Below are 57671 nucleotides of genomic sequence, written 5' to 3' on the forward strand. Positions count from 1 at the left end.
GGACGCACGACCTTCTCGGGTTTACTCACACTATGGACGGACAGGTGGTTGGCCTGCTCAGTGGCGAAGAGGTCGCGAATTCCTTCACATACGCGCAGGTCACAATCCTTTTGGAAAGCGACGTGCAGCCCGAGTTACTTCAAAGCTGGGAATGGCCGGAATTCGGGGACGAGCTACTACCGATCCCAAATTTCTAACAACTGGAGACCCGAAGCTCCCCTCGCCGGAACCTGGCTAAGTCGATAACGCGCTACGCATACGTCGACCAGGACAAGTAGGACGACGATCTCCAGCACCGCGCAGTGCTCGACGCTAGCATTCACGAGCACAACACCAGCCAATGGCTGGTCCAGTTCCGCGTCGGCCCAGCGTTGGCGCGAGCCGTGAAGTTCGGACGGCCGCCAATGGATCCGCAGAACATCGCACGGTACCTGCGGACCGTCGAGGATCTCATCGAAGCAGAGGAACTCAGCCTCATCGATACAGCAAAGACGATCGGCTGGTCGGAGGCGAGCTACTACAGGCATCGATCGGTTACGGCGAAGACCTGGTTCCGTCGACTGCTGACACCTTCGTCGAAGTCACCAATTTCAGCTCGTGGCTGCAAGGGGTGGGCTGATTTTCTGTATGGGGATCCTCATGGCGGAGCACACGAAGCTCTGGCTGCCTCTGCCCGTTCCGGACTCAAAGCAGTACATCGACGGCAGGGAATGAACGCGCTTTAGGCCCGCGTGCTCGACTGGTCAACTGAATGATCGGCCGGCATCATGATCCGTCCAGGTCCGCTTCTGTTTCACCCGCCCTCTCTCTGTTGCTACTCTCAGTGCGGAATTGGGCCAAAACGCGCTCGCGTTCTTCCGCGGGAACTTCCGCAAGGCTCCTGAATAGGTCCCCAGCGTCAGGGCCCGGCACGAAAAATCTGTTGATGTACGGGTCTACGAGAGCGAGCAACTCCGCCGAGGATAATTGAACTCCTGGTGGGTTCGCTGGCTTCGTCCCGTCCTCGACCCCGGCAAGCCTGCGTATGACGTCGAGCGGAACACCGGTCGCCTCGGCTAATTGAAGATTCAGCTCATTGCGGATCTCCATGTCGGTGTCCGGTGGCATCGTCGCATGTAACCGCAACTGGTCCTGAACGTATACTGCCAGATCAATTGGAGAGCGATCACCTTGGACGTAAAGGCTGGAATTCATCGCGAACCACGGCAACAATGGGTTGTCGGTAAGGACTTCTCCGAGTTTGCTGATCTTGGACGCTGTCCCCTGAAACGAGAACAGCGAGTCGGGACCATTCACATGTCCGGTCAGGCACACATTTACCGCTAAACCGCGATCTAGGGCACAGAGGTTATCGACCCGAAGATGCAGAGGAATTTCGGCCTGCAAATCGTTGAGCTCACCGACATATAGGCCCCGAGAAGTGAATGCGAACACGCTGTACAAGACGGGAGGTTGTGCCCAGCTCTTGTCGTACATCGTGCGGTGCGTCGTAAGTGCTTGCTGAAGGTAAGCGCGTCGCTTCATCGACTTCAGCTTGCGTGCGTGGGTGAGGAGCTGGTCCAGGTCCTTCTTCTGAAGAACCGATTTCACCTCAATCACTGCCACGAAGCCCTCGATCGGCACCGTTTGCGTTCCGCCCTGGGCGCTGGTAAAGAGCATCGGAGTAGTCCGGGCATCGTAGATGATCACATCACTTTGACCAGAGAAGTTACCATCGGCGTCCACCACCTGCCCAACGGTAACTCCAAGCGCCGCTGGCAGTGCCTTGTTGAGGAACTCGCGCACAATCTCCTCGGCGGCTCCCCCGCGGGCTCCTGAATGGTCCAGGCTGGCGCGCGCCTGTTCAAACTGTGCTTTCATGCTCGCGGCAGTTGCCTCGTACATTGCCGCGAAACGTGACTTACCAGACTGATGGTTCGAATCGGTCGACGCGTTCATGGTCCCACGATAACTGGCTCTTATCATTTGACCGTGCGGGTGCAGTCTGAAGCCGTCGGTTTCGATAAGGGACCGGGTGATATACGTGAGCATGTTGAGCTCAGCTGCCGCGTCAACGTCTGTACTCAACGCTCGCACGTTCCCATCGTGATCCTAACGGAGTAACTCGCAGCACGGCCGTGTGCAGGCACTTCATTCACGCGAAATACTTCGTGTGGGCCTAGGGTGAAGCGTCCGTCACTACCGAGAACGTATCACTCGGGCGTTTTAGGACGTAGACCCGGCGGAGCACGTAGCAGCGCGCAGTGCCCACTTGCGTGGTGATGCCGTCTGCTAACACGAATGACCATGCGAAAGGCTGTGCTCATCACATGCTCATCAAGGTCAACCTCTGCCTAAAATCGGAAATGGGGCGATCAACCCAGTTCAGATCGACCACCCAGCCGTGATCGCAGGCTCCGCACAACATGTGACGTTCTCGGAAGAAATCAATCTGTCGTTCCATGGCTTCATTCTCCTGTCGCGTATCGCAAAGCAGCAGAATCTATACCAGGCGGGGCACAAATCTGCCGGATCTCGCGAGCTTCCTGAACCTCCGTCGAACGCTCCACCAAAGTCACCGGATTCATATCCCCCGCGTGTGACGGCGGCCATTCGACACGGCCAGCCAAACAGCTCGAACCGCGGATACGGATTGGGGAAGATCGTGAACAGACGGTTCCCGCAATTAGATACAGATGCGCCCGCCAGGCAGAAGCCTGACGGGCGCATGTGCGAGACTCTAAAAATAGGAGCCAAAGACTATATCTTCAACGGCCAGAAAGTCTCCTAGTCGAGCCGATCTGCTCAACTACCGCTAATTTGACGCAGCACGTACTGCAGGATGCCGCCGTTGCGGTAGTAGTCGGCTTCACCGGGGGTATCGATGCGCAGCACGGCATCGAAGGACTGGGTGGAGCCGTCGTCGGCGGTGGCGGTGACCTTCAGCGTGGAGGGGGTGGTCCCCTCGTTGAGCTCGGTCACCCCGGCGATCGAGAAGGACTCGGTGCCGTCCAGCCCCAGGGTCGAGGTGGACTCGCCCTCGGGGAACTGCAGCGGCAGCACGCCCATGCCGATGAGGTTCGAGCGGTGGATCCGCTCGTAGCTCTCGGCCAGGACGGCCTTGACGCCCAACAGTGCGGTGCCCTTGGCGGCCCAGTCACGTGAGGAGCCGGAACCGTATTCCTTGCCGGCCAGCACGACCAGCGGGGTCCCTTCGGCTGCGTAGTTCGTCGCCGCGTCGAAGACCGTGTTCTGCGGTCCGCCGTCCTGGGTGAAGTCGCGGGTGAAGCCACCCTCGATGTTGTCCAGGAGCTGGTTGCGGATGCGGATGTTCGCGAACGTGCCGCGGATCATGACCTCGTGGTTACCACGACGGGAGCCGTAGGAGTTGAAGTCCTTACGATCCACGCCGTGGGACAGCAGGTACTGGCCCGCCGGGGAATCGGACTTGAACGAGCCGGCCGGGGAGATGTGGTCGGTGGTCACCGAATCGCCCAGCTTCAGCAGCACGCGGGCACCGTCGATATCGGAGACCGGCTCCGGCTGTGCCTTCATGCCATCGAAGTATGGGGGCTTGCGCACGTAGGTGGAATCCTCGGCCCATTCGAAGGTGTTGCCGGCCGGGGTGTCCAGTGCCTTCCAACGGTCGTCGCCGTCAAAGACACCTTCGTAGCCCTTGGCGAACATCTCCTTGTCGATGGAGGCGTCCATGACCTGCTGGACCTCGACCGGGTTCGGCCAGATGTCCTCCAGGAAGATGTCCTTCCCGGCGTCGTCCTGGCCCAGCGGCTCGGATTCGAAGTCGAAGTCCATGGTGCCGGCCAGGGCGTAGGCGATGACCAGCGGCGGGGAGGCCAGGTAGTTCATCTTCACGTCCGGGTTGATCCGGCCTTCGAAGTTGCGGTTACCGGAGAGGACCGACGTGACGGAGAGGTCGTTGGCCTGAATGGCTTCGGCGATCTCCGCTTCCAATGGACCGGAGTTGCCGATGCAGGTCGTGCAGCCGTAGCCGACGATGTAGAAGCCGAGCTTCTCCAGGTACGGGCTCAGGCCGGACTTCTCGTAGTAGTCGGTGACGACCTTGGAGCCGGGGGCGACGGAGGTCTTGACCCACGGCTTCGAGGCCAGGCCCTTGTCCACGGCGTTGCGGGCCAGCAGGGCTGCTGCGAGCATCACCGAGGGGTTGGACGTGTTGGTGCACGAGGTGATCGAGGCGATGGAGACGATGCCGTGGTCCAGCGAGAATTCGCGGCCATCGGCGGTCTTCACGTCCACGGACTTCGAGGGACGGCCCACGTTGCGATCGTCGGCGTCACCGGCGGCGTAGTTGTGGATGTCCTTGCGCAACTGTTCCTTCGCGCTGGTCAGCTCGATGCGGTCCTGGGGACGCTTCGGGCCGGCGATGGAGGGAACCACTGTGGACAGGTCCAGCTCGAGGTACTCGGAGAAACGCAGTTCCTTGGACGGATCGTGCCAGAGGCCCTGTTCCTTGGTGTAGGCCTCCACGAGGGCGACGTTCTCCTCGGAACGGCCGGTCAGGCGCAGGTAGTCCAGGGTCACGTCGTCGATGGGGAACATGGCTGCGGTGGAGCCGAACTCCGGGGACATGTTGCCGATCGTGGCGCGGTTGGCCAGCGGCACCTGGGCGACGCCTTCGCCGTAGAACTCGACGAATTTGCCGACCACGCCGTGCTGGCGCAGCTTCTCGGTGATCGTGAGGACGACGTCGGTCGCGGTGGCACCTGCGGGGATGGAGCCGGCGAGCTTGAAGCCCACCACCCGCGGGATCAGCATGGAGACGGGCTGGCCGAGCATGGCCGCCTCGGCCTCGATGCCGCCGACGCCCCAGCCCAGCACACCCAGGCCATTGACCATGGTGGTGTGCGAGTCGGTGCCGACGCAGGAGTCCGGGTAGGCGCGCAGCTTGCCGTCGACCTCGCGGGTCATGACCGTGCGGGCCAGGTACTCGATATTGACCTGGTGCACGATGCCGGTGCCCGGGGGGACGACCTTGAAGTCATCGAACGCCGTCTGGCCCCAACGCAGGAACTGGTACCGCTCGCCATTGCGCTGGTACTCGATCTCCATATTGCGTTCGATGGCGTCCTTATTACCGAACACGTCGATCTGGACGGAGTGGTCGATCACCATTTCCGCGGGAGCCAGCGGGTTCACCCGGGTCGGGTCACCACCCAGGTCCTCGACGGCTTCACGCATGGTGGCCAGGTCGACCACACACGGCACACCGGTGAAGTCCTGCATCAGCACGCGGGCCGGAGTGAACTGGATCTCCGTGCTTGGCTGGGCGTTCTGATCCCACTGGGCCAGCGCACGAACGTGGTCGGCAGTGATGTTCTTGCCGTCCTCGGTCCGAAGCAGGTTCTCCAGAAGGATCTTAAGGCTGTACGGAAGGCTGTCGCTGCCCTCGACCGCGTTCAGCCGGAAAATTTCATATTCGTTGCCTTGGACGTCCAATACGCCCTTGGCACCAAAGCTGTCCACATTACTCACTGGGACTCCTCTCGCCAGACTTTCATCTTTGTTGCACGCACGGGCATCCCGCCAGTAAGGCGAACCTAACCGGCCGGGAAGCACGATGGGATTGCGGCAGAGCTGCCCCCAGTCTATCCGTTGGCCGAAGGGACCAGCGCCGCCACGCACTCCACATGGTGGGTATGCGGGTAGAGATCCAAGGCCCGTACCGATTCGGTGGCGTAGCCCTTCGCGGCAAAGTCGCGTAGATCCCGAGAGAACGACGCCGGATCGCAGGAAACGTAGGCGATCCGTCCCGGTCGGGCGGCGCTGACGGCGGCCACCCCGGCCCGCCCGAGGCCGGTGCGGGGTGGATCCAGCACCACCGCATCCAGCCCCCGGGGCAACCGGGCCACCTCGGCACGCAGGACCTTTTCCACCCGGCCCTGGCGGATCAGGACCTGGTCCAGGCCCTGGACATTGCGGCGGGCATCCTTGCTGGTGCCCGGGGCCCCTTCGATCGACAGGACGATCCCCTGCGCCCCGACGGCGCGGGCCAAGGGCACGGTGAACAGTCCGGCGCCGGCATAGAGGTCGGCACAGGCCTGGCCCGGTTGCGGGTCCAGGATGCGTTGGACGGCGTCGTTCAGGGCGTCGGGGGCACTGCGGTGGATCTGCCAGAACCCCTCCCCGGTGACCCGGTAGGTTTCCCCGGCGGCCTGTTCGGCCACCCAGGTCCTGCCGCGCAGTCGGTGCAGGGTTCCCGCCCCGTCGGCCGCCGCACCGCCGTGTTGGGTGATCAGCGCCGCGTTGCTGCCCTCGGGCAGGGCCTTGGCCAGGCGTGTCGCGGCTCCCGGGGTGGCATCGGCCCGTTCGACGAGGAGCACCAGCGGTGCCCCGCCGGCCGAACCGGCCGCGACCTCGATCCGGTCCAGCCCGCGCAACGGCAACTCGGCCAACGACAGGTCGTTGATCGCCGCCACGGCCAGCGGCAGGTCGCGGATGGGGACGAGCCGGTCGGAATGGTGGGCGTTCATGGCCAGTCGTCCCGACGCGTCGACGCTGAAGGCCGCCCGGGTCCTCCAGCCCAGTCCGTCCCCGCGCTCGCCCGGCGCGGCCTCGACCCCGGTGAAGCCGACGTCGTCGGCATCCAGACCGGCCAATCGTTCAAGTTGTTCGCGGACGACCGCGGATTTCAGTTCCCGCTGGTATCCAAGCTCCGCATGCCCGAACTCGGCCCCGCCGACCGGCAACTCCCCCGCGGCGTGGCGGGCGATGGCATCGGCTTCGGGCCAGAAATGCGGTACCCGGTGCGCGGAGGCCTCCAGCATCTCCACCGCGTCGGCCCGCCAGAAGCGGGCCTCCTGCCCGGCGTCGGTCAACCGGGCCCGGACCCGTTCACCGGGCAACGCATGGCGGACGAAGACCACCCGGCCCTGGTACCTGGCGACGAAGTGGCCCCCATGGGCGGGGGCGCCGATCTCGACCTCGATCAGATCGCCCGTCGCCGGTTCTTCCTGCTGGCTCACCTGCTGCTCCCGCCGTCGTGCTCTCGTGGTTGGCCTTCGGTCCCGGTGATCCCGCGCTCGTGTTCGAAGAGTGCCCGCCCGTGGGTTTCCTCCGAGAGTTGCCAGGGGACGCTGGCGACCACGACGCCCGGGACGAAATGCAGCCGGGTCTTGATGCGCAACGCCGTCTGGTTGTGCACCAGCTGCTCCCACCAGCGTCCGACCACGTATTCGGGGATGTAGACGACCACCAGGTCACGGGGTGAATTGGATTTGATGGTCTTGATGTAGTCGATGATCGGCGCCGCCGTCTCGCGGTAGGGCGAGGCGAGCACGGTGATCGGCACCGGGATCTGCAACCGCTCCCATTCGGCCACGGTGCGTTCCGTGGCATCCTGGTCGATGTCCACGATGATGGCATCGAGCTTCGAGGGGCGGCCGGCCCGGGCGAAGGCCACCGCCCGCAGCACCGGTTTGCGCAGCGTCGACACGAGGATCAGGGCATGCACGCGGGCCGGAAGGGCCTTGGCGGTGCCTCGCCCGTCGACCGCCAGTTCACGGTCGACCGCCGCATAGTGGGCGTGGATCGAGGACATGATCAGATACATCGCCAGGATCGCCACCACGGCCAACCAGGCACCGAAGATGAATTTGGTGACCAGCACGATCACCAGCACGGCGGCGGTGAGGACGAACCCGACGAGGTTCAGCAGGCGCGAGCGCATGATCCGGTGGCGTACCCGCTGGTTGGCGGTGCTGGCCAGTTGCCGGCTCCAGTGCCTGACCATGCCCAGCTGGCTGAGCGTGAAGGAGACGAAGACCCCCACGACGTAGAGCTGGATCAGGGTCGCCACATGGGCGCCGAACACCAACACCAGCACCAGGGCCCCGACGCCCAGGGCGATGATGCCGTTGCTGAACCCCAGCCGGTCCCCCCGGGTCCGCAGCTGCCGGGGAAGATAGCCGTCGGTGGCCAGATGCGAGGCCAGGTTGGGGAAGGAGCTGAATGCGGAATGCCCGGCCATGCCCAGCACGGCGACGGTGACGGCCAGGATGATGTAGAAACCGACGCTACCGCCGCCGAAGACGGCGTGGGCCAGCTGGCTGAGCACCGGGTTCTGGATGTAGTCCCCCGGGATCGATCCGCCGTCGACCGCAAGGTTCCGTTGCGGGTCCTCGACCATATGCACCCGGGCGGCGCGGGCCAGGAACATGGTGCCCAGGGTCAGTACCGTGGCGATGAGGCCCAGCAGCAGCAGGATCGATGCGGCGTTCCGGGCGCGCGGCCGGGCCAGGTTCTGGACGTTGCTGATGGGCGCTTCGATCCCCGTCAGTGCCGCCGAGCCGGTGGAGAAGGCGCGCAGCACCAGCACGGCGCCCAGCAGCCCGGTCAGTGCCGGGTCGTAGCCCTGCTGCGGCAGGATCTCGAACCCTGCGCTGGGGGCCGAGCCCAACCGGCCCATGGCGGCACTGATCGTGCCGGTGAGGATCATCACCAGCATCGCGCCGATGAACAGATAGGTCGGCAACGCGTTGCCCAGCCGAGACCGGCCCAGCCCGCGCAGGTTCAGCAGCGCCAGGATCACGACGCCGGCACCGGCGAGCAGCGATTGGTGCCCGTCCAGCCCCGGGAAGGCCGCGACGACGTAGTGTGCGGCGGCGGACATGGACACCGCCACGGTCAAGACGAAGTCGACCAGCAGGGCCGAGGCCACCGTGGTGCCGGCCCGGGGCCCGAGGTTGACGCTGGCGATCTCATAGTCCCCGCGTCCCGAGGGGTAGGCCTTCACCGATTGCCGGTAGGACGCGATGATCACCATCATCACCGCCATGATGGCGATGCCGATCAGCGGCGAGAAGTAGATCGCCGACAGTCCGGCGATGGCCAGGGTCATGAGGACTTCATCGGGGGCGTAGGCCACGGAAGACAGCGCGTTGGAGGACAGCAGGGGAAGCGCCAGCCGGCGGCGCAGGGGCGCCTGCTTCAGCCGTTCGGTGCGGAATGGTCTGCCAACCAGGATCCGTTTCAGCGCGTCGAGGAACGTCAGCACCAGTCAAAGCTAGCCCGTGAACGGCATATCTGTCATACACGCCGCACCGCCACCGGCTCCTGCACGCTTCCCGCGTGGGAGACTGGGAGCCATCATCGGGGTCGGAAAGGCCCCGCCGTCAGCAGGACAATCGCGGGGAGCAAGGCATGGCCCATTTCGTCATCATGGGGTGCGGGCGCGTCGGCGTCACGTTGGCCCACACCTTGGACGACGCCGGACACACCGTGGCGATCATCGACCAGGACGACCGGGCGTTCCGGCGTCTACGGCGCGGATTCACCGGCCAGAAGGTCAGCGGGGTCGGCTTCGACCGGGAAACCCTGGAACGGGCGGACATCTCCAACGCCTACGCCTTCGCGGCGGTCTCCAGCGGCGACAACTCGAACATCCTGGCCACCCGGGTGGCCCGCGAAAACTACCACGTCCCCCATGTGGTCGCCCGGATCTACGACCCGGGGCGGGCCGAGATCTACCAGCGGCTGGGGATCCCCACCGTGGCGGCGGTGCGCTGGAGCGCCGACCAGGTCCTGCGTCGGGTCCTGCCCGAACAAGGCATCAACGGCGATTTCCGTGAAGCCTCGGGCCGGCTGATCCTCGGCGAGGTGTCGGTCCATGACCAGTGGTACGGACGCAGCCTGGCCGAAATCGAGGAGGTCTCGGGGATCCGGGTGGCCTATCTGACCCGGTTCGGCGAGGGCCAGATCCCCCGCCCCGATGCCCGGCTGCAGCAAGGCGACATCCTGCACGCCATGATGGCCGTCGCCTCCCTGGGAGAGATCGACAGGATACTTTCCAAGGCCCCCACCACCCAGTTGCCCGACGACGAGGAGAACCAGTGAAGATCGTCATCGCGGGGGCCGGCAGCGTCGGCTCCTCCATCGCCAAGGAACTCCTCTCCCACGGTCACGACGTCCTGTTGATCGATGAGAAGCCTGAAGTCGTCGGGCGCAGCGGCGTCCAGGGTGCCACCTGGCTGTTCGGGGATGCCTGCGAGCTCACCACGCTCAAGGACGCCCATCTGTCCGATGTCGACGTGGTGGTTTCGGCCACCGGCGACGATAAGGTCAACCTGGTCGTCTCCCTGCTGGCCAAAAGCGAATTCGGGGTCGGGCGGACCGTGGGCCGGGTCAACAACCCGAAGAACGATTGGCTCTTCGACGACGCCTGGGGCGTCGACGTGGCCGTGAGCACCCCGCGCATGATGACCGCCCTCGTGGAGGAAGCGGTCGAGGTCGGGGACGTGGTGCGGTTGCTGACGCTGCAGACCGGGGTGACCTCCATGGTCGAGTTCACGGTCCCCACCGATGCGGCATTGATCGGCAGCACCCTGGGTGAGGTCCCGTGGCCGCAGGACACCGCGGTCGTGGCGATCCTGCGTGATGACCTGGCGATCACCCCGAGCCCCGATGACGTGATCGAAGGGGGCGATGAGCTGTTCTTCATCACCGCAATCGCCGCCGAGGACGATCTGCGGGCCGTCCTGCGCCTGGATACCAGATCACGGAACGACGACGAATCCCAGGACGCCTCGGACGCCTTCCGCGACTGAGCCGCGGCGGGGTGGCCCCGGGCCGCCCCGGGGGCCGGCCCGGTGGGACCAGCCCCGGAGGATCAGCCCTGCCGAGTCAGTCCTGCGGGGCCTGCTGCGGTCCGGGCTCGGCGTCCAGCGCCGTCGACGGCCGGGAGACCAGCCAGGCCAGCCAGAGCCCCATGGCATAGAGCGGGATGCCCATCACGATGCGCGCCGCTCCCAGCGCCTCGATGTTCTCCGCCGCATACAGCGGCAGCTGCACCAGCAGCCGGGCCGCCATGACCCCGGCGATGATCCAGGTGGCCACCGCGTAGGAGAGGCGGCGGGCCCGCTGGGCCCGCCATTCGATGCCTTCACCGCGGATGAAACCGAAGACCAGGCCCATGAGCGGCCAGCGGACCAGGATGGACACCACGAAGGCCACCAGGTAGGCGCCGTTAGTGTAGAAGCCGGGCACGTAGAAGTCCCGGGCGTTGCCGGTGGTGCGGGCGAACACGGCGCAGATCAGCACACCGAACAGCCCGGTCAACGCCTGGGTCAACCCTGTTTTGCGCACCAGCCGGGCGATGGTGAAGACGGCCGCGATGGCCAGCGAGGAAATCAGTGCCGGGTTCAGTTCCCGCAACACCATGAAGACCACCAGGAAGACGATTCCCGGCAACAGTGCCTCGATCAGGCCGCGGATGCCGCCCACGGTCTTCAGGACATCGACCTGTCCCGCGGCGGTCCGGTGGATGCCCGAGCCTTCAGCCAATCGACGTCCGAGATCCTCAGCCTGGTCGTGGCCGTCATCTGCGGTCGGCTCCCCCTCGGGGTGCTGGCTCATACCTGGTCCTCCACGTCGTGGTCGTCCTCGGGCAGGATCTCGTACCGGGGGTTGTAGATGGTGGGCACCCCGTCGACGCGGGCGATCATCCCCTCGAACAGCAGGCGGGTGCCCGCTTCGATGCCCGGGACCCGGCGCTGGCCGTTCCAGACCAGCACGATCCGTGCCACCGGGGAGCGTCGTCCCCCGGGTGGGGCCGGTGCGTCGACGATTCCGGCGGTGAAGACCGGGGCCTGGGCGCTGGGCAGGATCCTGATGTTCTCCACGAAGCCGCGGGCAAGCACCCGCCCCCGTTCGGGGAGCCGGGCCAGGGCGGAGCAGCGTTCCGGTTCATCGGCCCCGGTGTATCCACCGGGTCGGGAGGCCAGGCCGCGGCGTCGGGCTGCGACGCCACGCTCAGCCAATTTCGGTGATCTCCGGTCCGCGTTCGGGCCGACCCTGCAGTGAACGTTCGCTGCTGGTGTCCGTCTTTTCCTCGGTCTCCTCGTCGGTGTCGGTCGCCGACCGGGTCACGGCACCGGCCGGCATCGTCAACGGGAGCAGTTCCTGGGGCGGCATCGGCTGGTCGCCGCGTTCGACGACCACCCGGGCCAGACGGTCCTCGAGGCGTTCGGCCTGGGCGCGGTCCAGGGTGGCCGGACCGCCGACCACGGCACGCAGGAACCAGCGTCCCCCGTCGATGCCGATGAACCTGGCGACCATGTATCCCTGCTCGCCATCGGGGCCGTCCGCGGGTACGCGGGCCACCAGTTCGGTGCCGAACCGTCCTTCGACGCGATCGATCTTGCCGTTCTGCTCCCCGATGCTCTCCTCGATCTGGGAGGAGATCCCCTCCCAGAGGCCGCTGGACTTCGGGGCGGCGAAGACCTGGAGCTGCAGGCGTGAACCGTCCAGTTCAAGGGCGGCGGCAATGACCCGTTGGGAGCCTTCTTCGACTTCCAGGCGCAGCTGCATGCCTTCGACCGGTTCTATCTTCAGGGCCCCGAGGTCGATGTAGTGTCCGTGTTCCGGGGCATCCTCCAGATCGAAGGGTCCTTGTTCGTTCCCGGCGGCGACGGAATCCGTGTCCTGGACCTGCTCGTCCCCGGTGGCGGCGTCGTCGTTCGTTGAATTATTGCGGCGTTTGAAAATCATCGTTGCTCCTCCCGGCCCGACGGGCCGCAGGTGGTGAAGTAGGGGTGGTGGCTCAGCGAGCTGCGGCGTCGGCGAATCCTCCGGTCGAGCCGAAGCCCCCGGCGCCGCGCACCGATTCGGGTAGTTCCGCGACGGGGATGAACGCCGCATGCTCCACGCGCTGGATGAGCAGCTGGGCGATCCGGTCGCCACGGTTGAGTTCGATCGGCGTCCGGGTGTCGGTGTTCAGCAGGGTCACGCACAACTCACCGCGGTAGCCGGCGTCGACGGTTCCCGGGGCGTTGACGATGCTCAACCCCTTTTTCGTGGCTAGCCCCGACCGCGGGTGGACCAGGGCGACGAACCCCGGGGGCAAGGCGATGGCCACTCCGGTGGGGACCAGCTTCCGTTCCCCCGGAGCCAGGACGACATCCTCGCGGGTGCGCAGATCGGCGCCGGCATCCCCGGGATGGGCATACGACGGCGGCTCCAGTCCGGGGTCGAGCATCTTCAGCTGGACGTCAAGGGTGGTGGTGGGCTGCTCGGGCATCGTAGCCGGATTCTCCAGGGCGTTGAGGGTCATGACCGTGTTCACTCTAGCCCGATTGCCGTCCAGCCCCAATGTGTCCACGACAGGCTCTGGGCGAACTAAGCTGGTGTCATGCCTGATTCGACCCCTCCTGCAGCGTCCCCCGAGATCTTCCGCGAAAAACTGTGGCCGGCCTGGTGGATGTGGATCCTCGTGGTGGGCACCGGTTTCGCCGGCACGGCGATGGTCCTTCCCATCAACCTGAACGTTTCCATCATCGTGGGAATCGTCGTGTTCATCGCCGTCGGTGCCACGCTGCTGGCCCTGACCCCGACCATCAGCCTGACCCGGGAGTGGTTCAAGGTCGGCCGGGCCAGCATCGAGTGCCGCTACATCGGCGAGGTCTCCGCCCATCGCGGCGAGGAAGCCACCCATGCACGGGGCCCGGCCCTGGACGGGACCGCCTATTTGTGCCTGCGCGGCTGGATCGACCCGGTCGTGAAGCTGGAGATCGTTGATCCGCTCGATGCCACCCCCTATTGGCTGGCTTCGACCCGTCGCCCGGAGGAGCTGGTCAGGGCGCTGCAGCAGACCGCACGCGCCTAGACCCGGCTCCCCCTCCCGGCCTCTCGCCCCGGCGGGACCCCGGGGTGCGGGGCCGTCGAAGGCCTCAGCCCTCGCAGTCCTTGCAGTAGAACAGCCCGCCCTTTTCCTTCGCCACCTGGGACCGGTGTCGGACCAGGAAGCAGGAAGCGCAGGTGAATTCGTCGGTCTGGGCGGGGAGGACCCGGACCAGGAGTTCCTCGCCGGAGAGATCGGCCCCGGGCAGCTCATAGCCTTCGGCCAGCTCGGTCTCGTCCTCGTCGACCACCGGTGACTGGTGGCCCTTGCCGCGACCCTTCAGTTCCTCCAGCGATTCCTGGTTGGGTTCGTCGTCGGTCTTCCGCGGCGCGTCGTAGTCTGTCGCCATAGTCTCTCCATCACGCTCCGGTCATTGCTCGATGGGGGCCGTCCAGGTCCCCGGCACCGTTGCTGCAGCAGCATCGGGCCGTGGTGCGGGTTCGAGTCGATCGGGGGCGGCCCGGCGTTCCCGACCCTCAAGGTACAACGCCACCGGGGCGCATTTTGTGCCCGCAACGCACAGATTGTTCACCATCGGGGGGTAAAAAGCCAATGACCCGCGCCCCGTGACCGGGGCCCGGGGGATGAGGCCGGCGCCCCGCCGTGGCCCCGGCCCGCAGATCAGGGGTTCCCCCGCGGTTCCCGGGGCCGCCTGAGAGTAAACTAACCGCGCCACACCAGGGCAAATAATGACTTTTCCACCCACCCGGTGGCAGAGTCGTATCCGTACGTGAGCGTCCGTGGAGGGAAAGTATGCAGCAACTTCGGCTCGTAGGTGTCCAAGAGGATGGCGAGCACCTGCTGTTGAGCAGTGACGATGGGTCCAGCTTCGTGCTGCGCATCGACGAGGCGCTCCGCGCCGCCACTGCCCGGCCCATTGGCCGACCCGCCGCGTCGGGCGCGGAACAGGAACCGGCGGCGTTCTCCCCCCGGGAGATCCAGACCCGGATCCGCAACGGCGCCACCGCCGAGGAGGTTGCCGAGGAATCGGGCTTCCCGTTGGACCGCGTGCTGCGGTACGAAGGTCCCGTCCGCGCCGAACGCGACTACGTCGCCCAACAGGCCCGTGGGGTGGAGGTCTCCGCCCCCCAGGCCCATGACACCTACCGTTCGGCCTTCGGCGATGAGCCGGCCTCGCTCGGGGAGATGGTCGACGTCCGGCTCAATGCCTTGGGCGTCAGCGCCGCCTCCCTGGTGTGGGATGCCTGGCGCCGCAGCGACGGCTCCTGGAACATCTCGGCTGAATTCGATGCCTCGGGCTCGGAAACCGATGCCAGCATCGGCGAAGAGCCCCCGGCCATGTGGGTCTTCCATCCGGCCCGTAAGTCCCTGCAGAACGCCAACCGCTGGGCCCAGGTCCTCAGCGAACTGGAACCGGTGGAGAACGCGTTCACCAATCGTCGCCTCACTGCCGTGGCCGACCGGCCTTTTGATTTCGAGTCCGACGCCGGCCATGACCCGCAGGGCCCCGACGCGGCGGCGACCTCCCCGGGCGATCCGGAGGCCGAGGAACTACTCGACGTGCTGCGCGCCCGCCGGGGACAACGACTCGGTGTGGACGAGGAAGGCGACGACGCCCTGGCGATGATGCTGTCCCAGGGGTCCATCCCCGCCGCCCATCCGCGGGACGAGGATTTCGCCGATGAGGGCGAAGCCCGTCGCCTGGGAATCGTTCCACCGCATGACGACGATGATGACGAGCTGCCGCATCTGCATGACGGGGTCAGCACGAACACCAGTGAATACACCGTCGTGCCCGGTCTCTCGGCCGCGGATTTCCGCCACGCCGAGGATACCGTGACCCGTCACGAGGACTCCGAGGACGACGGCGGCCAGGGGCGCAAGAAGGCCAAGCGCTCCTCGGTGCCCAGCTGGGACGAGATCGTCTTCGGCAAGGGCAAGAAGCGCGACTAGCGCCCCGGCGCCCCGGGCTACTTCGGGGTGGCCAGGGTCAGGAGCGGGATCTCCCGCTCGGCCCGCGTCATTGACCCGTGCTGGCCGATCATTTCCATGGCCCGGGGTGAAACCCGCCGGCCGTCGAAGAGTGCCAGTTCCCCGCTGGCCAGGACCAGCACATCACCGATCCGTGATCTGACCCGCTCGTCCACTTCCCCGAAGTAGCCGTGGTCGATGGCCTCGTCCCGGGTGATGACCCAGGCCTTCGCCCCGAAGGCCTCCTTCCAGTTCCGGATCAGCGCGGCGCGGGTCGCTTCGGTGGCGTCATGGCTGAAGTGCAGTTGCACTGCCCGCGGTTCCCCCGCCGTCAGGGCGATCCCCTCCAGCAGTTCCGGATCCCGTGAATAGTCGATGCGCGCTTCGGGCCGCACGTCGACCATGCCGTGGTCGGCGACCAGCAGCAACAACGTGCCCGCCGGGACCCGTTGGGCCAGGGTGCGCATGTTCGCGTCGAGTTCCTCCAGCTCGCTGAGCCATTGGGGCGAATCGCTGCCGAATTTATGCCCAGCCTTATCAAGTTCGTTCCAGTAGCAGTACACCAATGACCGATCGTGGGCGGCCAGGGCTTCGGTGGCGGCCCGCACCCGGGCCTGGGGGGTGCCCGCCGGGAGGAACTCGCCCCCCTTGAGCGAGGCGCGGGTCAAGGCCGAATCGCTGAAGCGGGGCAGGCTCGCCGTGGCCACATGGACATGCTCCGAGGCCTGGTCCATCACCGTCGGATACGGCTGCCACACCGCCGGATCCAGATCCTCCGGCCAGTTCCCGAGCATGTTCACCACCCGCGGTACCGCCGGATCAACGACGTCGTACCCGACGATGCCATGCCGGCCCGGGGGCACACCGGTGCCCAGGCTCGACAGCGACGCCGCCGTGGTGGTGGGGAACGAGGCATCGAGCGTCCGTGAATTGGCCATCTTCGAGCGCAGGAACGGGGCATGCCCCGAGCGCGCCTTCAGCAGTGATTTACCCAGACCGTCGGCCATCACCACGCAGACCTTGCGGGCCTTGGGCAGGGACAGGACGTTGCTGAACCCGGGGACTCCCAGGACGGCGGCGGCGCTGGACATCACCACCGAGAGATCGGCGGTGCCGTAGCGCGGCGGCGCGGGCAGCGGGTCGGCGGGTTCGAGTCGGGTGGGGCGGGCTGTGCTCACGCGGTTCAGCCCTGGTGGTGGCCGCGGACGAACCGTCCCGCAGGACGGGGAGCCCGCGATTCGGCCGCAGCGACCGGACGATGATCCAAGGCCGTGGTCGTGGTGGCCTGGCGCAGGGCACGGGCGAAGGACCGGGCGTCCTCGACGGCCTGGAGGCCATCGGCTTCGGCGCTGACCCGCAGCACCACGTCCTCCTTCTGCAGCGTCCCGGTGTACCCGTGGTCGGCTTCACATTGGGGGTCGGCACATCCTGCCGGGGCCAGATCGACGCGTTGTCCGCCGGACCAGGAGATGGCCAGGGTCAGTTCGCGGCTCTTGTCGCTGGTGCGGTAGTTCTGCGGCTGGTGGTAGACGAAGCTGAGCACCACCGAGGAGATCCTGCCGATCGGCACGGTCTCCGTGGAGACCTGGGCCATGACCTGGTCGCCGGCCACGTCCAGTTGCTGGTCGTCCACGTGCACGATGACCATGACCTCGGAGGTCAGCACCAGCACGGTGACATGGCGGTGGACCTCGGTGTGTTCGATATGGGTTTCGAGCTGGACCAGATGGGCCAGCGGCTCCATCCCATCCAGGGCGTCTTCAACGACGTCCGCGACGAGCTTCGGGTAGAACCCTGCTCGTTCCAAGGCACTGTGCAGATCACGGCCGGGGGCCGAAGTACGGGAGAACATCACCCCACTCTACCGGTGTCGGTGCCGTCGGCGGGCCGTGGCGGGGACGACGACGGCACCGGTCCGTCTCCCCCGGACCTAGCGCATGGCCCTCCGGGCGCTGTCCGTGCGCTGTGCGGGGTTGCCGATCCGCACATCGGCGGCGAGCACGGTGACCGATCCTTCGGAGACGAGCACCGGGTTGAACTCCATGAGCGCCACTTCCGGGTGGTCGTCCTTCAGGGTCGCCACCCGGTTGAGGAAGTCCTCCAGCCCCGGCACGTCCACCCGGGGGAAGCCCTGGTAGCCGAAGAGCTTATGTGAGGCGCGGGGGGTGCGCACGAAGTCCGAGAGGTCCGTGTCCGTCAGTGGCGGGATCGCGTGGGCCCAGTCGTCGAGCAGATTCACGGCATCCCCGGCCAGCCCGTAGGAGATCAGCGGCCCCAGCAGCGGGTCCTCCAAGGCCCGCACCACGCAGCCCTGGCCGGAGGCGGCCATCGTCTGGACCTCGAGGTCGTCGGCACCGTATTGGCGCAAGGTCTGCTGCATATGCCGGATGTTCTGGCGCAATGCCGTCTCGTCGGTGATGTTCAGCCGCACCCCGCCCAGATCCAGCCGGTGGCGCAGGTACTGGTCGGTGGCCTTCAAGGCCACCGGCCAGCCGATGCGGTGGGCGGCCTGGACGGCCTCCTGTTCGTCGCTGAACCGGACCGATTCCAGCACCCCGACGCCGTAGCATCCCAACAGTTCGACGGCGTCCTCCGTCGAGAGCGCCAGCAGTTCCGTGCCGTCCACGCGGTGCATGTATCCGGCCAGCAGCTCATCGGCCCGGTCCCTGTCGATTCCCGTGGATTCGACGTATTCGCCGAAGTCCCGACCCCGCCAATCGACGTAGCCGACCATTTCCGCCAGGGCCCCGATGGCGGTCCCCGGAGAAGCATAGGCGGGGACGGCATCCTGCCGGACCTCCACGGGCCCGGCCCCGTCCTGGTCCGGGGTGGCCTCCACCTCGGCGGTGCCCCCGGCTGGGACGGGGCCGGTCTGGATCAGGCCGACGGCGGGCTCCTGCGGATCCATGATGCCGGTGAAGGAGGCCAGTACCGGTTTGCCGGCCTCCCGGCCAGCGTCGAACAGGATCCGGGCCAGCTCGTGGTGGTCGATGCCCGGGGCGGGCAGGACCGCCAGGATCAGCGAGTGCACCTCGTCCCTGGCCAGCAGGGTCTGCAGCATCGTCCGGAGCCTAGGCAGGGCGCGGGAGGCCCCGTCGGTCAGGACCAGTTCGCATTCACGGGCGACGACCTCCAGATCGTGCTGTTCGGCGTTGTCCTCCACCACGCGGGAGAGCGCCCGCGAGTTGGCGACGATCGCCAGCCCGTTGCCGGCGGGCAGCGGCTGGGTGGCGAAGAGCTGGGCCAGGTCCATCAACAGTTCGTTGGAGGCCACGCGGATGGCCCCGGACTGGCGGAGCATCGCATCCACGGCGCCCAACGGGGCCTGGGTGGTGCGCACGGCATGGCCCGGGGGCAACCGCAGGCCCATGACATCGGATTTGGCCACGATGACCGGCTTCTTCCTCGCCAGTCGACGGGCGATGCGTGAGAACTTGCGGGGGTTGCCGAAGCTTTCTAGGAACAAGGCGACGGCGGTGGTTTCGGGATCGTCCTCCCAGAACTGCATGGCGTCGTTGCCGGAGACGTCGGCACGGTTTCCCGCCGAAACGATGCTGGAGACCCCGATGCCGCGGCGGCTGGCCGCCGAGTAGACGAGCACACCGATCGCCGCGGAATGGCTGAACAGCCCCAGGCCCCCGCGTCGGGGCATCCCCGGGGCCATGGAGGCATTGAAACTGACCGAAGGGGCCGTATTGACCAGTCCCAGCGAGGCCGGACCGATTAGCCGCATCCCGTTGCTGCGGGCCAACCGCACCAGCTCGCGCTGGCGTTGCATCGCTTCGGCCTGGTCTCCCGGGAAGGTCTCGGTCACCACGAGCAGACCGCGCACGCCGTGGGCCCCGCATTCGGCCACGACGGTTTCCAGTTCGGCCACCGGCACGGCGATCACCGCCAGATCCACGGTGCCGGGGATCTCAGAGAGGGAACCATGGGAGATCATGCCGGCAATTTCCAGGGCATCGGGGTTCACCGCGTGGACCGGCCCCGTGAAACCACCTTCGATGATGTTCTCCAGCAGCGTGTATCCCACGGTCCCCCACTGCCTGCTGGCGCCGATCACGGCCACCGAACGCGGGGCAAGCAGCCCGGCCAGGGACTGGGCCTCGGCCCGGTGTTCGCGTGATTCCATGACGGCCCGGGACTTCTCGGTCGGGTCGATGGGGAACTCCAGCATCACCACCCCGTCGTCGAACCGGCGTTTGACCTCGTAGCCTGCTTCGGCGAAGACCGTGAGCATCTTGCGGTTCTCGGGCAGCACTTCGGCACTGAATCGTTCGATCCCATTTTCACGGGCCGCAGCAGCCAGGTGTTCGAGCAGGATCGACCCGGCCCCCTTGCCCTGGGTGTTGTCGGCGATGTTGAAGGCCACCTCGGCCTCGCGGGGGTCATCGAGTCGGTCGTAGCGTCCGACCCCGATGATCTCGGAGCCACGCAGGACGATCATCGCGACCCGGTTCACGTGATCGACCTCGGTGAAGCGGGTCAGCTCGCGGTCGGTGAGCTTCGACTTGAACGTGAAGAACCGCAAGTAGATCGATGTCTCGGATTGTCCGGCGTGGAACCGTTGCAAAGCAGCGGCATCCGAGGGGCCGATGGGCCGCAAATGGGCCGTGGTCCCGTCGCGTAGGACGACATCGGCTTCCCAATGAGCCGGATATTCAGCATTTTCCACCTCGTGCACCATAGGCTTAGCCTACGGCCTTCGTGCGCGGATCCGTCGTGATCCGGCTTCCAGCGACGAGACTGCCCATTCGTGTGGCACCGTCCAGTCGCGCAGGCCCCACATCAGCACCGATTCGAGGAATCACAGACATGGCCCGCAGGCAGACACCGGAACCACCGCAGGACTTCATCGAGAACATCGTCGACATCGACGTGACCTCGGAGATGGAGGGGTCGTTCCTGGAGTACGCCTATTCGGTGATCTACTCCCGGGCCCTGCCCGATGCCCGTGACGGCCTCAAACCGGTCCAACGCCGCATCCTGTTCATGATGACCCAGATGGGTCTGCGCCCCGAGAAGGGCCATGTCAAGAGTGCGCGTGTGGTCGGGGAGGTCATGGGCAAGCTGCACCCGCACGGTGACACCGCCATCTACGACGCAATGGTGCGCATGGCCCAGCACTTCGCGTTGCGGTTGCCGTTGATCGACGGCCACGGCAACTTCGGTTCGCTCGACGACGGTCCGGCGGCCCCGCGGTACACGGAGGCCCGGCTGGATTCCCCGGCAGTGGCGATGACCGACCACCTCGACGAGGACGTCGTGGACTTCATCCCCAACTACGACAACCAGCTCCTTCAGCCGGAGGTGCTTCCGGCGGCCTTCCCGAACCTGCTGGTCAACGGAACCACCGGCATCGCCGTGGGCATGGCCACCAACATGGCCCCGCACAACCTCGGAGAGGTCATTGCCGCCGCCCGCCACCTGGTGGAGAACCCCGAAGCGACTCTGGCCGAACTGATGAAGTTCGTCCCCGGGCCGGACCTGCCCAGCGGCGGGGAGATCATCGGGCTCGAAGGCATCCACGACGCCTACACGAACGGGCGCGGCTCCTTCAAGACCCGGGCCAAGGTCGAGCTCGAGCAGATCAGCGCCCGACGCAGTGGCCTGATCGTCACCGAGCTGCCCTATATGGTCGGTCCGGAGAAGGTCATCCAGAAGATCAAGGATGCCGTCACCGCCAAGAAACTGGTCGGGGTCTCCGATGTCATCGACCTCACCGACCGCAAGAACGGCATGCGTCTGGTCATCGAACTGAAGAACGGCTTCAACCCCAATGCCGTCCTCCAGCAGCTGTACAAGTACACGCCGATGGAGGATTCCTTCGGCATCAACAACGTCGCTCTGGTCGACGGCCAGCCCCGCACCCTGGGGTTGCGCGAACTGCTCCAGGTCTACGTCGGACACCGCCTTTCGGTGGTCACCCGTCGGACCGCCTTCCGTCTAGGCAGGAAGAAGGACCGGCTGCATCTGGTCGAGGGGCTGCTTATTGCCATCGTCGACATCGACGAGGTCATCCAGATCATCCGCAACTCGGACGAAACCGCGGTGGCCCGCCAACGGTTGATGACCATCTACGACCTCTCGGAGATCCAGGCCAACCACATCCTGGAGCTGCGCCTGCGCCAGCTGACCAAGTACTCGCAGATCGAGCTCGAGAAGGAGCGCGACGAACTCCAGCGCGAGATCGAACGGCTCAGCGCGATCCTCGCCTCGGACGAACTGCTGCGCGGCCTGGTCTCCAGCGAACTGGCCGAGGTCTCCGAGCGCTATGCCACCCCGCGCCGCACCCGCCTGTTGAAGTCGGCCACGGCGGCCCCGTTGAAGGGCACCACGATGCCCGCGCCCGCGTCCACCAGCGCCAAGGCACCCTTGACCCTCGAGATCGCCGACGACCCCTGCTGGGCGATCCTCTCCGCCTCGGGCCGGCTGGCCCGCACCACGACCCGTGATCCGCTGCCCACCGATGGCTCCCGGGTCAAGCACGATGTGCTGGCCTCGCTGCTGCCGGCGACCGCCCGGGGGGAGATCGGGGCCGTCACCTCCGCCGGGCGCATGTTGCGCCTGCAGGTCCTCGACATCCCGGTCCTTCCGGCCACCACCTCGTTCCCGCAGCTGAACGACGGGGTCCCGGTCGCCGAATTCATTTCACTGGCCAAGGGCGAGACCGTGATCGGACTGGTGCCGCTGAACGAGGTCCTGGCCTTGGGGACGGCCCGCGGCGTGGTCAAACGGGTCACCCCCGACTACCCGCTGAACCGTGACGAGTTCGAAGCGGTCTCGCTCAAACCCGGGGACCGGGTCATCGGCGTCTGCGTTCCGGGGGAAGACGACGATCTGGTCTTCGTTTCGGCCCAGGCCCGGTTGTTGCGCTATCCGGCATCCGCCGTGCGCGCCCAGGGACGCACGGCCGGCGGAATGGCGGGAATCAAGCTCGTTGACGGTGACCAGGCCATCTTCTTCGGTGCGGCGGATCCCGCGGACGATTCGGCGGTCGTGGTCACCATTGCCGCGGCGGGGGCCACCCTGCCCGGAACCGAGGCCGGAACCGTGAAGGTCACCCCGCTCTCCGAATACCCGGCCAAGGGTCGTGGCACCGGCGGGGTGCGGGCCCACCGCTTCCTCAAGGGCGAAAGCGTGTTGGCCCTGGCGTGGGCCGGTCATGGCCCGGCCCGGGCCGCGTCGGCGGCCGGGGTCTCCCGGGCGCTGCCCCTGGAACACGGCCGCCGTGATGGTTCGGGGGTTCCCCTGTCGAGCAAGGTCGACGCCCTCGGTGGGGCCCCGATCGCCCCCGAGGCCGTGGGCGAACCCGCACCGCCGATCGAGCGCTCCGGCGAGAACACTGCCGGCGGCACCGGCCCCGCGCCGGAGGCCGCCCCGACACCGAGACGCCGCAGCACCTCCACCTCCCGACCGGCGGCGGGTCGCCGCGGCAAGGCGGGCCCCGAAGAGCCGGTCGGAGACTTCCTGCCGGGCTTCGATGCGGAGCAGCCCCAGCGCGCCCCGCTGGCGGCCCCGGAAGAGGATAGCGTCCCCTTCGCCGATTCGGCGGTCGTGGAGGTCGAAGGCGGCGGCACGACGCCGGTGGACCCCTAGTCGTACTGCCCTGCCGGCCGCGACCCCCGCCGGTGCCGGTGCCGGGGATTCACCGCTCAGGACCGCAACGGCGACACCATTGCCCCGCCGCCCAGATCCAGGACCGTATCGGCGCCGGCGGCCATCGCCGTATCGTGGGTGACCATGACCACGGCCATTCCCGAGAGGGCTTCACGTAGATCGGCGATCAGTTCCAGGGCCTCGCCCTGGCCCAGATGCGCCGTCGGTTCATCGAGCAGGACGGCGTCCGCCCGGGCCACCAGGGCCCTGGCCACCGCGAGTCGTTGACGTTGTCCCCCGGAGAGCCGGTGTCCCCCGCTGCCGATCCGGGTCGCCAGCCCCTGGCCCTGCTGGGCGAACCAGGTTCCGAGCCCGACCCGGTGGAGCGCCGCGTGGAGTTCGGCATCGGTCGCTGGATCGTGGGCGGCACGGCCCAGCGAGAGGTTGTTCCGCAGGCTTGAATCGAAGAGGTGGGCTTCCTGCGGGCACCACGTGATCCGTCCCAGCAGGGGTGCGGCGTGCTCCGGCTCCCTCCAGGGGTCCAGGACCCTGCCGGATCCATCCTCCAGCCGGAAGGCTCCATGCGAGGGCCGGACCAGTCCCAACAGGACGGCCAGCAGACTGGATTTACCCGATCCCGAGGGGCCGGTGATCGCCAACCAGCCGCCCCGTTCGACCCGTGCCGAAATCTGTTCCACCACCGCGGTGGTGCCCGTCCAGGTCACCGAGACCCGGTCCAGTTGAAGTGATTCCACCCGTGCCTTGCCGCCGTCGCATCCGGCGTCGTTCACGGCGACTTCGGACGCCGAGGCCGGAAGCGGTGCCGGGGCGTCGTCGTCCTCCGGGAGCAGGATCCGGCCGACGGCATCGAGCCGGTCGCCGAAGAGCGGCAATTTCGAGGCGGCCTCGGAGGCATTGGCGAAGGGTTCGTTCAGGCTCAGCGCGAGCAAGGCCACCACCGCCAGAAGGGCCGCGGCGTCTGCTCCCGCTGCCCCGCCGGCACCGGCGACCAGTAGGCATCCGAGCGCCGCCAGCCCGGAGGTGAGCACGGCGATGGCCTCGCCGAGTCCCGTCCCCATGGCGGCCCTGAGCAGTGTGGTGGAGGCCTGGCGGTCGCGGCGGGTGAAGCCGGTGGCCGCCCGGGTGGCGACCCCGTTGGCCCGCAGGTCCGCTGCGGCGGTGAAGAGCGTGGAGATCCGGCCGGTCGCCCAACTGCGGTGCCGGGCGGCCTCGACGGCCGAGCCGCGTTCGATGCGGACCGCCAACCAGGGTCCGAGCAGGAAGCCCAGCACCCCGGCGCCCAGAAAGATCACCGTGGTCGAGGGGAAGACCAGGGCCGCGGTGATCAGGGAACCGAGCCAGGCCAGGATCGCTGCCGGCAAGGGGACCAGGACCCGGGGGGCTGCATCACGCAATTCGTCGACGTCGGCCACCAGGTGCCTCAGCGCGTCCCCCGAACGGGTCAGCTTCCCCCAGCCGGCCGGGCGGTCGGACAGGGCGTCCCAGAGGCGGGCGCGCAGCGTCGTCGCCCAGTCAAGGACCGCCCGGTGCACGGCCAGCTGTTGGGCGTAGCGCAGGACGGCCCGGCCCAATCCGAAAAAGCGCACCCCGACGATGGCGACCATGAGCACCATCATGGGCGGCTGGGTGCTGGCATTGACGATCAGCCACCCCGAGACCGCGGTCAGGGCGGCTCCGGAAAGCACCGAGGCCGTGGCCAGCAGTATTCCGCCGGCCATTCCCGAACGCCACCACCTGATCGAGCGCAGCAGCCCCCGGCGGGCGGGCCATGCGGAGGCGGGGGCCGGGGTGGCCCCTTCAGCGGTCTCGGGTGTCGCCGGGCCGGGCGGCAGCGCGACGGAAGCCTGTGTTGCCGGCAGGTCCCCTCGGATTTCCCGAGGGGCCTGGAGCTGCCCGGCGGCTGGTGTCGGCCGCAGCATCGCGGCCAGTTCACGGTCGTGGGTGGCGACGACGAGCGTCACCTCATCAACGAGACCTGCCAGCGCGCTCCTGACGGCTGCGGCGCTCACCTCATCCAGGTGGGCCGTCGGCTCGTCGGCCAACAACACGCAGGCTCCGGCGCACCGGATGCGCAGCAGCGCCCGGGCCACCGCGATGCGGCGGAGTTCCCCGGGACTGAGCCGCTCCAGCGGCAGGGTGGCCAGATGTCCCGCCCGCACGTCCTGAAGCACCCGGGTCAGTTCCGTGGGGGCGGCGTCCGGCGCGTAGAGCCGTAGTTCGGCGGTGGCCGTGGGCTCGGTGAACCGGGGGTGCTGGCCGATCCAGGCGGTGCGGGCCGCCCCCGGGACCTCGATCACCCCAGCCACCTCGGCATCGGCGGGAAGCACTCCCGCCAGGGCATGCAGCAAGGTGGTCTTCCCGCTCCCCGAGGGACCGTCCAGGACGGTTCGTTCGCCGGGAGCCACCGTGAGTTCCTCCCGTGAGAGGGCCGGGGCCTGCGCGCCGGCATATCGGACGACCAGGTCGTGCACGCGCAGCCCGACGGGGCCCGGCTCCTCGTCGGCCCCCTCCGGGTCCTCGGCGGCGGGCCGGGGCCCCTCGAGGTCCTCCCCCAGCAGGTCCTCGGCCCGGCGGAGGGCCTCCAGACCGTCTTCGGAGGCGTGGAAGGCGGCGCCGACGGAGCGCAACGGCAGGAAGACCTCAGGGGCGAGGATCAAGGCCAGCAGTCCCACGTCGAGTCCCAGCTGCCCGTAGACGAGCCGCACCCCGATGAACACGGCCACGACGGCCACGGAGATCATCGCGATCAGTTCCAGCGCAAACCCGGACAGGAAGGCGGTACGCAACGTGGACATCGTGCTTTCCCGGTAGCGACGCGATACCGCGGTGAGTCCCTGCCGTCGTTCGGCCGAACGACGCAACCCGATCAGTGCCGGCAGGCCCTGGGCCAGTTCGGCGAGCTGGTTGGACAAGGCATCCAGCCCCGCGGCGGCATGGGCCACCCGGTCCTGGGTATGCAGCCCGATCAAGGCCATGAACACCGGCACCAGGGGCACGGTGAGCACCAGGATGAGGGCACTGACCCAGTCTGCGGCCAGGATGCGGGCCCCGATGAAGACCGGCACGACGGCAGCGCCCACCAAAGCGGGCAGGAACGTCGTGTAGTACTCGTCCAGGCCGTCGAGCCCGCGCGTGGCCAAGGCGGCCACGGCACCGGGCCCGTTCGGCGCATCGGCGCCTCCCGGACGGGTCCTTCCGGTCAGTTCGGCGGCGACCAGACGGTGGCGCAGGCGTTCCTTCGTGCCCCGGGCGGTCCGCTGCGCGGCATGGGTCATGCCCCAGGTGGCTGCGGCGCGCAGCAGCACCCCGAGTGCCCCGAGCAGGCAGAGGGGAGCCAGGGAACCGGCCAGGTCCAGGACGGTCCCCGGGTGGGAGCCGACGGTGCCGTCGGCCACCGCGGTGATTCCGGTGGCCAGTGCCTGCCCCAGCAGGATCAGGCCCACGGCCTTCACGGCGGCCAGGGCGGCCAGCAGCACCAGCTGCCCGCGCGGGACCTCGCGCAGCCCCTGGTGGGGACCGCCGGCAGGCGTCGTCATACGGGTCATCTCGGTCCTAGACCACCGGGGTCACGGTATGGGCGTCGGGAATGTGTTTCTCGGAGACCCGTTGGCGGAACACCCAGTACGACCAGCCCTGGTAGAGCAGCACCAGCGGGATACCGAAGGCCGCGATGATGCTCATCAGTCCCAGCGTGTATTCGCTCGAGGAGGCGTTGGCGACGGTCAGGCTGAACGCGGGGTCGATCGTCGAGGGCAGGACCACGGGGAAGACCGCCACGAAGATCGCGGAGACCCCGGCCACCAGGAAGGCCCCCGAGAAGGCGAAGGACCACCCTTCGGCGCCACGCCGGTTGGCCAGCCATCCGGCGACGCCCCCCACGACGGCGAGGACCAGCAGACCCAGCGGGACCACCTGGCCGGTCGGCACGACCACCAGGATCGCCCAAAGGGCCATCGGCGCCAGGGCCACCGGCAGCCATCGGCCGATGATCCGGCGGGCCCTCCCCCGTAGTTCACCGTCGGTCTTGAGTCCGACGAAGGCCAGCGCATGGATCAGCGAGAAGGCGACGACGGCCAGGCCCCCCAGGACGGCGTACCCGGTGAACCAGGCAAAGGCCCCGCCCACGCGATCGCCGTTGGCGTCCAAGGGAAGCCCCGTGGTCGTCAGGGCGAGCATCGCCCCCACCCCGAAGGCCGCGGTGAAGGAGCCGAGGCTGATGGCCCAGTCCCAGAGGTTCCTGGTGGACTGGCGATGGGCCTTGCCACGGTATTCGAAGGCCACCGCACGGAAGATCAACGCCACCAGGACCAGGACCAGGGGCACGTACAGGGCGGAGAACAGCGAGGCGTACCACATCGGGAAGGCAGCAAACGTCGCGGCTCCGGCGGTGATCAGCCAGACCTCGTTGCCGTCCCAGACGGGACCGACCGTGTTCAGCAGGACCCGCCGCTGCCGTTCGTTGCGGGCCAGCAGTTTCATCAGCATGCCCACCCCGAGGTCGAAGCCCTCGAGGAAGAGGTAGCCGGCCCAGAACACGGCAATGATCACGAACCAGAGTGTCGGGAGGAATTCCATCATCAATCCTTAGATCGTTTCCGCAGGACGGATCAGTACGCGAAGGCGAGGACGTCGCCGTCGCCGGGCGGGGTGTCGTCGTCGTCCTCCCCTGGTGGTGGGGCCGTCAATTCGGGCATGGCCGCCGGTACCCCGCCGCGCACGTAGCGCACGATCATCTTGACCTCGACGATCGCCAGCACCCCGTAGACGGCCGTGAGGGCGATGAGCGAGAAGAGCATTTCGGCGGCAGAGACCCCCGGGGAGACGGCCGCGGCGGTATACATGAAGACCTGGTCCACCGAGCCGTCCATGGTCGGGTTCGGTGCCACGACGAAGGGCTGGCGCCCCATCTCGGTGAAGATCCAGCCCGCCGAGTTGGCTCCGAAAGGGGCCAGGATGCCGAAGACCGCCAGCCGGGAAATCCATTTGTTCTCCGGCACGGTGCCTTTGCGCACCACCCACAGGGCGACCAGGGCCGCCACCGCCGCGATGCCACCGAAGGTGATCATGAGCCGGAAGCCCCAGTAGGTGACCTCCATCAGGGGCAGGTAGTTGATCTCCTGCCCGGCCCGGTCCCCGTACATCGGGTCGTCGGGCAGGTGGGTCCCGTATTTCTCCTGGTACTGCGGCAGCAGGGTGTTCACCCCGGGGATCTCGGTGGTGAAGTCGTCGTTCGCGAGGAAGGAGAGCAGTCCCGGCAGTTCGAAGACCGCCACGACGTCGTCGCAGGTGGTGGCCCCTCCGCCCCCGAGGTTGCCGATGGTCAGCACGGAAAAGCCGGTGCCGTCGTGGCAGGCGGCTTCGGCAGCGGCCATCTTCATGGGTTGCTGCTTGAACATCAGCTGGGCCTGGGCGTGCCCGGAGAAGGCCACCCCGGCAAAGGCAACCATCGCCACGACCGCGCCGATGCGCAGCGATTTGAGCCACACCGCGTGGTCCAGCTTGTCCCGGCCTGCACCATGGGAGGTGTCCTGGCCGACGATGACGTATCCCTGGGCATCCACGGTGTCGATGCCCGCCTTGCGGCGCCGGTAGAGGTGGAACCAGGCGATGCCGATCAGGAACCCACCCGCCACGGCGAAGGCCCCGAAGATGGTGTGCGGGAAGGTGACCAGGGCGGTGCTGTTGGTGAAAACGGCCCACGCGTCGGTCATGACCGGGCGTCCATCGACCATTTCGACACCGACCGGGTGCTGCATCCAGGAGTTGGCCACCAGGATGAAATAGGCGGAGAGGACCGAGGCCAGGGTGGCCATCCAGATACAGCCGAGGTGCAGCAGTTTCGGTAGTCGTTGCCAGCCGAAGATCCACAGTCCCAGGAAGGTGGATTCAACAAAGAAGGCCAGCAGGGACTCCATGGCCAGCGGCGCCCCGAAGACATCACCGACGAATCGGGAGTACTCGCTCCAGGCCATGCCGAACTGGAACTCCTGGACCAGACCGGTGGCCACCCCCATGATGAAGTTGATCAGGAACAGCTTGCCCCAGAACTTCGTCATCCGCAGGTACACGTCCCGGCCGGTGCGCACCCACATGGTTTGCAGGACCGCCACGAGGATGCCCAGTCCGATGGTCAACGGCACCATCAGGAAGTGGTAGACCGTGGTGATGCCGAATTGCCAGCGGGCAATTTCAAGGGGGTCCATGAACAACCTTCCAAACCCTGCGGACGTCCCGGGAGAGCCCCCGAGACGTTTTCTACGCTTTGTAGAATACCCGATTTTCTACGCCATGTAGAACCTGGACGGAAATCAGGGTAGATTGGTATCAGCGCAGCGGACCGGAGGATGAACAGACTCCACCGACGTGAACCCTGCGTAGACCTGGTTGGGCTAGATAAGGAAGATCATTGGCAACTCTCGGCGACCTCGAACGCTCGGTGATGGATCTGCTGTGGGACGGTGCCGAAGCGCAGACGGCCAACGACCTTCGTGACAAGCTGGCGCAGGCCCACAGCAACGACGGCAAGGAACTGGCGGTGACCACGGTGTTGACCGTGCTGGCCCGGCTGGAGAAGAAACAGCTCGTCACCCGTGAACGCGATACCCGGCCGCACCGCTACCGCGCGGTCACCAGCCGCGAGGAACACACGGTGGAACTCATGAACGAGGCCATGGGCAACGTCATGGACCGTGAAGCCGTGCTGGCCCGTTTCATCGGTGGCATCTCCCCCGTCGAACTGGCTTCCCTGCGACGCATCCTCGATGACGGAGCCAACGCCTAGCGGCGCCACCGCCGCTCCCCGGCTACGATGCTGACAGCCTCCTATCTCCTGCTCGGCCTCGCCATCATCCTGGCGTGGCCGGCCCCGATAGTGCTCTCACGCGCCCATTGGACCTCCCGGTCCCCCTTCACCGCCCTGCTGCTCTGGCAGGCCATCGCCCTGGCCGGCGGTCTGTCGATGATCGGGGCCTTCCTCGTCTGGGGACTCTCCCCCCTGGGCGACAACCTCCTGTCGGCCCTCTCGGGATTCCGCGGCATCCTGGCCGGGGAACCGGGCGCCGCCCTGCTGACGGTCGTCCACGTCTTTGCCCTGAGCACCGCCTTGCTGCTCGGCGCCCACCTCGTCTTCACCTTGCTGTTGACCGCCTATAAGGTCACCCGCCAGCGGGCCCGCCACCGCCGCCTGCTGGCCCTGCTCAGCGGTCCATCCGCCTCGATCCCCGGCACCGTCGTCGTCGAGCACCAGGCACCGGTGGCCTACTGCCTGCCCGGATTCAACGGCTCCCTCACGGTCCTTTCCCGGGGACTGCTCGACTCGCTCGACGAAGAGGGCCTGCGCGGGGTGGTCGCCCACGAACGGGCCCACCTGGATCAGCGTCATGATCTGCTGGTCCTGGCCTTCGAATCCTGGAACCAGGCGCTGCCCTGGCTGCCGACCTCCCGGCTGGCACGTCTGGCCGTCCAGGAACTGATCGAAATGCTGGCCGACGACGCCGCCTTGGAACAGGTGTCCCGCGATGATCTGCTGCGCTCCCTGGTTGCCGTGTCCTCGGGCATGGACCCTTCCCCGGTGGGGGCCGTCGAGGCGCGGCTCGGCGATGCCGTGGAAACCGACCGGCCCCACGGAACGGGGGCCCGGGAATCGGCCGCCGGGCCCGGACGCGCCGCGGCGGTGCCCCCGAGCCAACTCTCCTCGTTGCGGCTGCGCCGGCTGCTCAGCCCGGTCGGGGAACTCCCCGCCTCCGGGCGGGCAACGGTCATGGCCACCGCCGTACTGCTGGTGCTCGTCCCGACCCTGGCCCTGGTGGCCCCGGGTCTGCTGAACTGATTGGCGCCGATCAGGCGTCGATGTTCTCCATGTCGAGGCGTTCCGCGCCGGCAATGATGAACTCCTTGCGCGGCGCCACATCACTGCCCATCAGCAGATCGAAGACCTGCTCGGCCCGCTCCGCGTCGGCGATGTTCACCCGGCGTAGCATGCGGTGGCGCGGATCCATCGTCGTTTCGGCCAACTGCTCGGCATCCATCTCACCCAGACCCTTATAACGCTGGATGGGTTCCTTGTACTTCTTGCCCTTAGCCTCGAGCTGGGCCAGAACCGTGTGGAGCTCGTTCTCCGAATACGTGTAGAGCATCTCATTGGGCTTGGTCCCGGAGTGGATGACCTCCACGCGGTGCAGCGGCGGCACCGCGGCATAGACCCTGCCATGCTCGACCATCGGGCGCATGTACCGGAAGAACAAGGTCAGCAGCAAGGTACGGATGTGGGCGCCGTCGACATCGGCATCGGTCATCAGGACGACCTTGCCGTACCGGGCGGCGGAGATATCGAAACTCCTCCCGGATCCGGCCCCCACGACCTGGATCAGGGCCGCACATTCGGCGTTGGAGAGCATGTCCCCCACCGAGGCCTTCTGGACGTTGAGGATCTTGCCCCGGATGGGGAGCAGGGCCTGGAAGTCCGAGGAGCGGGCCAGTTTGGCGGTGCCGAGCGCCGAATCGCCCTCGACGATGAACAGTTCGGAACGCCCCACGTCATCACTGCGGCAATCAGCCAGTTTCGTCGGCAACGACGAGGTCTCCAACGCGCTCTTGCGCCGCTGGGTCTCCTTGTGGACCCGGGCCGAGATCCGGGACTTCATCTCGTTGACGACCTTCTCCAACACGGCCCCGGACTGCTGCTTATCGGCCCGCGCCGAGGAGGTTAGCCGTGCCCCGAGTTGCTTTTCCACGACCCGGGAAACGATCTGGCGCACCGCCGAGGTCCCCAGGATCTCCTTCGTTTGCCCCTCGAACTGGGGTTCGGCCAGACGCACGGTCAAGACGGCCGTCATCCCCGCGGTCACATCGTCCTTCTCGATCTTGTCGTTACCGGCCTTCAGCTTGCGGGCGTTGGACTCGATCACCTTGCGGAAGGTCTTCAGCAGGGCCTGCTCGAACCCGGTCTGGTGGGTGCCGCCCTTGGGCGTGGCGATGATGTTCACGAAGGAACGCACCGTGGTGTCGTAGCCGATTCCCCAACGCAGGGCGACATCGACCTCGCAGGAGCGTTCGACCTCCATGACTTTGCTGTGTCCGGCGTCGTCGAGCACGGGCACCGTTTCCTTGAAGCTCCCGCTGCCTTGGATGCGCCAGATGTCGGTGACGGCCGGATCGTTGGCCAGGTAGTCGACGAATTCCGAGATGCCGCCGTCGTGATGGAACACCTCCTGGATCGGCCCGTCCTCACCGGCGGTTCCCGCGAGCTTGCGTTCATCGCGCAGGGTCAGCCGCAGGCCCGGCACCAGGAACGCCGTCTGACGGGCGCGCGCCTCGAGTTCCTCGTAGGAGAACTTGGCGTCGGAGATGAAGATCTGTTCGTCCGCCCAGTAGCGGATGCGGGTTCCGGTGACCCCGCGCTTGGCCTTGCCCACGACGTCGAGTTCGGAGTTTTCCACGAACGGTTCGAAAGGTGCTTCAGGCCTGGGTTTCCCGGTGTCCTTGAAACGTCCCGGCTCCCCGCGGCGGAATTGCATCTGATAGGTCTTCCCGCCACGGTCCACCTGGACATCCAGACGTCCGGACAGGGCGTTGACCACGCTGGCACCCACGCCGTGGAGGCCGCCGGAGGCGGTGTAGGAGCCGCCACCGAACTTTCCGCCGGCGTGGAGTTTGGTGAAGACGACTTCGACGCCGGTCAGCCCGGTCTTGGGTTCGACGTCCACGGGAATGCCCCGGCCATCGTCATGGATCTCAACTGAACCGTCCGCGTGGAGCACGATGGTGATGCTCTGGCCGAATCCGCCCAACGCCTCGTCCACGGAGTTGTCGATGATCTCCCAGAGGCAATGCATGAGGCCCCGCGAATCGGTGGAGCCGACATACATGCCCGGACGTTTGCGGACCGCTTCGAGGCCTTCGAGCACGGAGAGGTGGCGTGCGTTGTACTGAGAACTCGGTGCCACGGGGAACGTGCTCCTTGTTGACGATGGAATGGGGACCAATTCCACGGTAGTCCCCGCCTCCGGCATTTCACGGTTCCCGCGCCGTTGCTGCTTTTCGACGGTCGATCAGGGCGTGTTCCACGACACGCCCATGCCTCCAATACCCCCCGAACGCTACGCGGTGAGCGAAAGTCGAGTCATGACGGGATGAATCACCGCCGTAACTGGTTGTATTGGGTACACGAGATCTAAGGAGGTCACCATGACGCCAACATCAGTGGCAACACGCGGACTGTCCGCACTCGACCGCTGCGACCGCTGCGGAGCACAGGCCTATGTGCGGGCGGTTCTTCAGACCTCTGGCGGAGAGCTGCTCTTCTGCGGCCACCACGCACGCGACGTCGAGGCCAAGCTGCGGCCCATGACCGCCGAGTGGCAGGACGAAACCGACAAACTTCATGAAAAGCCGGTCTACGACGACGAGGACTGATCCTCGATCGACAGGCCCCTTGGGGGCCTGAAGACTGCTGAAGCGGGAACCGTGAACACACGGTTCCCGCTTTTTGTCTGCGCTGATTCGTTTCGGCGCGCGCCCCTTGTCATGGGGCAGCACCCCACCGCCTGCGAGGAAGCGCCCCTGGAAACACCACAGGCCGGCACCCCGTGGCAGGGGTGCCGGCCTGTGGCTCCGGGTCGGCTCGCCGACGCTCCGGTCTAGTCCAGGTAGTCCCGCAGGACCTGCGACCGGGACGGGTGGCGCAGCTTGGACATCGTCTTGGACTCGATCTGACGGATCCGCTCCCGCGTGACGCCATAGACCTTGCCGATTTCATCCAGCGTCTTCGGCTGGCCATCGGTCAGCCCGAAACGCATCGCCACCACGCCGGCTTCGCGCTCGGACAATGTGTCCAGCACGGAGTGCAGCTGTTCCTGCAGGAGCGTGAAGCTCACGGCATCGGCCGGGACCACGGCTTCGGAGTCCTCGATGAGGTCCCCGAACTCGGAGTCGCCGTCCTCGCCCAACGGGGTATGCAGGGAAATCGGTTCACGACCGTACTTCTGGACCTCGACGACCTTCTCGGGGGTCATATCGAGTTCCTTGGCCAACTCATCAGGAGTCGGTTCGCGCCCGAGGTCCTGCAGCATCTGACGCTGGACGCGGGCCAACTTGTTGATGACCTCAACCATGTGGACCGGGATGCGGATGGTCCGCGCCTGGTCTGCCATGGCACGGGTGATCGCCTGACGGATCCACCAGGTGGCATAGGTCGAGAACTTGAAGCCCTTGGTGTAGTCGAATTTCTCGACCGCACGGATCAGCCCCAGGTTGCCTTCCTGGATCAGGTCCAGGAAGAGCATGCCACGACCGGTGTAGCGCTTGGCCAGCGAGACGACCAGGCGCAGGTTGGCTTCGAGCAAGTGGTTCTTGGCGATCTTGCCGTCATGGACCACCTGTTCCAGGTCCCAGCGCAGGCGCTTGGGCAGGTCGTCGCCGGCCTTGAGCTTCTCGGTGGCGTAGAGACCCGCCTCGATCCGCAGGGCGAGGTCCACTTCCTGTTCGGCATTGAGCAGGGCGACCTTGCCGATCTGCTTCAGGTAGTCCTTCACCGGGTCGGCGGTCGCACCGGCGACCAACACCTGCTGCTGCGGGGCATCGTCGTCATCGCTGGTGATGATGAAACCGCGCGCCTCGTCTTCGCGGGCTGCCGGATCGGCGGGGGCCCCCGATTTTTCACTGTCGGGCTTGGCTGTTACCTCGCCCTCCTCCTCGGCCTCCGGCTCCGCCGCCACCGGTTCGGTGGGCTCGGCTGCTGCCTGGGCCGCCTTCTTGGCCTTGTTCTTGGCGCGCGTCTGAGCGGCCTTCTGCTGAGGCGTCAACTCATCCGTCTCATCGGCTGTATCCACTGCACCCGCTGCGGCTGCGGGCTTCTTGCCCCGGCTGGTGGTGGCCTGAGAGCTTGATTTGGAAGCTGGCACGAATAACCTTTCTCACGGATCGACCGCGGCGCCACCTGACGGGTAACACCACTATGACCCTGTCAAGTCCGGGTTCCGCCACATGGGCGGATCCGAATGAAGGGTCCAGTGGGTGCAACGCCTGCATTCGGCCTTTTGTTCCCGTCTCCGAAAGTGGACGACGGGCGGGACAGTGGCTACCGTCCCCAAGGACACGGACCCAACCGGGTCTGCGGTTAATAGTGTCTCACGTTTCGAGCCCACGCTCGTCATTGGCCGGCCTCGAGACAGCCCGCCCAGGCGGTTTCCCGGTTGGTGGCCCACCGGGGCAACCGCCCCCGGGAAAGGAAGGCGTCCAGCAAGGCGGCCAAACGGTAATCGGGCTCCTCCGAGCGGCAGGTGGCAATGAGGGCATGGGCCCCGCTGCTGTGCCCCTTGGCCCATTCAACCCAGCCCAGGATGCACAGCAGGGCCCACCGGTCCCGCCCCCTTGCCGCCGGTAGTATTCCCCGGCCCACCTCCCATAGGTGCTCCAGGCCCTCCCAGTGGGGCGCCTGGTCCGAGTTGCCCAACATGAATTCACCCAGTTCACGCAACTCGACGTTGGCCCGGGCGTTGCGCAGCCTGCCCACCAGGGCGTTCCGCGCCGCGGTTCCCGAACTTCCGGCGGCGAACGGCAGTGCGTCCCGCACCAGATCGGTCCCCAGGGATGCCAACAGTGCCCCGGTGTCCGAGGGGTTCGACTTCAATTCGGCCACCAGCCCCCGGGGCTCCTGGTCCAGGGCCGCACACCATCGTTCAAGGCCGCGCAGGGATTCCCGCCACCCGCCGCCGGCACTGCGGTGTTCTTCAACCACCTCACGCACCGCCTCCAGCCCGGGCCACGAAGCTGTCCCCGTCCCGTCCCACGGTTGGGACACGGGGCTGCTCCCCCGCAGGACCATGTCCAGATGTGTCTCCGAAAGCAGGACGGATTCGATCGGCCGCCCCGACGTAGGACAGCAGTCCGGTTCCGCGCAGAAGTAGGACCACCAGCGTCCGCAGCCGACCAGCCAGGCATCAGGGATCCGGTATCCGCGGCGCTGAAGCTGCGTGGCCACCACATCGGTGAAATCCCGGTACGGGAGCATCTTTCCGTCCGCATGGGCCAGTTCCGAATACACCACCAGGCAGGCGCCATCCGCCTCGGGGGCCGCCCGCAGATAGTCGGCCAGCTGCCGGGTGAATGCCCGCGCCGCCATCATGCCGGGGCCCGGGGCCGGGAGGTCCACCCGCAGCGTGGCTTCCAAGGCTTTATCCCGCATGATCAGCACCACCAGGCTTTCGCGCGGATGGAATCCGAGCAGATGGGGTACGAGCGAGATGACGCCTTCGGCGTCACTGACGGAGAGTTGTCCCGGTGAGCTGTTCATAACCCCACCGTGTCCCCTGCCGTGCGTGGCGTCCGAGGCTGGGCCGTTGACTTGTGGAGCAACCGGCCCCGACGGCGCCGGGCAGCTCCCGGTGAGGGGTCCGTGGCAGCTGCCGTTCAGATGCGGGGCCGCCGGCCGCGGCGCCACCGCCGTTCCGAGAAGGCCTGCCGGAGGGGGACGACCACCACCCCGTGATGGGCCAAATCGTCCCGGGCCTTGCGGCGGGTGACGAGGATGCCGATGGCGCCCGCCGCCAGGGGGATGAATTGGAACGCCATCGCCCAACGGAAGGCATCGAGGTTGTAGAGATCCCCCCGGCCGCCCGCGGCCGCGAACTGCAGGTCGAGGATGAGCCCGATGAAATACACGCTGATCAGCGCCGCGGTGAATCCGCCGACATTGACGATGCCCGTGGCGGTTCCGATGCTCTGAGGGGTGTTGAAGGTCCGGGCGAAATCAAAGCCGATCATCGATCCCGGTCCACCGATCGCCAGCAGGGTCAACAACACGACCAGCAGGCTCAGCGGTGCCGGTCCGGGCCAGAGCAGGACGGTGGCCCACGCAGCCGAGATCAGGATGATGATCCCCAACGCCAACGTCGACCGCCGCAGGGGATGCCGCGCCACGATGGCCCCGAACAACGGCCCGAAAACCAGCGAGACCAGGACGAAGATCGTCATCAGTCCCGACGCCGCGGCCGGCTCCAGGCCCTGACCGGAGACCAGAAAGGGGTACCCCCAGGCGAGCAGGAAGACGTTGGAGGTGAATTGCAGGCCGAAGTGCGTCCAGAACCCCAACCGTGTCCCCGGCTGGCGCCAGGCCTCCCCCAGGACGGCCAAGGATTTCGGAGCGGGTCCGGGGGGCAGCGGCGCGCTTCCGGCCGGCTGGTCCCGCACGACGGCCAGGGAGAGGACGAAAGCCAGGACGCACAGCGCGGCCAGTGAGAGGAACGAGGTCGTCCATCCGGCCCAATGCAGCAGGGCCACGAAGGGCACCAGGCTGAGCAGTTGCCCCAACTGGCCGACCATGCCGGTGAACTGGGTGAGCATCGGGACGCGATAGCCCGGAAACCAGGCCGAGATGAGGCGGATGACCGATACGAAGGTCATCGCATCGCCGGCGCCCACGAAGAAGCGCCCGACCAATCCTGCGGGAACGGAGGTGGCCAGGGCCAGCAACATCTGTCCCACGCCCATCAGGACGGCACCGAAGATGATGAGCCGCCGTGAACCGAACTTGTCGATCAGCATGCCCACCGGGATCTGCAAACCGGCATAGACCACGAGCTGGACGACACTGAACATCCCCAGGATCGAGGCACTGGCATCGAACCGGGTCGTTGCTTCCAGCCCGGCGACACCGAAGCTGGTCCGTTGGGTGACGGCAACCATGTAGGCGAAGACACCGATCCCCCAGACCCACCAGGCGGGCCCGGAGGCGGCCCTGACCCTGAGGGCGGTCACTGACCGCTTTCGTCGGGGTCGCCCTTGGCTGCTTCCGAGGAGAGGAAGGCTTCCGCCGCCGTCCCCAGGTCTTCGCCATCGGGAACGGCCTCGTCGGCCGTCAGGAGCAGCGAACGCCGTTCGGCCTCGGGCTCATGGGCGTCAAAACGCTTCTCGAAATTGGCGACCATCCGCTGGACGTCCGGGGCGTCGGCGACCTGCTCGGCGATCTGTCCTTCGACCTTCCGCGCCGCTTCGCGCAGATCGTCCGAGGGCAATCCCAGCCCCAGGGCGGCCCCCAGGAATTCCAGCGCAGCCACTGCTGCCTGGGGGTATTCCGAATCGGCCAGGTAATGCGGAATGTGCAGGTCGTACCCCACGACGTCGCGGCCATCCGCGTCCAGGCGCATTTCCACCAGATGGGCTGCCGCCGCGGGAATCTGGGCGGAGGGGTTCCACGTCGAGATGCCTTGCCCGAAATCGGGGCGGTTCCCGTGCACCGTGACTCCGATGCGCCGGGTGTGCGGTACGGGCAGGGGCGCCGCGCCGATCCCGGCAGCCAACGAGACATTCAGGCCACGGGCCAGCAACACGACGGCGGCGGCGAACCGCTCCCATTGGAAATCCGGTTCCGATCCGGTCAGGAAGAGGAAGTCGGTGCCCAGCCCATCCGTGAGCCGGTGCAGTTCGATCACGGGCGCCGCATAGTCGGTGAAATGGTCGGCGGCCAGGGAGATCTGCGGGCGTCGTTCGCGGTAGTTGACCAATTGGTCGGCATCGAAGGAGGCGATGAGCTCGGAATCGAGCTTACCCAGCAGTTCCCGACGGATTTGTTGACTGACCTGCCCTGCGTCGGCATGGCCCGCGAGGGAGACCAGCATGCCCAGTCCTTGGAGACGCACGTCATCGACGACCTCGTCGTCGTACCTGACGAGGGACAAGGGATCAAGCATGGTGTCTCCTTCCAGGGACTCGAGCATGCACCTTCCGGTTCAACACACGGGGCCTCGGATTCCTTCCCGGCCCGGGCACCATTCTATCGGTTGGACCCACCAGGTCGGCCCATCACGACGCCGGTGGACCCCGGCACCATCGGGCAGCGATACGATCAAGGGGAACGCAACATCTACTTCACATACCAACCGCAGCCCTGGTGGGCGGCTGCATTAAGGATCCCGACCCGTGATCAACGCCAGCGAATTGAAGCTGACCGCCGTTTCCCCCGACGTGCGGCGGGTGGCGGCCAACGCCGTCGTCATCGCCATCGCCCAGGGCAAGGACGGCCCCCGGCTGCTCGACGCACCCCTGCCGAAGGCAGAGGCCTCCGCCCTCCAGGACTCACTGCCCGCCCTGGGCGCCACCGGAGCGGCCGATGAAGTCCTCCGGCTCCCGGCCACCGGTTCGCTGAAGGCCGAAGTCCTGGTCCTGACCGGCGTCGGGACCGTCGAAGGCGAGACCCCCGAACCGGAGGCGCTGCGTCGCGCCGCCGGTGCGGCCGCCCGCCAGCTCAAGGGCCACGCCAAGGTGGTCTTCGCCCTACCGACCCCCACCGTCGAATCGGCCACGGCCGTCGCCGAAGGTGTCGCCCTGGGTGCCTACGCCTTCTCCAACCACCTCTCCAAGGCTCCGGAGAAGACGCCATTGACCGAGGGCATCATCGCCACCGCTGCGTCGGCCGATAAGACCCTGCCGGCCGCATTGCGCCGGGCCGCCATCGTCGGTCGCTCCGTGCGCGGCGTGCGCGATCTGGTCAACACCTCCCCCAGCGACCTCTTCCCCGAATCCTTCGCGACGGAGGCGCGCAGCGCCGTGAAGTCGCTGCCGATCAAGGTCACCGTCTACGACGAGAAGCGCCTGGAAAAGGACGGGTACGGCGGGATCATGGGCGTCGGCAAGGGCTCTTCGCGCCAGCCGCGCCTGGTCAAGCTGGAGTACTCCCCGGCCAAGGCCCGCCGCCACCTCGCCTTCGTCGGCAAGGGAATCACCTTCGACACCGGCGGCATCTCGTTGAAGCCGGCAGCGAACATGCACTTCATGAAGTCGGATATGGCCGGGGCAGCCACCGTGCTGGGAAGCATGCTCGCCATCGCCGAGCTCCAACTGCCGTTGCGCGCGACCGCCTGGCTCTGCCTGGCGGAGAACATGCCCGGCGGCCACGCCGCCCGTCCCGGCGACGTCTTCACCATGTTCGGCGGCAAGACCGTGGAGAACCTGAACACGGACGCCGAAGGTCGCCTGGTGATGGCCGACGGACTGGTGGCTGCCAGCGCCGAAAAGCCCGACGTCATCATCGACATCGCCACGCTCACCGGCGCACAGTTGATCTCGTTGGGTCGCCGCACCAGCGGCATCATGGGTGACAGCGGTGTCCGCGATGCACTGGTCAGTGCCGCAGGGACCTCCGGGGAATCCGCCTGGGGCATGCCCATGCCCGAAGAGCTCCGGGCCTCCCTGGATTCGACCGTCGCCGATCTGGCCAATGCCGGTGAACGCAACGGCGGGATGATGACCGCCGCCGCGTTCCTGCAGGAGTTCGTCGGTGAGGTCGATGGCCGGAAGATCCCCTGGGCACATATCGACATCGCCGGCCCCTCATATAACGACGTCGCCCCCTATGGTTACGTCCCCAAGAACGGGACCGGATCCGGTCTGCGCACCCTGGTCACCTACGCGGAGGCACTGGCAGCACGGTAGTTTCCGAAGCGGCGGTCCATGAGACCGGTCACCCACCCACGATCGGCCGGTCACGGTTTGTGGATGATCGGCCATGGTCCGCGCTAAGGTGAACCCTGAAAGAATAGTAGGCAGTGCCTCTCCGGCCCCGAGGTCGGACAGGCAGAACACATGGAACGAGCCCCCACACCGTGGGGCATGATCTCACTCGCGAGGGAGCGTCAACGTGGCCGAATCGGCAACAACGCAAGAATTCGATGTACTCATCCTTGGTGGCGGCAGCGCCGGCTACTCGGCCGCATTGCGCGCCATCCAGCTCGGCTTCACCGTCGGCCTGGTGGAAAAGGCAAAGCTCGGTGGCACGTGCCTGCACACCGGGTGCATCCCGACCAAGGCGTACCTGCACTCGGCCGAACTGGCCGACAACGCCCGCGAAGGCGCCAAGTACGGCATCAACACCACGTTGGATTCCATCGACATGGGCGCGGTCCGCCAGTACAAGGACGGCATCGTCGCCGGCAAGTACAAGGGACTGGCCGGCCTGCTGAAGATGAAGAAGGTCAACGTCATCGAGGGCAACGGCCGCCTGGTGTCCCAGGACACCATCGATGTGGACGGGGTCGCCTACAAGGGCAAGAACATCATCCTGGCCACCGGCTCCACCACCAAGACCATGGGGCTGGAGATCGGCGGCCGAGTGCTCACCAGCACCGAAGCGCTCGCCATGGAAACCCTGCCCCAGAGCGCCATCGTCCTCGGCGGCGGCGTCATCGGCGTGGAGTTCGCTTCCGTCTGGAAGTCCTTCGGCGTCGACGTCACCATCGTGGAGGGCCTGCCGTCGCTGGTCCCGAACGAGGATCCCTCGATCGTCAAGGGCCTGGAGCGTGCCTTCAAGAAGCGCGGCATCAAGTCCAAGACCGGCGTCTTCTTCGAGAAGGTCGAGCAGAACGACGACGGGGTCAAGGTCGCACTGGCCGACGGCACCGACCTCGAGGCGGACATCGTCCTGGTGGCCGTGGGCCGTGGCCCGGTCACCGAGGGCCTCGGCTTCGAGGAGCAGGGCCTGACCATGGATCGCGGCTTCGTCATCACCGACGAACGCCAGCACACCGGTGTCGGCAACATCTACGCCATCGGCGACATCGTTCCCGGTCTGCAGCTGGCCCACCGCGGCTACCAGCACGGGATCTTCGTGGCCGAGGAGATCGCCGGCAAGAACCCGGTCATCGTCGAGGACATCAACATCCCGAAGGTGACCTACTGCGAACCGGAAATTGCGTCCGTGGGCTACACCGAGCCCAAGGCCAAGGAAAAGTACGGCGACGACCAGGTCGAGATCCAGGAATACAACCTCGCCGGCAACGGCAAGTCCTCCATCCTGGGGACCGCGGGCATCATCAAGATGGTGCGCGTCAAGGACGGCCCGATCGTCGGTGTGCACGGCATCGGCAGCCGGATCGGCGAGCAGGTCGGCGAAGCGCAGCTGATCGTGAACTGGGAGGCCTACCCCGAGGACGTGGCCCAGCTGGTCCACGCACACCCGACCCAGAACGAGGCCATGGGCGAGACCGCCCTGGCCATGGCCGGGAAGCCACTTCACGGTTAAGCACGGGTATGACGTGCACGGTGGGCCGATCTTACGCGGGTCGGCCCACCGTGCACTAAGCTCGACGCAAGCCGAACACCGGCCGCTTCGCCCTCGTTGCCGGCCGTCCAAGTCAAGAGATATAGCTTTAGGAGAACGGGGACACCATGTCTGAAACCGTGAACTTGCCCGCACTCGGTGAGAGTGTCACCGAAGGCACTGTGACGCGCTGGCTCAAGCAGGTCGGCGATAGCGTCGAGGTCGACGAGCCACTACTGGAGGTCTCCACCGACAAGGTCGATACCGAGGTCCCCTCGCCGATCTCCGGTGTGATCGAAGAAATCCTCGTCCCCGAGGACGAGACGGCCGATGTCGGCGCCCCGCTGGTGCGCATCGGCGACGGATCCGGATCCGGATCCTCCGAAGAGGCACCGGCCGCCGAGGAAGCCCCGGCAGAAGAGGCCCCCGCCCAGGAGTCCGCTCCCGCAGCCGAGGAGTCCTCCTCCAGCGAGGCCCCCGCTGCTTCCGATGATTCCGGCGAACGGGCCGATGTCACGCTTCCCGCCCTCGGCGAAAGCGTCACCGAAGGCACCGTCACCCGCTGGCTCAAGCAGGTCGGCGACGAGGTCGAGGTCGACGAGCCGCTGCTCGAGGTCTCCACCGACAAGGTCGACACCGAGATTCCTTCACCCGTCGCCGGCACCCTGCTGGAGATCAAGGTGAACGAAGACGACACCGCCGAGGTCGGATCCGTGCTGGCCGTCATTGGTTCCGGGTCGGCTCCGGCCCAGGAGGCCCCGAAGGCCGAAGCGCCCAAGGAAGAAGCACCGAAGCAGGAAGCCCCGAAGGCCGAAGCGCCCAAGGAAGAAGCACCGAAGCAGGAAGCCCCGAAGGCCGAAGCGCCCAAGCAGGAGGCACCGAAGCAGGAAGCTCCGAAGGCCGAGGCCCCGAAGCCCGTTTCGACGCCGGCCCCCGCCGGAGGCAACGACGGCTACGTGACCCCGCTGGTCCGTCGTCTGGCTTCGCAGAACGAGATCAATCTGTCGACCGTCACCGGCACCGGTGTCGGCGGCCGCATCCGCAAGCAGGATGTCCTGGACGCCGTCGAGGCCAAGAAGTCCGCTGCTCCGGCAGCACCGACAGCCGGCTCGGGCTCCGCACCGAAGGCTCCTGCCGCCGTCGTCCCCTCCTCGCTGCGAGGGAAGACGGAGAAGGCACCCCGCATCCGCCAGGTCATCGCCCAGCGGATGCGCGAGTCGCTGGAGACGTCCACCCAGCTCACCCAGGTCCACGAGGTCGACATGACCCGCGTGGCCAAGTTGCGCACCTCGGCCAAGGCACAGTTCCAGGCCGTCAACGGCACCAAGCTGACGTACCTGCCCTTCATCGCCAAGGCCGTTGCCGAGGCGCTCAAGCAGCACCCGAAGCTCAACGCCGAATACGACGAGGGCAAACAGGAGATCACCTACCACGACGCCGAGCACCTGGCGATCGCAGTGGATACCGAAAAGGGTCTCCTCGTTCCCGTCATCAACAACGCCGGTGATCTGAACCTGGCCGGCGTTGCCAGCCGCATCGATGATGTCGCCAAGCGCACCCGCGACAACAAGATCGGCCCGGATGAGCTCTCCGGTGGCACGTTCTCGATCACCAACATCGGGTCGGTCGGCGCGTTGTTCGATACTCCGATCATCAACCAGCCGCAGGTGGCCATCCTCGGCACCGGAGCCATCGTCAAGCGTCCCATGGTCGTCACGGGCACCGATGGCGATGACACCATCGCCATCCGCCACATGATGTACCTGTCGCTGACCTACGACCACCGTCTAGTCGACGGCGCGGATGCCGGACGCTTCCTGCAGACGCTGCGCGCCCGGCTGGAAGAAGGCGCCTTCGAGGCCGACCTCGGTCTGTAGCAACGCCTCCCGGACCAGCATAGGTGTCCGGCGGTGAACGACGACGGCTGGTGCCCCTCCTCGGGAGGGACGCCAGCCGTCGTCGTTGATGCAGGAGTCCGCGGTTTCGACACGCTGTCGAAACCACCCCTAGACTGTCCCCATGAACTTCATCCTCACATTGCTCATCTTCGTGCACATTCTGGGCGCGGCCGCGATCTTCGGCGGTTGGCTCGCCTCCTTCAAGACCCCCACGGTCGGCCTCTGGCAGTGGATCGGGGCCATCACCCAGGTGGTGACCGGCATCCTGATGTTCGGCCTGCTGGAAATGGGGGACGGCGAACCGAACCGGATCAAGCTGGGCGTCAAGCTCATCATCGCCCTGGGCGTTCTCGTCGCGGCATGGATCGGTCGCAAGAAGGTCAAGAACCACGAAGTGGTGCCCACCGGCATCGCCCACGGCGTCGGCGGCCTGGCCTTGATCAACATCGCCATCGCGGTGCTCTGGGTCTAGGCAGTACCTCCAGGACCCCCGGTATACACCGGGGGTCCTTTGCTGTCCGGAGTCATGTTCTTGCCCCGATCGCCGGGAGACATAGGATGGAGATGGCGCCCGGAACCGGTCGCCCAGCTCAGATGTGGAGGAGTCACCATGGCTACAACCCGTACCGCCCGCACCGTTTGGAACGGCGATCTTTTCTCCGGAAGCGGTCAGACGTCTTTCGAGACGTCCGGTATCGGCACCTACGACATCACGTGGAAGGCCCGCTCCGACCAGTCCGAGGGCAAGACCAGCCCCGAGGAACTGATCGCGGCAGCGCACGCCTCCTGCTACTCGATGGCACTCGGCGGCGCGTTGAAGGACGCGGGCTTCACCGCTGATTCGATCGAGACCAGTGCCGAAGTTGATTTCGACACGACCAACGGTCCGCTGATCAGCGAGATCCGCCTGACCCTGAAGGCCACGGTCCCCGGCATCGACGAGGCCACCTTCAAGGAAGCAGCACAGGGCGCCAAGGAAGGCTGCCCCGTCTCCAAGGCCCTGGCCTCGGTGCCGAGCATCAAGCTCGACGCCACGCTGGTCTCCTAGCTTCCAGCCCGACCAACGACGAAGGGCGCCGGAACCAACCATGGTTCCGGCGCCCTTCGTCGTTGGTGCATCCCGGGGTGGTCAGTCCCCCGCGGCATCCTGCGGCCGGGCCGGCAGGGGGCCCGGTTCCCTGGAAGGGTACCCCTCACGTTCGGGCGCCCGGTGCGTCGGGATCTCATGGAGCATTTCCTTGAGCACCATGATCCCGTGCTCGAGTTGCGGATCGGTTCCGGCCAGATGGGCATGCGGAGGGAACGGCACCTCGATATCCGGATCAACACCCCGGTTCTCCACGCCCCAGCCCACGCCACCGGTGAACCAGGTGGCGTAGCGCGGCTGCGTGACGCCCGTTCCGTCGGCCAGGTCGAATTCCCCGTCGATGCCGATGACCCCGCCCCAGGTGCGCACGCCGACCACGGGGCCGATGGCCCGCAGTTTGCTGACCTGCGTGATGATGTCCCCGTCGGAGCCGGCCCATTCGTCGGTGAGGATGACCACCGGCCCGCGGGGGGCACTATCCGGGTAGGTCCACGGTTCCTGTTCGCGGGCCACCGACCAGGCGGTCACCTTCCGTGCGATGACTTCGGCCACCAGTTGGGAGGTATGCCCGCCGCGGTTCCGACGTACGTCGATGAGCAACGCGTCCCGCGAGGCTTCCTGGTCGAGGTCCCGGAACAGTTGCGCCCACCCCAGCGGCATCATGTCGGGGATATGGAGATACCCGAACAGTCCCTGGGACGCCTCACGGACTTCCCGACGATTCCGTGAGACCCACTGGTGGTACCGCAGGCGCTCTTCGTTGCGGACCGGGACGACCCCGACCCGCCGGACCTCGCCGGGGGCCCGTGAGGACGCCCCGTCGCGGACGGTGAGTTCGATGGGCTTACCGCCGGTTCCCTGCAACAGGATCGCCGGTCCGGACTCGGGGATGTCGACCCCGTTGATCGCCAACAACTCGTCCCCCGCGCGCACCCCCACCCCGGGGGCGGCCAGGGGGGCATGGGCCTGCGGATCGGAGGACTCCCCCGCCAGCACGGTTTCCACGCGCCAGCGGCCATCGACCCGTGCCAGATCCGCGCCGAGGAGGCCTTGGCTCTCGGCACCTTGGATGGGTTCGGGGGTCACATAGGCATGGGACGTGCCCAGTTCCCCGTGCAGCTCCCAGAGCAGGTCCACGAGATCGTCGTGGCTGCCCAGGCGGTCAACCAGCGGACGATAGGTTTCGGCCACCGCATCCCAGTCCCGTCCGGCCATGTCCTCGACCCAGAAGAAGTCCCGCTGCAGCCGCCAGGCTTCGTCGAAGGCATGGGCCCAGACCTTCGAGGGATCCAGGGCCACCCGGATCCGGCCCAGATCGATGTCCTGGGTGTCCGCGGAGTCCGACTCGGCTGGTTTATCCGTCGCCACGGCCCGCACGGTGCCGTTGTGGACGGCGACCAGACGCTTGCGGTCTCCACTGACGAGGAACGCCTCCGCGGCTTCCAGAAGCGTGGTGAGTCGTTGGGTCTCATGATCGAAACGTTCCAGCCTCTGGGATTCGGCCTCGGCGTCGGGGGCCCGGCCATCGCCGGTGACGCCGGTCGAGACATCGGTCAACCACAACAGGCCCCCTTCGACGGCCACCAGGGACGTGTAGCGGCCCTGGGCGACGGGGACCGCGAAGAGGCGTGAGGGAAGTCCCGCACGAACCACGGTGGTCTCCGGTACGGCTGAAGCCGGGTCCTGGTCGCTGGATCCGGTGTCCTTCCCGGCCTCGTCCCAGGTGGCTTCGGTTCCGTAGACCCGTGGTCCATACAGCGACGGCGTCCGGTCGTCCAGCGCCAACAGGAACGGTTTCGTCGATGCCGGGAAGGACAGGTCGAATCCGTGCGTGTCATACAGCGGGTCGAAGCTGCGGTCGGAGAGGAAGGCCAGGTATTTTCCGTCCGGGGTGAACGACGGCGCATGGTCGCGGAATCGACCGTCCGTCGCCTCGATCGGTTCCGCGGACGGATCCTCGGTGGAGACCAGCAGCATGCGGCTGCGGGCCCCGAACGTGGCCACCGGCTCGGTGAAGGCCAACCACCGCCCGTCAGGGGAGAACGCGAGCCCTACGGCCGCTCCCTGACCGCCGGCACTGATCTGGTGCCACGTCGAGGTTTCCGGCTCCAGCAGGTAGGTCTGCCCGGCTTCGGTGGACACGGCGATCCAGCGGGCATCCGGCCCGGCCACGAGGCTGCGCACGCGGTGTCCGGCCGGCAGCTCGAAGCGTTTCGGGCCCGGCCCGGTGGCCGGGTCCTCCTTCGCAGGCGATTCGACGGATGAGTCATCCTCGGTGGCCGGGGCAGTCACGACATCGTGTTCCTTCCCTGCGGCCGCCACCGGGGCCGGCAGTCCGGCACTTCCCGCTGCGCTGACCGGTTGGGGAAGGTCCCCGCCGTCGTCATCCGCCTCTCCGGTCTCCCCGTTCGTCGGGGCCTGCCCCGCTCCCGAGCCGACACCGGCACCCCCGTCCTCAGGGGCTCCCCCGCTGCCCGCGTCGGCAGGGTAGCGCCGTTCGAAGGCGTCCAGCTCCTGGAGGTGGATCGCTTCCTCACCCTCCTCGTCGGCCACGTAGAGCACCCGGTCGGCCCCGACCAGGCTGCCTAGCCGCGCCCTGACCCCGGGGGTCGATTCGATCGTGCGGGCCGGGCCCCGACGGTGGGTCAGCAGATGCAGCGTTCCGTGGCTTTCGATGACACTGGCATTGCCGCGGTGATCGGGCGTGGCCCGCACCAGATGTGCCGCGACGTCCAGGGCCGTCGGCTGCCTGCCGTGCCCGGCCGATCCGAGGGTGATCTCCAGTTTCCGGGGGGCTGCGTCCAACCCGTCAAGCACCCAGAGCTCGCCGGCGGATTCGAAGACCAGACGTTCCCCGTCGGAGGACAGATGCCTGGCGTAGTAGCTCTCATGGTCCGTGTGGCGCCTCAGGTCACCACCGTCGGGGCTGACCGAGTAGATGTTGCCGTAGCCCTCATGGTCCGACAGGAAGGCAATCCGCTGGTCGATCCAGACCGGGTCGCACAGGTTTCCATCAACGTCCGGAATCAGGCGGTCAAATTCCCCGCCACCATCCCGATCGATCCAGAGCTTGCCTGCCGTCCCACCGCGATAGCGCTTCCACCAGGCGGGTTCCCGGCTCAGGGCGCTGCCCACCACCAACGGGCGTTCATCACCGACCGACGGCCCCCAGGCCAGTGAATCAACCGGCCCGTAATCCAGCCCCTCGCCCACCGACCCATCCAGTGGAACGGTTCGAGCCCAGGTCAGTCGTGAATCCGCCTGGTCCTTGGAAGTGACGGCCACGACCTGGCCGTCGGGGGTGTACCCACGGTTCTTCGTCGACGGGTGGCCCCAGTAGGTGAGTTGACGGTAGTCACCACCATCGACGGAGGCAGCCACGATCTCCTGACTGGCCCCGTTGCGGATGGTCCAGGTGAGCGTCTGCCCATCTGCGGAGAACCGGGGGTTTCGTGCCGGCAGACCCTGCGCTGAAAGGCGCCAGGCACGGCCGCCGGCCAGAGGGACGAGCCAGACATCATCCTCGGCGACAAAAGCCACGAGTTCGGCGGAGACGTGCGGGTATCGAAGGTAGCAACTCAAACTCATGAAGCGATCCTACCGATCGATACCGGTGGCGTCACCGCAGGGGAATCATCCGTGGTTCCCCGTACCCCTCGAAGCGTCCTCGACGGAGACGATCAGCCACCCACCGTGGACACGCTCCAGCGTCAAGATGATGTCCTGCACTTCGGGCCCGGGGGTGCTCTGGATCGTTGCCCCGTCGGCCCCTACCACCTGGTAGGAGCTCATGGTGCTGGTGGCCGCCACGGCCACCTGTTCCTCATCGGTCCCCGGGTTGATCCTGACATCGGATAAACGCGTCTTCAATCCGCGATAATGCAGCCCGCGGGACCGCAGTTGACTGGTCACCGCCAGATCCGGGCCCAGCGAGTCCCCTCCCCCTGCGTGGACTTGCCGCAAGGCATCAGCATCGGCTCCCGCCAAGGCAAGGTCCCTCCTCTCCGTCAGGGCCCGGGCCGCCTGGAGTGGATCCTCGGGAACCGGGGTGGAGAAGACCGACGCCTCGAGCACCTTCTCCGGTAGAACCCACGGCGGCTGCGTGGCGTCGCCCCCTTCGCTCGCCTCCGCATCCGTTCCGTCCTGTTCATGGGCCGGCCTCGAGACATCCGGGCCGGCCTCCGTCGCCGGGTGGGCCACCGGGGCGGGCTGGGGGCCCCAGCCGCCCCGGGTGGCAACCATGAGACCCGCGACGACCAGACAGAGCAGCACCCCAATCGCCGGGATCACGGCCCACCGCCGGCCCCGCCGAGCCCGGCCCCGGGCTCGATCGGGCTGGGGGTGGCGGTCGCCCCGTCCACGACGGGCGGGACGTCCGATTCCCCGCGGCCCCGCTGCCCCGCTGCCGGGGTGTCGCTTCCGGCCGCGCCCGAGGGTGGCCAGCCCACGGAACCACTCCCTCGGGCCGCGGCCCACCCTGCGCGTGGCCGGATCCGCAACGACATGGGTGACCATCTGTCCCAGGGCCTCGGGCCTCACGGCTTCTCGAAGGTTCACCGGCTCTGGTGTCGCGATCCGGAAGATCCGTCGCCCGAATTCCTCGGCTCCGGGCCGCTCTTCCTCGTCTTCGGCCAGCCCCGATTCAAGTAGTTCCACCAGCTCCGTCGGCACCCCTCCCAGCAGGCTGGACAATGGTGGTCGCTGATGGGTGGGCCCGGCGACCCGCCCCGTCACCATGTACCAGGCCAATGCCGCCAAGGAATATACGTCCCGGGCCGGTCGCAGCCGTCTGCCTCCGGATTCCTCGGGTTCGGAACTGGGAGCCCGGAAGCCGGGGGTTCCGGATTCGTCCTGCCGTCCACCCACCAGCACGGCCAACCCCAGATCACCAAGTTTCGGTTTCCCCGCCGCGGTGAACAGGACATTGCCCGGGGCGATGTCGCCATGAACGGCCCCATTCCCATGCAGGAACGCCACGGCTCCGGCCACGGGGGCAAGGACCGTCACCGTCTCGCCCAGCGTCAATGGTCCGCGGGCAGCGATCAGGTCCGCCACCGAGCCGCCCGGAAGGTACTCCATCAGGATGCCCTCGCCGTGATCGGTCGGGACCGCACCGATCAACTCCACGATGTGTTCATGACTCATCGAGGCCAGGGCCTGGACTTCCTTCGAGCAGCTGCCTTCTTCCCCACCGTCCTGGGCAGCGGCAACCTTCAGAGCGGCACGGACCCCCGTATGACGTTGCCTGACGACATATACGGTTCCGCTACTTCCTCGCCCGAGTTCGTGTTCAAGTGCCCAATCCTTCAACTCTGGTCGACGTCTCCACTCGTTCGGTGCACCCATCCTCCATTTCTATCGAATGTCGCGCTGACCTGCAGAAGTTATCCACAGCAACGGATTCGACCCCAATTCGAACCTGCCACCGACGGCGAGTAGCGTATGGCGCATGACCATCTCCTTCCAGCGGCTGGGCTTCGCCCCGGACTACGTTGATTACCAGGAGGCCTGGGACCTGCAACGCCGGATCCACGATGAAGTGGCTGCCCGGATGCATGGGCCAGAAGTCCTCCTACTCGAGCATGCCGCCGTCTATACGGCCGGCAAACGCACCGAACCCCAGGATCTGCCGGTTGATGGAACCCCCGTCATCTCCGTGGACCGCGGGGGCAAGATCACCTGGCATGGCCCCGGGCAGCTCGTGGGCTACCCCATCGTCGAACTGGCCAACCACTCCGGCATCCGCGACTACGTCCACCGGCTCGAGGAGATGCTGATCAACGTCGTCGCCGACTTCGGCATCACCGCACAGCGGGTCGATGGCCGGGCCGGAGTCTGGGTCCTGGGCACCGACGGCGCCCAGGACCGGAAGATCGCCGCCATCGGCATCCGTGTGGACCATGGAGTGACCATGCATGGTTTCGCGCTGAACTGCGATAACGACGACGACGCATTCTCGCGGATCATCCCCTGTGGCATCACCGATGCCTCCACGACAAGCATCACCGAAGAATGCGGCCGAACAGTCCGCACCCTGGACGTGCTCGACCGGGTCCAGGACGAACTGACCCGCCTACTCGAACCAGCCATCAAAACGAACACCCCCATCGCCGATGAAGGAGCCCTACTGTGAGCCTCGCCCCCGAAGGACGCCGCATGCTGCGCATTGAACAGCGCAACTCGGCAACCCCCGTGGAACGTAAGCCCGAGTGGATCAAAGCCAAGGTTGAAATCGGCCCTGAATATGTCGAGATGAAGAAGCTCGTCAAGGACAAGGGCCTGAACACGGTCTGCGAAGAGGCCGGCTGCCCGAACATCTTCGAATGCTGGGAGGACCGCGAAGCGACCTTCCTCATCGGCGGCTCCGAGTGCACCCGTCGCTGCGACTTCTGCCAGATCGACACCGGAAAGCCGGCCGCCCTGGACCGTTCCGAACCCTTCAAGGTCGCCCAGTCCGTGAAGCAGATGGGTCTGCGCTACGCGACCGTGACCGGGGTGGCCCGCGACGACCTCGAGGACGAGGGAACCTGGCTCTACGCCGAAACCGTCCGCCGGATCCACCAGTTCAACCCGGGCACCGGCGTCGAACTGTTGATCCCCGACTTCTCCGGCAAGAAGGAATACCTGGACGAGATCTGCGCGTCGGCCCCGGAGGTATATGCCCATAACGTCGAAACCGTCCCGCGGCTGTTCAAATCGATCCGTCCTGCTTTCCGCTACGAGCGCTCGCTGGACGTCATCCGCCGGGGGCACGACAACGGGATGATCACCAAGTCGAACTTCATTCTCGGCATGGGCGAAAACCCCGAAGAAGTCGTCGATGCCATGAAGGACCTGCACGAAGCCGGCTGCGATCTGCTGACCATCAACCAGTACCTCCGCCCGTCCGAACGGCACGCCCCCGTGGACCGTTGGGTAAAGCCCCAGGAATTCGTCGAACTACAGAAGCTCGCGGAGGAAATCGGCTATCTGGGCGTCATGGCCGGACCGCTGGTGCGCTCGTCCTACCGCGCCGGACGCCTCTGGGCGGGCGCCATGCGCAAGAAGGGTCTGCCCATTCCCGAGGACATGGCCCATATCGAGAGCTCCGGAACGACCAAGCAAGAGGCAGCCACTCTCCTCGCTGCCCAACAGTAACTCGCCGATCACGTAGAATTGGACCACTATGGCCAGAACTTCTAACTCCCCCGCAGACGACGGCGCCAAGCCCAAGCGTTCGTTGTTCTCCCGCAAGCCCAAGGCCGAGAAGGCCGCCAAGGAACCAGGTCGGCTGAAGCAGCTCGGCCAGGTCTTCCAGATGACCCGGCGTAATGACCCCAACGCCGTGTGGTGGATGGTCCTGGCATTCTTCGGCATCATCGCCGTTGGCCTGGTCATCGGACTGGTGATCAACAACTGGATCACCACACTGCTCGTCTCCATTCCGCTGGGCTTGCTGGCAGCATTGCTCATCCTCTCCCGTCGTGCCGAGAAGGCCGCCTTCAAGCAGCTTGAAGGCCGTCCGGGTGCCGCCGGCGCATCCATGTCCGTCTTGAAGCGTGGCTGGATCCTCACGGAACAACCCGTGGCGGTCAGTCCCAAGACCCAGGACCTCGTCTTCCGCGGCATCGGTCGCTGTGGGGTCGTGCTGGTCACCGAAGGGCCGACCCACCGGGTTCGCCCGCTAGTGGATGCCGAGCGCAAGCGAATGAACCGTGTCCTGCCGAACGTGCCGATCCACGTCATCAACGCGGGTTCGAACGATGGACAGACCGGTTTGGGCGATGTGTCCAAGAAGATGAAGAAGTTCCCCAAGACGCTCAATAAGCAGGAAGTCCATGCCGTGGACATGCGTCTGTCCACGTTGGGCAGCGCGAAACTTCCCATTCCCAAGGGCATCGACCCCAATAAGGCCCGCCCTGATCGCCGTTCAATGCGCGGGCGCTAAAGAACGACTACGCAAAAGTGCCGGTTTCCTCCACGAGGGAACCGGCATTCTTCATTTGAGGTGGGACCGCACGCCAGCGGTACCCACCCATCTCGTTGCCGATGGCGGCGACGCCAAAGGAGCGATCCCCGACGGCCGGCACCCGGTGTTCGGCTAGTAACAAGGCTGTGCACCAGGAGACTGCTGAACTAAGTGGAATTGGAGCGACCGTTTTGCGCGTATCGACGTGTGGGACGGCTGCTTGCATCATCCGGGGCGGGAATCTGGGAGCCCTTCCTGGTTCTCGGCACTGGCCGTGAGGTCCTGAAGGGCTCTTCAGGGGCCCCAGAGGCCGTTGTGGGAGCGGGCCCCGGGCCCGGACGGCCTCAGACGATGGTCCATCCGGTGTTTGCGCCGGTCACCCGAGTTTCAGGAGACGTTTCAGATTCACTGCCCCGGCCCGTAGCCTCCACCAGGCATCGTTCTTTGCCATGCCCCGATACCGTAGTCGCCGGTTCCCGCGAGTCATCCAGGCAATGGAACGCTCGACCATCGGCCGATGACGCCGGTAATCGGCAACGAACCCGGGACCCACCGCTTCGGCCCGGTGGGCCCGCATCAACTCGTGTTCGGGATGCCGATCGATCTTCCGTCCGCTTTCGGAGGTGGTGCACCGGTCCCGCAGCGGGCATCCCCGGCATCCGGCACCGAAGGTCGAGTAACCCCTTTGCCGAAATCGTTCGGGCGAGCCCGTTGGGGCAAGTGAGCGTGTTTGCAGCCGGGTCGTAGGTGAACTCGTCGATGGTGAACCCGTCGGCAATAGCCCGGTTCAAGGGCTTGGGCTTGATCAACGCCTGATGCCCTGAACCAGCCAGGGACTTCAGCATGGACGCCGAACCGTAGGCCGAATCGGCCAACACCTGCACCGGTGAGACCCCGATGCTGTGGTCTTCCCCGAGCAGGGCGGCGCCGGCGGCCGGGTCGGTGGAGTCCGGCCCGGTGGCCATGGTCAACTTCGCCGCAGTCACCAACCCGGTATCGGGCTCGATGATCAGATGGCCCTTATAACCATCACGGCGTTCCTGTCGGGTCTTGTGCGCGTGGCGGGCCTGGGTGTCCACGGTGGAGATCAGCCGGTCCGGTGCGACCTTCCGGGCGATCCGCCACCTCCCGTCCGTGCCGTCGGGTCCCTCGGCCGGTTCCACGTCCTGCCCGGAGACCAACGCGAGCAAACCGTATGCTTCGGCGGCCTTCGAGTCCACTTCGAGGGTGTCGGGGGCCACTGCTGCGAGCAGGGCGATCGCGTCGTTGACCAGCGCCGATACCAGTTCTTGTTTGGCATACTGGTCATCCTAGGCAATATCTGGTTTGCCGGTGCGCTGGTAGTCGCAGCCACGCGTGTGGGCGGCGACGAGGTCCTGGCCGGCGGGGATATCGGGGCCGTAGCGGCGGATTGAAGCGATCAGTTGGGTGATGGTGTCTTGCCGGGCGACGGCATCGTCGAGGACCGTGGAGTCCAGGGCGCGGCGGCGTTTACCGGCCAGGATGCCGGTAGCAGTGACTGCTTCGCCGATCGCGTCCATGATCCGGTGCGGGTTCGGCGAGGCGGCCAGGCGCTTGCGCCAGTACGTCAGTGTCGAGGGATGGAACGCGGTTCCGGTCAGCTCGGAACCGCAGGCCGCTTTCCATCGCGGGTCAGACGTCAACGCCTCGGCCGTTTCGCGGTCAGAGAGCCCGTGAAGGGCCTGCAAGACCATGACCGAGCCGATCACCGGTGCCGGGGATCGAGGGCCGACCACGCTTGGAGATGAAAAGGTCCTCCATCATTGAATCCGGGAACAGCTCCTGCCGGTTTCCGGCGAGGAACGCGAAGGCGCTTCCCGGGGCCAATAGTTCCCCGGCCAACGCCTCCACGTCCAGATACTGCCGCTGTGAATCCTGTTTCCCTGCATGTATCCAGTCTTAACGACCGGCAGCGCAAGTCCAGCAGGCCCGCCTTAAACCCTCGAAATCGTTCAGCAGTCTCCTAGGCCGGGGACGCCCCATCTGCCCCGTCCAAGGTTCGGGGGAAAGGACATCTTGGAAAGACCGGCCTTGTATCTGATCACGGCTTCCCTGGGCGGAACTGCTGGTGGTCTCGGGCTAGACAATATGCAGTGAGCGTCGCGGTGGCGTCGTAGGACTGGAACCCCGAGTTCAAAGCTAGGCGTGGATTGCCAGCCCTGCGGTCTTTCCCGTTCAGCCGGACGGGTGTGGACTGGTAGAGCCACATTTGAACGTCTGGAGGTTCCAGTCATGAATCAGCGTACCTACGTCGGTCTGGATGTCCATGCCCGCTCCATCCTGGGCTGCGCAATCGTTCAACGCACCGGCGAGATCAAACGCCAACGCCTGGCCGGAAACAACACCGGAGTCGTGGACTGGATCAAAGGCCTGAGCCCTCCGGTCCGCGTCGTCTACGAGGCAGGCCCCACCGGCTTCGGTCTCGCCCGTGCCTTGGAGACGCCAGGGTTTACCTGCGTGGTCGCCGCCCCCTAGAAACTCCGACATCCGGCCGGGGATCGGGTGAAGACCGATGCCCGGGATGCGGAGCATCTGGCACGGTTGAACCTGCTGGACCAGTTCACCGCGGTCGCGGTCCCCGACTCCGCGCGGGAAGCTGCCCGGGTTCTGGTCCGTGCTCGTGAGGACGTCCGTTCCGATTTGATGCGGCCCAGGCACCGACTCTCCAAGCTATTGCTGCGCCACGGGATCGTTTATTCCGGAGGCACTACGTGGACGAACGGGCACCATACGTGGCTGCACCAGCAGCACTTCGAGGATCCTTCCCTGCAGGCTGCTTACGTCACCTGCCTGGAGACGGTGGCAATGACCTTTGATCGAAGGAACCGCCTCGATGTCCGGATCGCGGCCCTGGCTGAGACTGAGCCCTACGCCGAAGTCGTTCACGCTTTGATGTGTTTGCGTGGAATCAGCGTACTGACCGCGTTCGGGTTAGCCGTCGAGGTCGGGGACTGGAACCGGTTCACCGGCAAGACCATCGGCGCCTACCTAGGCTTGGTGCCATCGGAGCATTCCTCAGGGGCATCGCGTTCCTTGGGGTCGATCACCAAGACCGGGAACACCCTCGCCCGTCGGCTGCTGGTCGAGGCGGCCTGGAACCACCGGCGAAATTACCAGCCCACCAGGGAGATGCAGGCACGTTGGGAAAAAGCCGACGAGGCTTCCCTTGTTCGTGGGCATCAGGGTAATCACCGGCTGCGTCGCCAGTGGGAGAAGTTCGAGGCCCGCAAGAAGCGCCGGGTGATCGCCAACGTGGCCGTCGCCCGGGAACTGGCAGGTTGGTGCTGGTCCCTGTCAGCACCAGTGCAACGGGAGCACCCATGGCCAGCTGAATAGGGAAGCGTTCCGTCGCCTACCGGTGATCATCCGGCCTGGCAGCGTGGAGGAAATCCGCGATACACCTATGGGCCACCGGCGCTTGTCGGTGATGCCCGATATTGCTAGACCAGCGGTCATCCTCCAGCCGAACACCTTGTCCTGCGGTAATCAATCCGCGTATATCAGTCTGACAGCGCCGTCGTAGAAGACGCGCCAGCCCAGGACCACCACCAGACGACGGGAACGAAAAGAGCGGTCCACGACAACCAGCCGCGGACCGCTCACCTCTGCCCCTTGACAACTCGTAGCTACATATCGGTGGTCGACTTCCAAGGCGGTCTCGCCGAGGGCCCGGCCCAGGTTGGCCGCGGATAGGCAGCAGAACCCGATCTCGTAATGCTGCCAGCCTGCGACCCATGCGATGAACGTGGACCAGTGGCCGCTGCGACTGGTGAACATGTCGCGATGTTCCCTCATGAGGGACACGTGGTTGTCCCACATGTCCGCCGGGATCCCACGGACTTCGCTACGTGCCCGTTCGAGGAGGTAGGGGGTGGACTTCCAGGTTCGGCAACTGCGTAGCCAGGGGAAGAGGGCCTTGCAGCCGGGGTGTTCGTTTTGGTGGTTCGACTGCTGTGGCGTTGCGCTGTGCTGTTCCATGCCTTTAGGGGGTGCGGACGCTTCACCGTGTCCCGCCGCACCCCCTGTTCCGGCATCACCATTTCGTCGTCTGGACATTATTCTCTCAGGACACCGCCGATACCACTTAACGGCCCGCAGGAGGGTGTGCGACAGGCCTATGTACTTTATAAATTAATTAGTTATAATTCATTCTGTGACTAGCATGAACCACAGCGTCGTGGCTCCTACCGCTGTTAGTTGCCTGATGTAGGGGGAAACAATGTCGAACACGAAAGTCGAAATACGCATCACAAAGATTCACTGTGGCAACACCGAGGATGTTACCGGCCCCGATGAATTGTATTTCACGAGCATGTTAACCGATGGCTCTGCGGAAAAACTCAGGCCGAAGTCGTCGGGATAATCTCGATCAAAGACAACCAACACAAGTACCCAAACGCGCTGATCTATAGCGACATTCTCGCTAATGACCGGTCCATTCGCGGCGGAGTTGTAGCCTTCGACGAAGATAGCAGCAAGGACTGGGCGAACAAGCCGAAATGGAT

General features: G+C 66.4%; 43 protein-coding genes and 1 pseudogene. 20 read left to right on the forward strand and 24 right to left on the reverse strand.

What is annotated here, in order from left to right; all coding sequences use genetic code 11:
* Both ACT3UE_RS12525 and ACT3UE_RS12530 read left to right on the forward strand, forming a co-directional pair.
* A partial coding sequence (locus ACT3UE_RS12525; protein WP_444566828.1) for a hypothetical protein occupies positions 1 to 197 on the forward strand: 197 nt, incomplete at its 5' end.
* Between the two features lie 105 nt (positions 198 to 302).
* Positions 303 to 725 carry a hypothetical protein gene (locus ACT3UE_RS12530; RefSeq protein ID WP_444566829.1) on the forward strand — a complete coding sequence of 141 codons (423 nt, stop codon included), beginning with the start codon at positions 303 to 305 and terminating at the stop codon, positions 723 to 725.
* A 40-nt stretch (positions 726 to 765) separates the two neighbouring features.
* Here the strand turns inward: ACT3UE_RS12530 and ACT3UE_RS12535 are convergent, their stop codons facing one another.
* The 4 genes from ACT3UE_RS12535 to ACT3UE_RS12550 all read right to left on the reverse strand — a co-directional run bounded on the left by ACT3UE_RS12535 (position 766) and on the right by ACT3UE_RS12550 (position 9010).
* Complete coding sequence (locus ACT3UE_RS12535) at positions 766 to 1938, reverse strand: DUF6602 domain-containing protein (RefSeq protein WP_444566830.1); 1173 nt, start codon at positions 1936 to 1938, stop codon at positions 766 to 768.
* Between the two features lie 846 nt (positions 1939 to 2784).
* Positions 2785 to 5490, reverse strand: a complete 2706-nt coding sequence (gene acnA, locus ACT3UE_RS12540; RefSeq protein ID WP_444566831.1) for an aconitate hydratase AcnA — start codon at positions 5488 to 5490, stop codon at positions 2785 to 2787.
* Between the two features lie 113 nt (positions 5491 to 5603).
* Complete coding sequence (locus tag ACT3UE_RS12545) at positions 5604 to 6980, reverse strand: class I SAM-dependent RNA methyltransferase (protein WP_444561234.1); 1377 nt, start codon at positions 6978 to 6980, stop codon at positions 5604 to 5606.
* A complete protein-coding gene (locus ACT3UE_RS12550) occupies positions 6977 to 9010 on the reverse strand; it encodes an APC family permease (RefSeq protein ID WP_444554021.1) in 2034 nt (677 codons plus the stop codon). Before ACT3UE_RS12550 ends, ACT3UE_RS12545 begins: the two co-directional genes overlap by 4 nt.
* A 146-nt stretch (positions 9011 to 9156) precedes the next feature.
* Between ACT3UE_RS12550 and ACT3UE_RS12555 the strand changes: the two genes are divergently transcribed.
* Positions 9157 to 9849: a potassium channel family protein gene (locus ACT3UE_RS12555; protein WP_444554022.1), complete on the forward strand. Its 693-nt coding sequence runs from the start codon at positions 9157 to 9159 to the stop codon at positions 9847 to 9849.
* Positions 9846 to 10559 carry a potassium channel family protein gene (locus ACT3UE_RS12560; protein ID WP_444554023.1) on the forward strand — a complete coding sequence of 238 codons (714 nt, stop codon included), beginning with the start codon at positions 9846 to 9848 and terminating at the stop codon, positions 10557 to 10559. The genes ACT3UE_RS12555 and ACT3UE_RS12560 overlap by 4 nt, the downstream gene beginning before the upstream one ends.
* Before the next feature lie 76 nt (positions 10560 to 10635).
* Here ACT3UE_RS12560 and ACT3UE_RS12565 read toward each other — a convergent pair whose 3' ends face one another.
* From ACT3UE_RS12565 to dut, 4 genes are read right to left on the reverse strand one after another with little or no spacing between them, the layout of a single operon-like run.
* Positions 10636 to 11367 (reverse strand): DUF3159 domain-containing protein, encoded by a 732-nt coding sequence (locus ACT3UE_RS12565; RefSeq protein ID WP_444554024.1) that lies wholly within the window; start codon positions 11365 to 11367, stop codon positions 10636 to 10638.
* Positions 11364 to 11771: a hypothetical protein gene (locus tag ACT3UE_RS12570; RefSeq protein WP_444554025.1), complete on the reverse strand. Its 408-nt coding sequence runs from the start codon at positions 11769 to 11771 to the stop codon at positions 11364 to 11366. Before ACT3UE_RS12570 ends, ACT3UE_RS12565 begins: the two co-directional genes overlap by 4 nt.
* The gene (locus ACT3UE_RS12575) at positions 11764 to 12501 is read right to left on the reverse strand and encodes a DUF3710 domain-containing protein (RefSeq protein ID WP_444554026.1); all 738 of its coding nucleotides are present in this window, start codon (positions 12499 to 12501) and stop codon (positions 11764 to 11766) included. Before ACT3UE_RS12575 ends, ACT3UE_RS12570 begins: the two co-directional genes overlap by 8 nt.
* Before the next feature lie 52 nt (positions 12502 to 12553).
* Positions 12554 to 13063 carry a dUTP diphosphatase gene (gene dut / locus ACT3UE_RS12580; protein ID WP_444554027.1) on the reverse strand — a complete coding sequence of 170 codons (510 nt, stop codon included), beginning with the start codon at positions 13061 to 13063 and terminating at the stop codon, positions 12554 to 12556.
* Positions 13064 to 13141: 78 nt separating this feature from the next.
* On the opposite strand from dut, the gene ACT3UE_RS12585 reads away from it, so the two are divergent.
* Complete coding sequence (locus ACT3UE_RS12585; RefSeq protein WP_444554028.1) at positions 13142 to 13615, forward strand: DUF3093 domain-containing protein; 474 nt, start codon at positions 13142 to 13144, stop codon at positions 13613 to 13615.
* A gap of 64 nt (positions 13616 to 13679) precedes the next feature.
* Here the strand turns inward: ACT3UE_RS12585 and ACT3UE_RS12590 are convergent, their stop codons facing one another.
* Positions 13680 to 13979, reverse strand: a complete 300-nt coding sequence (locus tag ACT3UE_RS12590; RefSeq protein ID WP_444554029.1) for a DUF4193 domain-containing protein — start codon at positions 13977 to 13979, stop codon at positions 13680 to 13682.
* A 404-nt stretch (positions 13980 to 14383) separates the two neighbouring features.
* Between ACT3UE_RS12590 and sepH the strand changes: the two genes are divergently transcribed.
* On the forward strand, positions 14384 to 15544 hold the full coding sequence (gene sepH, locus ACT3UE_RS12595) for a septation protein SepH (RefSeq protein ID WP_444554031.1): 1161 nt from the start codon (positions 14384 to 14386) through the stop codon (positions 15542 to 15544).
* Between the two features lie 17 nt (positions 15545 to 15561).
* Here the strand turns inward: sepH and ACT3UE_RS12600 are convergent, their stop codons facing one another.
* The 3 genes from ACT3UE_RS12600 to ACT3UE_RS12610 all read right to left on the reverse strand — a co-directional run bounded on the left by ACT3UE_RS12600 (position 15562) and on the right by ACT3UE_RS12610 (position 20249).
* Entirely contained in the window at positions 15562 to 16740 is a 1179-nt protein-coding gene (locus ACT3UE_RS12600; RefSeq protein ID WP_444554032.1) for an alkaline phosphatase family protein, read from the reverse strand.
* Between the two features lie 5 nt (positions 16741 to 16745).
* On the reverse strand, positions 16746 to 17414 hold the full coding sequence (locus ACT3UE_RS12605) for a DUF5998 family protein (protein WP_444554033.1): 669 nt from the start codon (positions 17412 to 17414) through the stop codon (positions 16746 to 16748).
* Positions 17415 to 17492: 78 nt separating this feature from the next.
* Positions 17493 to 20249, reverse strand: a complete 2757-nt coding sequence (locus tag ACT3UE_RS12610) for a bifunctional acetate--CoA ligase family protein/GNAT family N-acetyltransferase (protein ID WP_444554034.1) — start codon at positions 20247 to 20249, stop codon at positions 17493 to 17495.
* A gap of 128 nt (positions 20250 to 20377) precedes the next feature.
* Here ACT3UE_RS12610 and ACT3UE_RS12615 point away from each other — a divergent pair, with 128 nt between their 5' ends.
* On the forward strand, positions 20378 to 23161 hold the full coding sequence (locus tag ACT3UE_RS12615; protein WP_444554035.1) for a DNA topoisomerase (ATP-hydrolyzing): 2784 nt from the start codon (positions 20378 to 20380) through the stop codon (positions 23159 to 23161).
* Positions 23162 to 23217: 56 nt separating this feature from the next.
* On the opposite strand, the gene cydC is transcribed toward ACT3UE_RS12615, so the two are convergent.
* From cydC to ACT3UE_RS12630, 3 genes are read right to left on the reverse strand one after another with little or no spacing between them, the layout of a single operon-like run.
* Positions 23218 to 26727: a thiol reductant ABC exporter subunit CydC gene (cydC, locus tag ACT3UE_RS12620; protein ID WP_444566832.1), complete on the reverse strand. Its 3510-nt coding sequence runs from the start codon at positions 26725 to 26727 to the stop codon at positions 23218 to 23220.
* Between the two features lie 7 nt (positions 26728 to 26734).
* On the reverse strand, positions 26735 to 27757 hold the full coding sequence (cydB, locus tag ACT3UE_RS12625) for a cytochrome d ubiquinol oxidase subunit II (protein WP_444554055.1): 1023 nt from the start codon (positions 27755 to 27757) through the stop codon (positions 26735 to 26737).
* A 32-nt stretch (positions 27758 to 27789) separates the two neighbouring features.
* Positions 27790 to 29385 carry a cytochrome ubiquinol oxidase subunit I gene (locus ACT3UE_RS12630; protein WP_444554037.1) on the reverse strand — a complete coding sequence of 532 codons (1596 nt, stop codon included), beginning with the start codon at positions 29383 to 29385 and terminating at the stop codon, positions 27790 to 27792.
* 203 nt (positions 29386 to 29588) lie between these two features.
* Between ACT3UE_RS12630 and ACT3UE_RS12635 the strand changes: the two genes are divergently transcribed.
* Both ACT3UE_RS12635 and ACT3UE_RS12640 read left to right on the forward strand, forming a co-directional pair.
* Entirely contained in the window at positions 29589 to 29963 is a 375-nt protein-coding gene (locus tag ACT3UE_RS12635) for a BlaI/MecI/CopY family transcriptional regulator (RefSeq protein WP_444561237.1), read from the forward strand.
* Between the two features lie 27 nt (positions 29964 to 29990).
* A complete protein-coding gene (locus ACT3UE_RS12640; protein ID WP_444554039.1) occupies positions 29991 to 31010 on the forward strand; it encodes a M56 family metallopeptidase in 1020 nt (339 codons plus the stop codon).
* 10 nt (positions 31011 to 31020) lie between these two features.
* Here ACT3UE_RS12640 and ACT3UE_RS12645 read toward each other — a convergent pair whose 3' ends face one another.
* Entirely contained in the window at positions 31021 to 33126 is a 2106-nt protein-coding gene (locus tag ACT3UE_RS12645) for a DNA gyrase/topoisomerase IV subunit B (protein WP_444554040.1), read from the reverse strand.
* A 241-nt stretch (positions 33127 to 33367) separates the two neighbouring features.
* Between ACT3UE_RS12645 and ACT3UE_RS12650 the strand changes: the two genes are divergently transcribed.
* A complete protein-coding gene (locus tag ACT3UE_RS12650) occupies positions 33368 to 33595 on the forward strand; it encodes a DUF7455 domain-containing protein (RefSeq protein ID WP_086999860.1) in 228 nt (75 codons plus the stop codon).
* Between the two features lie 224 nt (positions 33596 to 33819).
* Here the strand turns inward: ACT3UE_RS12650 and ACT3UE_RS12655 are convergent, their stop codons facing one another.
* The 4 genes from ACT3UE_RS12655 to ACT3UE_RS12670 all read right to left on the reverse strand — a co-directional run bounded on the left by ACT3UE_RS12655 (position 33820) and on the right by ACT3UE_RS12670 (position 38868).
* Positions 33820 to 35082, reverse strand: coding sequence for an RNA polymerase sigma factor (locus tag ACT3UE_RS12655; protein ID WP_444554041.1), 1263 nt, complete (start codon positions 35080 to 35082; stop codon positions 33820 to 33822).
* Positions 35083 to 35330: 248 nt separating this feature from the next.
* Entirely contained in the window at positions 35331 to 36473 is a 1143-nt protein-coding gene (locus ACT3UE_RS12660) for a DUF4192 domain-containing protein (protein ID WP_444554042.1), read from the reverse strand.
* 116 nt (positions 36474 to 36589) lie between these two features.
* The gene (locus tag ACT3UE_RS12665) at positions 36590 to 37864 is read right to left on the reverse strand and encodes an MFS transporter (RefSeq protein WP_444554056.1); all 1275 of its coding nucleotides are present in this window, start codon (positions 37862 to 37864) and stop codon (positions 36590 to 36592) included.
* 68 nt (positions 37865 to 37932) lie between these two features.
* Positions 37933 to 38868: a PAC2 family protein gene (locus ACT3UE_RS12670; RefSeq protein ID WP_444554043.1), complete on the reverse strand. Its 936-nt coding sequence runs from the start codon at positions 38866 to 38868 to the stop codon at positions 37933 to 37935.
* 229 nt (positions 38869 to 39097) lie between these two features.
* Here ACT3UE_RS12670 and ACT3UE_RS12675 point away from each other — a divergent pair, with 229 nt between their 5' ends.
* The 5 genes from ACT3UE_RS12675 to ACT3UE_RS12695 all read left to right on the forward strand — a co-directional run bounded on the left by ACT3UE_RS12675 (position 39098) and on the right by ACT3UE_RS12695 (position 45158).
* Positions 39098 to 40609, forward strand: coding sequence for a leucyl aminopeptidase (locus ACT3UE_RS12675; RefSeq protein ID WP_444554044.1), 1512 nt, complete (start codon positions 39098 to 39100; stop codon positions 40607 to 40609).
* Between the two features lie 205 nt (positions 40610 to 40814).
* Positions 40815 to 42194, forward strand: coding sequence for a dihydrolipoyl dehydrogenase (lpdA, locus tag ACT3UE_RS12680; protein ID WP_444554045.1), 1380 nt, complete (start codon positions 40815 to 40817; stop codon positions 42192 to 42194).
* A gap of 146 nt (positions 42195 to 42340) precedes the next feature.
* Positions 42341 to 44089, forward strand: a complete 1749-nt coding sequence (gene sucB, locus ACT3UE_RS12685) for a 2-oxoglutarate dehydrogenase, E2 component, dihydrolipoamide succinyltransferase (RefSeq protein WP_444561238.1) — start codon at positions 42341 to 42343, stop codon at positions 44087 to 44089.
* A gap of 142 nt (positions 44090 to 44231) precedes the next feature.
* Complete coding sequence (locus ACT3UE_RS12690) at positions 44232 to 44582, forward strand: hypothetical protein (RefSeq protein ID WP_444555691.1); 351 nt, start codon at positions 44232 to 44234, stop codon at positions 44580 to 44582.
* A gap of 138 nt (positions 44583 to 44720) precedes the next feature.
* Positions 44721 to 45158 carry an OsmC family peroxiredoxin gene (locus tag ACT3UE_RS12695; protein ID WP_444555692.1) on the forward strand — a complete coding sequence of 146 codons (438 nt, stop codon included), beginning with the start codon at positions 44721 to 44723 and terminating at the stop codon, positions 45156 to 45158.
* 81 nt (positions 45159 to 45239) lie between these two features.
* Here the strand turns inward: ACT3UE_RS12695 and ACT3UE_RS12700 are convergent, their stop codons facing one another.
* Both ACT3UE_RS12700 and ACT3UE_RS12705 read right to left on the reverse strand, forming a co-directional pair.
* A complete protein-coding gene (locus ACT3UE_RS12700; RefSeq protein WP_444561876.1) occupies positions 45240 to 48785 on the reverse strand; it encodes a S41 family peptidase in 3546 nt (1181 codons plus the stop codon).
* A gap of 45 nt (positions 48786 to 48830) precedes the next feature.
* Entirely contained in the window at positions 48831 to 50507 is a 1677-nt protein-coding gene (locus ACT3UE_RS12705; protein WP_444566833.1) for a serine/threonine protein kinase, read from the reverse strand.
* A gap of 139 nt (positions 50508 to 50646) precedes the next feature.
* On the opposite strand from ACT3UE_RS12705, the gene lipB reads away from it, so the two are divergent.
* The 3 genes from lipB to ACT3UE_RS12720 are packed head-to-tail and all read left to right on the forward strand — an operon-like array spanning position 50647 to position 53124.
* Positions 50647 to 51330: a lipoyl(octanoyl) transferase LipB gene (gene lipB / locus ACT3UE_RS12710; protein ID WP_444555695.1), complete on the forward strand. Its 684-nt coding sequence runs from the start codon at positions 50647 to 50649 to the stop codon at positions 51328 to 51330.
* On the forward strand, positions 51327 to 52334 hold the full coding sequence (lipA, locus tag ACT3UE_RS12715; protein WP_444555696.1) for a lipoyl synthase: 1008 nt from the start codon (positions 51327 to 51329) through the stop codon (positions 52332 to 52334). The genes lipB and lipA overlap by 4 nt, the downstream gene beginning before the upstream one ends.
* A gap of 28 nt (positions 52335 to 52362) precedes the next feature.
* Positions 52363 to 53124: a DUF4191 domain-containing protein gene (locus ACT3UE_RS12720; protein ID WP_444555697.1), complete on the forward strand. Its 762-nt coding sequence runs from the start codon at positions 52363 to 52365 to the stop codon at positions 53122 to 53124.
* A 365-nt stretch (positions 53125 to 53489) separates the two neighbouring features.
* Here the strand turns inward: ACT3UE_RS12720 and ACT3UE_RS12725 are convergent.
* A pseudogene (locus tag ACT3UE_RS12725) lies at positions 53490 to 55059 on the reverse strand (IS1182 family transposase).
* Between the two features lie 339 nt (positions 55060 to 55398).
* Here ACT3UE_RS12725 and ACT3UE_RS12730 point away from each other — a divergent pair.
* Positions 55399 to 55641: a hypothetical protein gene (locus ACT3UE_RS12730; protein ID WP_444555698.1), complete on the forward strand. Its 243-nt coding sequence runs from the start codon at positions 55399 to 55401 to the stop codon at positions 55639 to 55641.
* Between the two features lie 27 nt (positions 55642 to 55668).
* A complete protein-coding gene (locus tag ACT3UE_RS12735; RefSeq protein WP_444555699.1) occupies positions 55669 to 56502 on the forward strand; it encodes an IS110 family transposase in 834 nt (277 codons plus the stop codon).
* A 150-nt stretch (positions 56503 to 56652) separates the two neighbouring features.
* On the opposite strand, the gene ACT3UE_RS12740 is transcribed toward ACT3UE_RS12735, so the two are convergent.
* Positions 56653 to 57144 carry a hypothetical protein gene (locus tag ACT3UE_RS12740; protein ID WP_444555700.1) on the reverse strand — a complete coding sequence of 164 codons (492 nt, stop codon included), beginning with the start codon at positions 57142 to 57144 and terminating at the stop codon, positions 56653 to 56655.
* Between the last annotated feature and the right edge of the window lie 527 nt (positions 57145 to 57671).

Source organism: Arthrobacter sp. 179 (assembly GCF_052379645.1).
Lineage (GTDB): Bacteria > Actinomycetota > Actinomycetes > Actinomycetales > Micrococcaceae > Arthrobacter_H.

Bases quoted from the DNA above. Each gene is read 5' to 3' on its own strand.
- ACT3UE_RS12650 (WP_086999860.1), top strand. From the start codon at position 33,368: ATGACGCCAACATCAGTGGCAACACGCGGACTGTCCGCACTCGACCGC.
- ACT3UE_RS12575 (WP_444554026.1), bottom strand. From the start codon at position 12,501: ATGATTTTCAAACGCCGCAATAATTCAACGAACGACGACGCCGCCACC.
- cydB (WP_444554055.1), bottom strand. From the start codon at position 27,757: ATGGAATTCCTCCCGACACTCTGGTTCGTGATCATTGCCGTGTTCTGG.
- cydC (WP_444566832.1), bottom strand. From the start codon at position 26,727: ATGACCCGTATGACGACGCCTGCCGGCGGTCCCCACCAGGGGCTGCGC.
- ACT3UE_RS12670 (WP_444554043.1), bottom strand. From the start codon at position 38,868: ATGCTTGATCCCTTGTCCCTCGTCAGGTACGACGACGAGGTCGTCGAT.
- ACT3UE_RS12690 (WP_444555691.1), top strand. From the start codon at position 44,232: ATGAACTTCATCCTCACATTGCTCATCTTCGTGCACATTCTGGGCGCG.
- ACT3UE_RS12660 (WP_444554042.1), bottom strand. From the start codon at position 36,473: ATGAACAGCTCACCGGGACAACTCTCCGTCAGTGACGCCGAAGGCGTC.
- ACT3UE_RS12590 (WP_444554029.1), bottom strand. From the start codon at position 13,979: ATGGCGACAGACTACGACGCGCCGCGGAAGACCGACGACGAACCCAAC.
- lipB (WP_444555695.1), top strand. From the start codon at position 50,647: ATGACCATCTCCTTCCAGCGGCTGGGCTTCGCCCCGGACTACGTTGAT.
- ACT3UE_RS12605 (WP_444554033.1), bottom strand. From the start codon at position 17,414: ATGTTCTCCCGTACTTCGGCCCCCGGCCGTGATCTGCACAGTGCCTTG.
- sepH (WP_444554031.1), top strand. From the start codon at position 14,384: ATGCAGCAACTTCGGCTCGTAGGTGTCCAAGAGGATGGCGAGCACCTG.
- ACT3UE_RS12665 (WP_444554056.1), bottom strand. From the start codon at position 37,864: ATGGTTGCCGTCACCCAACGGACCAGCTTCGGTGTCGCCGGGCTGGAA.
- ACT3UE_RS12740 (WP_444555700.1), bottom strand. From the start codon at position 57,144: ATGGAACAGCACAGCGCAACGCCACAGCAGTCGAACCACCAAAACGAA.
- ACT3UE_RS12615 (WP_444554035.1), top strand. From the start codon at position 20,378: ATGGCCCGCAGGCAGACACCGGAACCACCGCAGGACTTCATCGAGAAC.
- ACT3UE_RS12720 (WP_444555697.1), top strand. From the start codon at position 52,363: ATGGCCAGAACTTCTAACTCCCCCGCAGACGACGGCGCCAAGCCCAAG.
- ACT3UE_RS12610 (WP_444554034.1), bottom strand. From the start codon at position 20,249: ATGGTGCACGAGGTGGAAAATGCTGAATATCCGGCTCATTGGGAAGCC.
- ACT3UE_RS12695 (WP_444555692.1), top strand. From the start codon at position 44,721: ATGGCTACAACCCGTACCGCCCGCACCGTTTGGAACGGCGATCTTTTC.
- ACT3UE_RS12555 (WP_444554022.1), top strand. From the start codon at position 9,157: ATGGCCCATTTCGTCATCATGGGGTGCGGGCGCGTCGGCGTCACGTTG.
- ACT3UE_RS12565 (WP_444554024.1), bottom strand. From the start codon at position 11,367: ATGAGCCAGCACCCCGAGGGGGAGCCGACCGCAGATGACGGCCACGAC.
- ACT3UE_RS12585 (WP_444554028.1), top strand. From the start codon at position 13,142: ATGCCTGATTCGACCCCTCCTGCAGCGTCCCCCGAGATCTTCCGCGAA.
- ACT3UE_RS12630 (WP_444554037.1), bottom strand. From the start codon at position 29,385: ATGGACCCCCTTGAAATTGCCCGCTGGCAATTCGGCATCACCACGGTC.
- sucB (WP_444561238.1), top strand. From the start codon at position 42,341: ATGTCTGAAACCGTGAACTTGCCCGCACTCGGTGAGAGTGTCACCGAA.
- ACT3UE_RS12640 (WP_444554039.1), top strand. From the start codon at position 29,991: ATGCTGACAGCCTCCTATCTCCTGCTCGGCCTCGCCATCATCCTGGCG.
- ACT3UE_RS12730 (WP_444555698.1), top strand. From the start codon at position 55,399: ATGAATCAGCGTACCTACGTCGGTCTGGATGTCCATGCCCGCTCCATC.
- ACT3UE_RS12700 (WP_444561876.1), bottom strand. From the start codon at position 48,785: ATGAGTTTGAGTTGCTACCTTCGATACCCGCACGTCTCCGCCGAACTC.
- ACT3UE_RS12535 (WP_444566830.1), bottom strand. From the start codon at position 1,938: ATGAACGCGTCGACCGATTCGAACCATCAGTCTGGTAAGTCACGTTTC.
- dut (WP_444554027.1), bottom strand. From the start codon at position 13,063: ATGACCCTCAACGCCCTGGAGAATCCGGCTACGATGCCCGAGCAGCCC.